The organism is Plantibacter lichenum (genome assembly GCF_050587525.1).
Lineage (GTDB): Bacteria > Actinomycetota > Actinomycetes > Actinomycetales > Microbacteriaceae > Plantibacter.
On the sequence record NZ_JBOBFT010000001.1, the window covers coordinates 631,094 to 687,470 of the forward strand.

Annotated in this window: 53 protein-coding genes and 2 pseudogenes (2 of these 55 cut by a window edge); 37 read left to right on the forward strand and 18 right to left on the reverse strand. The window is 63.1% G+C overall.

Going from position 1 to position 56,377, the window contains the following annotated elements:
* Window positions 1-1,396, forward strand: partial view of a sulfatase-like hydrolase/transferase gene (locus ACQ3HB_RS02725; RefSeq protein WP_430917501.1) — the 3' portion only. It extends 965 nt beyond the left edge of the window; only the last 1,396 of its 2,361 coding nucleotides appear in the window; the start codon falls outside the window, past its left edge; the stop codon is at window positions 1,394-1,396.
* A gap of 487 nt (window positions 1,397-1,883) precedes the next feature.
* On the opposite strand, the gene ACQ3HB_RS20535 is transcribed toward ACQ3HB_RS02725, so the two are convergent.
* Window positions 1,884-2,855 (reverse strand): DUF7507 domain-containing protein, encoded by a 972-nt coding sequence (locus tag ACQ3HB_RS20535; RefSeq protein WP_476742048.1) that lies wholly within the window; start codon window positions 2,853-2,855, stop codon window positions 1,884-1,886.
* Between the two features lie 1,124 nt (window positions 2,856-3,979).
* On the opposite strand from ACQ3HB_RS20535, the gene ACQ3HB_RS02735 reads away from it, so the two are divergent.
* On the forward strand, window positions 3,980-4,219 hold the full coding sequence (locus ACQ3HB_RS02735) for a hypothetical protein (protein ID WP_430917505.1): 240 nt from the start codon (window positions 3,980-3,982) through the stop codon (window positions 4,217-4,219).
* An 87-nt stretch (window positions 4,220-4,306) separates the two neighbouring features.
* A complete protein-coding gene (locus ACQ3HB_RS02740) occupies window positions 4,307-4,876 on the forward strand; it encodes a TetR/AcrR family transcriptional regulator (RefSeq protein ID WP_430917506.1) in 570 nt (189 codons plus the stop codon).
* Window positions 4,877-5,108: 232 nt separating this feature from the next.
* Here the strand turns inward: ACQ3HB_RS02740 and ACQ3HB_RS02745 are convergent.
* The 3 genes and pseudogenes from ACQ3HB_RS02745 to ACQ3HB_RS02755 all read right to left on the reverse strand — a co-directional run.
* Window positions 5,109-5,569, reverse strand: a pseudogene (locus ACQ3HB_RS02745) (transposase); the annotation flags it as partial.
* Window positions 5,521-6,147 (reverse strand): SDR family NAD(P)-dependent oxidoreductase, encoded by a 627-nt coding sequence (locus tag ACQ3HB_RS02750; RefSeq protein ID WP_430917757.1) that lies wholly within the window; start codon window positions 6,145-6,147, stop codon window positions 5,521-5,523. The gene ACQ3HB_RS02750 and the pseudogene ACQ3HB_RS02745, both read right to left, overlap by 49 nt.
* A 544-nt stretch (window positions 6,148-6,691) precedes the next feature.
* A complete protein-coding gene (locus tag ACQ3HB_RS02755) occupies window positions 6,692-6,880 on the reverse strand; it encodes a hypothetical protein (protein WP_430917508.1) in 189 nt (62 codons plus the stop codon).
* A gap of 147 nt (window positions 6,881-7,027) precedes the next feature.
* Here ACQ3HB_RS02755 and ACQ3HB_RS02760 point away from each other — a divergent pair, with 147 nt between their 5' ends.
* Together ACQ3HB_RS02760 and ACQ3HB_RS02765 are read left to right on the forward strand one after the other, a co-directional pair.
* Window positions 7,028-7,342, forward strand: a complete 315-nt coding sequence (locus tag ACQ3HB_RS02760) for a DUF7882 family protein (protein ID WP_430917509.1) — start codon at window positions 7,028-7,030, stop codon at window positions 7,340-7,342.
* Window positions 7,343-7,539: 197 nt separating this feature from the next.
* Window positions 7,540-7,827: a DUF7882 family protein gene (locus ACQ3HB_RS02765; RefSeq protein WP_430917511.1), complete on the forward strand. Its 288-nt coding sequence runs from the start codon at window positions 7,540-7,542 to the stop codon at window positions 7,825-7,827.
* A gap of 16 nt (window positions 7,828-7,843) precedes the next feature.
* Here the strand turns inward: ACQ3HB_RS02765 and ACQ3HB_RS20540 are convergent, their stop codons facing one another.
* Window positions 7,844-8,287, reverse strand: coding sequence for a DUF7882 family protein (locus ACQ3HB_RS20540; protein WP_476742049.1), 444 nt, complete (start codon window positions 8,285-8,287; stop codon window positions 7,844-7,846).
* Between the two features lie 142 nt (window positions 8,288-8,429).
* Between ACQ3HB_RS20540 and ACQ3HB_RS02775 the strand changes: the two genes are divergently transcribed.
* From ACQ3HB_RS02775 to ACQ3HB_RS02785, 3 genes are all read left to right on the forward strand, one after another.
* The gene (locus ACQ3HB_RS02775) at window positions 8,430-8,747 is read left to right on the forward strand and encodes a hypothetical protein (RefSeq protein ID WP_430917514.1); all 318 of its coding nucleotides are present in this window, start codon (window positions 8,430-8,432) and stop codon (window positions 8,745-8,747) included.
* A 261-nt stretch (window positions 8,748-9,008) separates the two neighbouring features.
* Window positions 9,009-9,323 carry a hypothetical protein gene (locus ACQ3HB_RS02780; RefSeq protein WP_430917517.1) on the forward strand — a complete coding sequence of 105 codons (315 nt, stop codon included), beginning with the start codon at window positions 9,009-9,011 and terminating at the stop codon, window positions 9,321-9,323.
* 35 nt (window positions 9,324-9,358) lie between these two features.
* Window positions 9,359-9,559: a hypothetical protein gene (locus tag ACQ3HB_RS02785; RefSeq protein WP_430917519.1), complete on the forward strand. Its 201-nt coding sequence runs from the start codon at window positions 9,359-9,361 to the stop codon at window positions 9,557-9,559.
* A gap of 618 nt (window positions 9,560-10,177) precedes the next feature.
* Here ACQ3HB_RS02785 and ACQ3HB_RS02790 read toward each other — a convergent pair.
* On the reverse strand, window positions 10,178-10,450 hold the full coding sequence (locus tag ACQ3HB_RS02790; RefSeq protein WP_430917520.1) for a hypothetical protein: 273 nt from the start codon (window positions 10,448-10,450) through the stop codon (window positions 10,178-10,180).
* Window positions 10,451-10,592: 142 nt separating this feature from the next.
* On the opposite strand from ACQ3HB_RS02790, the gene ACQ3HB_RS02795 reads away from it, so the two are divergent.
* Genes ACQ3HB_RS02795 through ACQ3HB_RS02805 form a run of 3 tightly spaced genes read left to right on the forward strand, consistent with a single transcriptional unit; the run spans window position 10,593 to window position 11,789 of the window.
* A complete protein-coding gene (locus tag ACQ3HB_RS02795; RefSeq protein WP_430917522.1) occupies window positions 10,593-10,838 on the forward strand; it encodes a hypothetical protein in 246 nt (81 codons plus the stop codon).
* On the forward strand, window positions 10,822-11,367 hold the full coding sequence (locus tag ACQ3HB_RS02800; protein WP_430917523.1) for a hypothetical protein: 546 nt from the start codon (window positions 10,822-10,824) through the stop codon (window positions 11,365-11,367). The genes ACQ3HB_RS02795 and ACQ3HB_RS02800 overlap by 17 nt, the downstream gene beginning before the upstream one ends.
* Window positions 11,364-11,789: a hypothetical protein gene (locus ACQ3HB_RS02805; protein WP_430917525.1), complete on the forward strand. Its 426-nt coding sequence runs from the start codon at window positions 11,364-11,366 to the stop codon at window positions 11,787-11,789. The genes ACQ3HB_RS02800 and ACQ3HB_RS02805 overlap by 4 nt, the downstream gene beginning before the upstream one ends.
* A 212-nt stretch (window positions 11,790-12,001) precedes the next feature.
* Here the strand turns inward: ACQ3HB_RS02805 and ACQ3HB_RS02810 are convergent, their stop codons facing one another.
* The 3 genes from ACQ3HB_RS02810 to ACQ3HB_RS02820 form a co-directional block, all read right to left on the reverse strand.
* Complete coding sequence (locus ACQ3HB_RS02810) at window positions 12,002-12,286, reverse strand: histone-like nucleoid-structuring protein Lsr2 (protein WP_430917758.1); 285 nt, start codon at window positions 12,284-12,286, stop codon at window positions 12,002-12,004.
* A gap of 1,069 nt (window positions 12,287-13,355) precedes the next feature.
* Window positions 13,356-13,709 carry a hypothetical protein gene (locus tag ACQ3HB_RS02815; protein WP_430917527.1) on the reverse strand — a complete coding sequence of 118 codons (354 nt, stop codon included), beginning with the start codon at window positions 13,707-13,709 and terminating at the stop codon, window positions 13,356-13,358.
* 567 nt (window positions 13,710-14,276) lie between these two features.
* A complete protein-coding gene (locus tag ACQ3HB_RS02820) occupies window positions 14,277-14,690 on the reverse strand; it encodes a hypothetical protein (RefSeq protein WP_430917529.1) in 414 nt (137 codons plus the stop codon).
* Window positions 14,691-15,604: 914 nt separating this feature from the next.
* Here ACQ3HB_RS02820 and ACQ3HB_RS02825 point away from each other — a divergent pair.
* Window positions 15,605-18,868, forward strand: a complete 3,264-nt coding sequence (locus ACQ3HB_RS02825; protein WP_430917530.1) for a DEAD/DEAH box helicase — start codon at window positions 15,605-15,607, stop codon at window positions 18,866-18,868.
* Window positions 18,869-18,989: 121 nt separating this feature from the next.
* Here the strand turns inward: ACQ3HB_RS02825 and ACQ3HB_RS02830 are convergent, their stop codons facing one another.
* A complete protein-coding gene (locus ACQ3HB_RS02830; protein WP_430917532.1) occupies window positions 18,990-19,625 on the reverse strand; it encodes a hypothetical protein in 636 nt (211 codons plus the stop codon).
* Between the two features lie 147 nt (window positions 19,626-19,772).
* Between ACQ3HB_RS02830 and ACQ3HB_RS02835 the strand changes: the two genes are divergently transcribed.
* Entirely contained in the window at window positions 19,773-20,351 is a 579-nt protein-coding gene (locus ACQ3HB_RS02835; protein WP_430917534.1) for a hypothetical protein, read from the forward strand.
* Window positions 20,352-20,397: 46 nt separating this feature from the next.
* Here the strand turns inward: ACQ3HB_RS02835 and ACQ3HB_RS02840 are convergent, their stop codons facing one another.
* Complete coding sequence (locus ACQ3HB_RS02840) at window positions 20,398-20,724, reverse strand: hypothetical protein (protein WP_430917536.1); 327 nt, start codon at window positions 20,722-20,724, stop codon at window positions 20,398-20,400.
* Between the two features lie 442 nt (window positions 20,725-21,166).
* Here ACQ3HB_RS02840 and ACQ3HB_RS02845 point away from each other — a divergent pair, with 442 nt between their 5' ends.
* From ACQ3HB_RS02845 to ACQ3HB_RS02855, 3 genes are all read left to right on the forward strand, one after another.
* The gene (locus ACQ3HB_RS02845) at window positions 21,167-21,556 is read left to right on the forward strand and encodes an Ig-like domain-containing protein (RefSeq protein WP_430917761.1); all 390 of its coding nucleotides are present in this window, start codon (window positions 21,167-21,169) and stop codon (window positions 21,554-21,556) included.
* A gap of 600 nt (window positions 21,557-22,156) precedes the next feature.
* On the forward strand, window positions 22,157-22,486 hold the full coding sequence (locus ACQ3HB_RS02850; protein WP_430917537.1) for a hypothetical protein: 330 nt from the start codon (window positions 22,157-22,159) through the stop codon (window positions 22,484-22,486).
* Between the two features lie 514 nt (window positions 22,487-23,000).
* Window positions 23,001-24,320 carry a M20 family metallopeptidase gene (locus ACQ3HB_RS02855; RefSeq protein WP_430917539.1) on the forward strand — a complete coding sequence of 440 codons (1,320 nt, stop codon included), beginning with the start codon at window positions 23,001-23,003 and terminating at the stop codon, window positions 24,318-24,320.
* 551 nt (window positions 24,321-24,871) lie between these two features.
* On the opposite strand, the gene ACQ3HB_RS02860 is transcribed toward ACQ3HB_RS02855, so the two are convergent.
* The 3 genes from ACQ3HB_RS02860 to ACQ3HB_RS02870 form a co-directional block, all read right to left on the reverse strand.
* A complete protein-coding gene (locus ACQ3HB_RS02860; protein WP_430917541.1) occupies window positions 24,872-26,560 on the reverse strand; it encodes a putative Ig domain-containing protein in 1,689 nt (562 codons plus the stop codon).
* Window positions 26,561-26,585: 25 nt separating this feature from the next.
* Window positions 26,586-27,140 (reverse strand): S24/S26 family peptidase, encoded by a 555-nt coding sequence (locus tag ACQ3HB_RS02865; RefSeq protein WP_430917543.1) that lies wholly within the window; start codon window positions 27,138-27,140, stop codon window positions 26,586-26,588.
* 82 nt (window positions 27,141-27,222) lie between these two features.
* Window positions 27,223-27,819, reverse strand: a complete 597-nt coding sequence (locus ACQ3HB_RS02870) for a hypothetical protein (protein WP_430917545.1) — start codon at window positions 27,817-27,819, stop codon at window positions 27,223-27,225.
* A 430-nt stretch (window positions 27,820-28,249) separates the two neighbouring features.
* On the opposite strand from ACQ3HB_RS02870, the gene ACQ3HB_RS02875 reads away from it, so the two are divergent.
* From ACQ3HB_RS02875 to ACQ3HB_RS02895, 5 genes are all read left to right on the forward strand, one after another.
* Entirely contained in the window at window positions 28,250-28,705 is a 456-nt protein-coding gene (locus ACQ3HB_RS02875) for an OsmC family peroxiredoxin (protein ID WP_430917762.1), read from the forward strand.
* A gap of 314 nt (window positions 28,706-29,019) precedes the next feature.
* Window positions 29,020-29,433, forward strand: coding sequence for a hypothetical protein (locus ACQ3HB_RS02880; protein ID WP_430917547.1), 414 nt, complete (start codon window positions 29,020-29,022; stop codon window positions 29,431-29,433).
* 115 nt (window positions 29,434-29,548) lie between these two features.
* Window positions 29,549-30,421 carry an ATP-binding cassette domain-containing protein gene (locus ACQ3HB_RS02885; protein WP_430917549.1) on the forward strand — a complete coding sequence of 291 codons (873 nt, stop codon included), beginning with the start codon at window positions 29,549-29,551 and terminating at the stop codon, window positions 30,419-30,421.
* Window positions 30,418-31,083 (forward strand): hypothetical protein, encoded by a 666-nt coding sequence (locus tag ACQ3HB_RS02890; RefSeq protein WP_430917551.1) that lies wholly within the window; start codon window positions 30,418-30,420, stop codon window positions 31,081-31,083. The genes ACQ3HB_RS02885 and ACQ3HB_RS02890 overlap by 4 nt, the downstream gene beginning before the upstream one ends.
* A 164-nt stretch (window positions 31,084-31,247) precedes the next feature.
* On the forward strand, window positions 31,248-31,853 hold the full coding sequence (locus tag ACQ3HB_RS02895) for a hypothetical protein (RefSeq protein ID WP_430917553.1): 606 nt from the start codon (window positions 31,248-31,250) through the stop codon (window positions 31,851-31,853).
* A gap of 819 nt (window positions 31,854-32,672) precedes the next feature.
* Here ACQ3HB_RS02895 and ACQ3HB_RS02900 read toward each other — a convergent pair.
* On the reverse strand, window positions 32,673-33,266 hold the full coding sequence (locus ACQ3HB_RS02900; protein ID WP_430917555.1) for a recombinase family protein: 594 nt from the start codon (window positions 33,264-33,266) through the stop codon (window positions 32,673-32,675).
* 2,052 nt (window positions 33,267-35,318) lie between these two features.
* On the opposite strand from ACQ3HB_RS02900, the gene ACQ3HB_RS02905 reads away from it, so the two are divergent.
* Window positions 35,319-37,046, forward strand: a complete 1,728-nt coding sequence (locus ACQ3HB_RS02905; RefSeq protein WP_430917557.1) for an RCC1 domain-containing protein — start codon at window positions 35,319-35,321, stop codon at window positions 37,044-37,046.
* Between the two features lie 148 nt (window positions 37,047-37,194).
* Here ACQ3HB_RS02905 and ACQ3HB_RS02910 read toward each other — a convergent pair.
* Window positions 37,195-38,159: pseudogene (locus tag ACQ3HB_RS02910) on the reverse strand (IS481 family transposase).
* Window positions 38,160-38,278: 119 nt separating this feature from the next.
* Entirely contained in the window at window positions 38,279-38,611 is a 333-nt protein-coding gene (locus ACQ3HB_RS02915; RefSeq protein ID WP_430917764.1) for a VapA/VapB family virulence-associated protein, read from the reverse strand.
* Between the two features lie 1,017 nt (window positions 38,612-39,628).
* Here ACQ3HB_RS02915 and ACQ3HB_RS02920 point away from each other — a divergent pair.
* The 3 genes from ACQ3HB_RS02920 to ACQ3HB_RS02930 all read left to right on the forward strand — a co-directional run bounded on the left by ACQ3HB_RS02920 (window position 39,629) and on the right by ACQ3HB_RS02930 (window position 42,713).
* Window positions 39,629-40,138 carry a GNAT family N-acetyltransferase gene (locus tag ACQ3HB_RS02920; protein WP_430917559.1) on the forward strand — a complete coding sequence of 170 codons (510 nt, stop codon included), beginning with the start codon at window positions 39,629-39,631 and terminating at the stop codon, window positions 40,136-40,138.
* Between the two features lie 150 nt (window positions 40,139-40,288).
* Window positions 40,289-41,656 (forward strand): family 1 glycosylhydrolase, encoded by a 1,368-nt coding sequence (locus ACQ3HB_RS02925; protein WP_430917561.1) that lies wholly within the window; start codon window positions 40,289-40,291, stop codon window positions 41,654-41,656.
* A 157-nt stretch (window positions 41,657-41,813) separates the two neighbouring features.
* Entirely contained in the window at window positions 41,814-42,713 is a 900-nt protein-coding gene (locus ACQ3HB_RS02930) for a hypothetical protein (RefSeq protein WP_430917562.1), read from the forward strand.
* Between the two features lie 577 nt (window positions 42,714-43,290).
* On the opposite strand, the gene ACQ3HB_RS02935 is transcribed toward ACQ3HB_RS02930, so the two are convergent.
* Window positions 43,291-43,701, reverse strand: coding sequence for an FCD domain-containing protein (locus ACQ3HB_RS02935; protein ID WP_430917563.1), 411 nt, complete (start codon window positions 43,699-43,701; stop codon window positions 43,291-43,293).
* A gap of 1,003 nt (window positions 43,702-44,704) precedes the next feature.
* Here ACQ3HB_RS02935 and ACQ3HB_RS02940 point away from each other — a divergent pair.
* The 12 genes from ACQ3HB_RS02940 to ACQ3HB_RS02995 all read left to right on the forward strand — a co-directional run.
* Complete coding sequence (locus ACQ3HB_RS02940) at window positions 44,705-45,844, forward strand: M23 family metallopeptidase (RefSeq protein WP_430917565.1); 1,140 nt, start codon at window positions 44,705-44,707, stop codon at window positions 45,842-45,844.
* A 334-nt stretch (window positions 45,845-46,178) separates the two neighbouring features.
* Window positions 46,179-46,748: a copper chaperone PCu(A)C gene (locus tag ACQ3HB_RS02945; RefSeq protein WP_430917567.1), complete on the forward strand. Its 570-nt coding sequence runs from the start codon at window positions 46,179-46,181 to the stop codon at window positions 46,746-46,748.
* Window positions 46,748-47,965 carry a Dyp-type peroxidase gene (locus ACQ3HB_RS02950; RefSeq protein ID WP_430917568.1) on the forward strand — a complete coding sequence of 406 codons (1,218 nt, stop codon included), beginning with the start codon at window positions 46,748-46,750 and terminating at the stop codon, window positions 47,963-47,965. The genes ACQ3HB_RS02945 and ACQ3HB_RS02950 overlap by 1 nt, the downstream gene beginning before the upstream one ends.
* A 40-nt stretch (window positions 47,966-48,005) precedes the next feature.
* Entirely contained in the window at window positions 48,006-48,566 is a 561-nt protein-coding gene (locus ACQ3HB_RS02955) for a copper resistance CopC family protein (RefSeq protein ID WP_430917570.1), read from the forward strand.
* Window positions 48,563-49,816, forward strand: a complete 1,254-nt coding sequence (locus ACQ3HB_RS02960; protein WP_430917572.1) for an alpha/beta fold hydrolase — start codon at window positions 48,563-48,565, stop codon at window positions 49,814-49,816. The genes ACQ3HB_RS02955 and ACQ3HB_RS02960 overlap by 4 nt, the downstream gene beginning before the upstream one ends.
* 183 nt (window positions 49,817-49,999) lie before the next feature.
* Window positions 50,000-50,491, forward strand: coding sequence for a hypothetical protein (locus tag ACQ3HB_RS02965; RefSeq protein ID WP_430917574.1), 492 nt, complete (start codon window positions 50,000-50,002; stop codon window positions 50,489-50,491).
* A gap of 365 nt (window positions 50,492-50,856) precedes the next feature.
* A complete protein-coding gene (locus ACQ3HB_RS02970; protein WP_430917576.1) occupies window positions 50,857-51,525 on the forward strand; it encodes a DsbA family protein in 669 nt (222 codons plus the stop codon).
* A gap of 593 nt (window positions 51,526-52,118) precedes the next feature.
* The gene (locus ACQ3HB_RS02975) at window positions 52,119-52,871 is read left to right on the forward strand and encodes a class I SAM-dependent methyltransferase (protein ID WP_430917578.1); all 753 of its coding nucleotides are present in this window, start codon (window positions 52,119-52,121) and stop codon (window positions 52,869-52,871) included.
* Between the two features lie 383 nt (window positions 52,872-53,254).
* The gene (locus ACQ3HB_RS02980; protein WP_430917579.1) at window positions 53,255-54,211 is read left to right on the forward strand and encodes a nucleotidyltransferase domain-containing protein; all 957 of its coding nucleotides are present in this window, start codon (window positions 53,255-53,257) and stop codon (window positions 54,209-54,211) included.
* 2 nt (window positions 54,212-54,213) lie between these two features.
* Complete coding sequence (locus ACQ3HB_RS02985) at window positions 54,214-54,759, forward strand: hypothetical protein (protein ID WP_430917581.1); 546 nt, start codon at window positions 54,214-54,216, stop codon at window positions 54,757-54,759.
* Window positions 54,756-56,060, forward strand: a complete 1,305-nt coding sequence (locus ACQ3HB_RS02990) for a HesA/MoeB/ThiF family protein (protein ID WP_430917583.1) — start codon at window positions 54,756-54,758, stop codon at window positions 56,058-56,060. The genes ACQ3HB_RS02985 and ACQ3HB_RS02990 overlap by 4 nt, the downstream gene beginning before the upstream one ends.
* Window positions 56,061-56,107: 47 nt before the next feature.
* Window positions 56,108-56,377, forward strand: the 5' portion of a protein-coding gene (locus tag ACQ3HB_RS02995; RefSeq protein ID WP_430917765.1) for a Mov34/MPN/PAD-1 family protein. The gene runs 165 nt beyond the window's last position; the window shows 270 of its 435 coding nt (coding positions 1-270); it begins with the start codon at window positions 56,108-56,110; its stop codon lies off the right edge, out of view.

Consider the following 56,377-nt stretch of genomic DNA (forward strand, 5'->3'; position numbering starts at 1 on the left):
CGCGGACCACCACGTGGGCCGGGTAATCGACTCGCTCGAAGACCTCGGAATCCTCGAGGACACGCTCGTCTATTACATCATTGGCGACAATGGCGCCTCCGGCGAAGGCACGCTCATCGGGACGACGAACGAGATCATGGTGTCGGAGGCGCCGGATCTCTCTACACCGGAGTGGCTCATCGACCGCATCGACGAGCTCGGTACCCCGAAGGCGTACAACCACTACGCCGTCGGCTGGGCGCACGCGATGGACACGCCGTACCAGTGGACCAAGCAGATCGCCTCGCACTTCGGCGGCACCCGCAACGGGACGATCGTCCACTGGCCGTCGAAGATCAAGTCAGCAGGGGAGATCCGCACCCAGTTCCACCACGTCATCGATCTGGCGCCCACCGTGCTCGAAGCGGCAGGCATCCCGTTCCCCACCTCTGTGAACGGCGTCCAGCAGGAGCCGCTGCACGGCGTAAGCATGGCTTACAGCTTCGACGATGCGCAGGCGGCGGAACGTCACGAGACCCAGTACTTCGAGATGATGTGCAACCGCGGGATCTACCACAAGGGATGGACGGCGGTCACGAAGCACGCGACCCCGTGGCAGTTCTCCGGTCGGAGCGAAGATCTCGAAGCCGACGTCTGGGAGCTCTACGACACGAACACCGACTGGACGCAAGCGCGGGACCTCGCCGCTGAGCAACCCGAGAGGCTCGCGGCGCTGCGGCGGCTGTTCGACATCGAAGCGGTCAAGTACAACGTGCTGCCCCTCGAACCGCGCTTCGCTGAACGGTTCAACCCGGAGCTCGCCGGCCGGCCGAACCCGGTGATCGGGAACTCGCAAATCCTCTACGGCGGCATGCACCGCCTGCAGGAGAACGTCGTGATGAACCTCAAGAACAAGACCCATTCGGTCACCGCCGAGATCATCGTCCCGGACGCGGGTGCGGTCGGGGTGATCATCGCCCAGGGCGGTCATACAGGCGGCTGGTCCCTCTTCACCCTCAACGGCGCGCTGCGCTACGCCTACAACTTCACCGGCGCGCGGATGTATACGATCGGCAGCGACACGCCCCTCCCGGCGGGGACCCACCAGGTGCGCATGGAGTTCGTCTACGACGGCGGCGGCATCGGCAAAGGCGGCGATGTGACGCTGTACGTGGACGGAGCCGCGGTCGGCCGGGGGCGCGTCGACCGGACGCACTGGGGCATCTTCTCGATGGACGAGACCACCGAGGTCGGGAGCGACGCCGGTGCACCCGTGACCGAGGACTACGGGCCGTCCGGCAATGAGTTCACGGGCACCGTCAGCTGGGTGCAGCTGGACATCGACCCGGCCGCCGAGGACCACGACCACCTCATCTCGCCGGAAGAACGCTTCCGAGTGGCGATGGCCAAGCAATAACTCGTCCACCCGGCTCCGTTCTCTCGATTAGGTCGAACGTGAGAAGCGCTTGGCAACCGTGGCCGACTGACTTAAGGTATGTACGTTGAGGTCGGATTGACTCGGTCGCTCGGCTGGATGTTGTAAAGACGAAGGCTTCGGCTGCACTTGCAACCTGTGTAGCCGTTCTCGCTGTTGTCGTCTGCGTTCTGGCAGTGACGGTGAAGCTCCCGACGCTCGACATGATTGCTGGAGGTGGCCGGCTGTTGTTGGCGGGCGCGCCGATCGGTGCCGGTCTTGCGTCACAGAAGAGATCGACCACATAACAGCGGTCCCAGATGGGCTCCACCCGACGCACGTCGATCGGCTCCGCCTCGAAGGCGAGTTTCGCGCGCGAGTCATCTATTTACACCCACCGGTTCCACCTCCAAAAGCGACGTGCCTGTGCTGCGCGGGTGGATGACCTACCGACAAGCACCAGCGTGCGCGCGGTAGGCACCGGCATCGTTCAGCGGGAACCCTTCCGAGTTCGCCGCCAGTGCACTGCGCCAGCGAGAATCAGGGCAATTCCCCCGAAGAATGGGAACGCGACGTTGAATCCACCTTTGGCAAGTTCGGGTGCCGTCGAAGCGCCGCTGACAGGTGGCGTGGTGCTGGTCGGGGTCGTGGACGGTGGTTCCGTTGGGGTGGTTGCGGTGAGAATGATCGTCGCGTCCGCCGGCGGAGAGGTCACGGTGCCACCGTTCCCGGAAGCGGTCGCGATGTTCGTGACTGAACCCGCGGACGTGTCCGCCGCGGTCACAATATACGAGCCGTGACAGACCGTGCTCGAACTAGGCTGGTCTGCCGGCTGCAGGGTGTCGCTGTCGCAGGCAACTCCGGAGAGTTTGTTGTCGACGACAGCGATGTCTGTGACGGTCGTGGGCGATTCGTTGGAGACGATGTATTCGTACAGGACGGTGTCACCCGTCGTGTAGGGGGCGCTGTCATCGACGTGCTTCTGCAGGGATAGCGATACGGGACTGCCGAGCGGCGTGGTGACTTCCGAAGGAGGCGAATTGACCGCTCCGCCCGGGCTCGTGCCGGTGGCGATCGCCGTATTGACGACGTAGCCGCGTGCCACGTCCGCAGTCGTGACCAGGTACTCGCCGGTGCAGGTGACCGATTCGCCGACACCGAGAGTCGTGGTCGGGCAGCTGATTGAAGCGACGAGTGGGTCCGCGATCGTCAGATCGGTGAGGGGCCCGCCGCCGCTGTTGGTGGCGACGAACTCGTACGGGATGGTGTCGCCGATGCCGTACACGGGGGGCGGCCCGGGGTGGACGGTGACTTGTTTGACCAGGTCCAGCGCGGGCAGCGGTTCGAGGGCTTGCACTTTTACCGTGCGGATCAGGTGCACGTCGGTGAATCCGCCGGTGGAGGCCGCGAAGCCGAACTTGTATGTCGCTGGCACTGGTTGTGGTGCGTCGAAGGCGAGCACCTGCTGTGGCCCTGCGCCGAAATCGACTGAGACCGTGACCTGAGGGTCCGGCGCTGGAGTGATCACGATGGTTACGGTCCGTTTCGACGGCTCGAGAAGCGCGGCCGCGTCGGCTGCAGTGGTTCCCGCGGGAATGCTGGTCAACGGCCCGTGCAGTTGTCCGGGCAACATTGACGGCCACGGGCTGGTTGTCGACGAGTTCGATGTGGTCGCGGCGAGGAAGCAGTAACCGTCCGCACCGTCACCGGGTCCGCGAACGGTGACCATGTTCGTGCCTGGGGCAGGGGCTCGGAACCCGGTGCCTGCTGGTGAACGCGTCGGGCAATTCTGTCCGCGATGCTCCCAGTCCCCGAAGTAGTTGCCAAGCACATCCATCCCGATGCCGAGATAGCCGTGATTCACTCCGGGTATGAGGGTGTTCGCTGGGTTGTCGTCTGGGAGTTTCTGCGCGTATCCGAGGCTCCCACCGAATGCTCCGGGGTCATCGAGGGTTGCGGCGCCGTCGACGAGGAAGAAGGAGATGCCGTCCGCGGGAGCGGGCGTTTGGGTGCCGCCATACTGCCACTGCTCGAACGAGATTTCCACACCGCTGGTCGAGGGAATCGGTTGCGCGGACAGGACAGCGCCCGCCTGATTGTTCGACGCGTCCGTCAACCGCAAGTACCCGTCCGGCGCGCCGCCCTGCGGCGGTACAGGCCCAGTGGCGGTCGCCGCGCACCCGGACAGGACGTGTGCGCCGGCCGCCGGCTCGGGACCGACCGGAGCACCGGTCAGACACGCCGACCCGTACCCGTCGATCGACGGGATCACGGCAGCACCACGAAAGTCCTCATCCAACAGGACGGGGCCTGCCGGTTGCGCCACGGCAGCCGCCCCACCCGTGAAGATCAGGGCGAGCAGCATCGCACCGGCCAACGCACCTACGTGCCTCGCCCGGCGAAGACCAGCCCGGTCGACCCCCTCGGTCATAGGCCATACAGTACACGTCATCCGTCGTGACGCGACAGGGGCGTCTTGAGGGATTCGGCGGCGAAACCTCGCCAACAGCGCGCACCACCGGAACGAAATCCTTCAGCGTCGGCAGACACGTACTCGTTTCCGAGAGGCCTGCAAAGCTCATGGCCATGCCCGTCGTCACTCCGACAGACGCGAAGATCCTTGGTCGCGCCTACGACAATCAAGTCGACGTTGCGATCGCACGATGCGATCGCGGCCCCGAGCTCTTCCTCAGCACCAAGACCATGGTGTCGTCGTTCGGTAAGAACCTCAGCAACCGGTTCGAGGAGGCCTACGGCGACGCGGGCAACCTCCGGACCTGCTACCCCCTCGCCGCCGTCCAATTCCACGTCAGAGTTCCTTCGTAGTTATTGAGTCGTCAGTCAAGGCGATGCTTAAGGTATGCTCGACTCAACGGGTTGTCAACTGACCAATCAGTAAATAAGATCGGGCGTATGGTCGTCCGCAACCCAGAGGATAAGAAGCGCAGCCTCCTCGAGGCCGCGCTAATCGAGTTCGCCGCAAAGGGACTCGTTGGCACCCGCACTGAGGACATTGCTTCCAGGGCGGGATGCAGCGCCGGACTGGTCTACACCTACTTCGGCAGCAAAGAAGGGCTCTTTGACGCCGTCCTCGACGACATCACCGCACGCACCGTTGAATTCATGCCGATCACACCCGAAGACCTTCCCGGGTATGCCGCGCGGCTCTACGAGGCCGGCGCCCACTCCGCGGACGTCGACCGCTTCGCGGGATGGTACGAACTCCAGCGTGGCCCCGACAACGCGTCCCGCCTCGCCGTCGAAGAGGCGACGCGCAAGAAGATTCAAGCGGTCGCTGCCGCGCTCGACGAGGGCACGATCGAGAGCCCCCTAGCAGCTCCTGAGCTGGTCCTGACCGTGCAGACCATCGCCCGAATGTGGGCGCTGCAGCCCCGCGAAATTGTCAACGCGGTAGGAGGCGACCTGGATTCTCGCAGCAAAGCAGTGCGCACCGCCGTCGAATCCCTAGTCACCAAAAACTGAATGCCAGAAGCCTGGTAGCCACAAACGATAGTCTCGGCAGATCAGCGACTCCGCCGCTGGTCAGGACGCTCCGACAGGTTTCGTGAGAACGACAAAAACGTCACCGAGGCCCTCATCGAGGAGCTGGGCGGGAACTAGCCCGCCCCGCTCCAGCACTCGCTCTGCGGCTCGAGAACCATCATTTACGACCTGAGGCCCACCTGTCTCAGCAACGTACGGCAAGTTCAACTGGTCATTGCACCGGGTCTGTTTCCGAGGGTATCGCGGCTGGGTCGGTGGTAGTGCGGTGGGCTTCGTAGCTGGCGTACGAGGTGGCCCATTTGAGGACTTTGCGGGGGCGCTCGTTGATACGTCCGGCGAAGGTGTCGAGGTCCGCCGGGGTGAAGCGGCGGAGGTCTGAGCCCTTGATGAGGTATTGGCGAAGGAGCCGGTTGGCACATCGGCGAATGCTGTCGTGAGCGCGATGCGCACAGCGTCGGCTTTGTATCCGTCGGGAGGGGTACGTCTTTCACGAACCGTGTGCTCCGTTCAACGAGCGTCGCTACGGCAGAGGGCCGTTTACCCATCACGAGGTCACCCTCCCAATGCCCGGTCATGTCTGGCTTCGACACCCGCTGGCCGGGCAATGATGGGAACCATGTTCTTCAGCCTTCCCCGACCGTGCCCTTTCTTGCGTTTCGGACGGCGCAGGCTGCGGTGCCGCGCTGTACGGGTTCACGAAGCTGCACGGGCAGATCCCCGGCGGTCAAGCCGAGTATCTGCGGGTGCAACGCGCTGACGCGAATTGCATCGTGGTCCCACCTGACGGTCCTCACGACCAGTTCCTGTTCCTCAGCGACATCTTGCCAACCGCCTGGCAGGGTATCCAGCTCGCCGACGTGCCAGACGGCGACAGCGTCACCGTGCGCGAGTGATGCTGTCATGCTTGCGAACCCTGCTTTCGTCATGGCATAGGGCATGAGGTTAGGCGACGGGGCATCGCCTTGAACGGAGCTCGTGGTGATGATGGAACCGCCAGCTGGAATGTGCGGAACGACCGCTTTGCTCAGGTGGAAGAACGCGCTGAGGTTGGTCGCGAGCGTGTGGTCCCACTCCTTGTCCGGGATCTCGTCCAGGCTGTTCCGCGTCATCTGATACGCGGCGTTGCTGACGAGGACATCCACGCGGCCGAGCCGGACGACAGTCCGCCGGATGATGTCGCGACAGTGATCTGGATCGGTCAGATCGCCCGAGACGCTGAGTGCGGACTGTCCGCCCCGAGACCGTGTCAGCGGCGTCTTCGCCCTCGCTCAGATAGCTGACGATGATGTCGGCGCCCTCCCTTGCGTAGGCGATCGCCACGGCCTTGCCAATGGGGGTACCCAGGTAAACCGAGAAGCACGCGAGATGCGAGGGGTTGATGCGTTCGACGGCAGAGCATGCCTGTCCGCTGATGGATATACTGCGTTCCACGAATCGGGCCGAACAGCTCGTGAGCTCAGCTGTCGGCGCTCCGGTTCCAGCAGCGTCGGTGAAATACGCTGGTACTCTGGGAGCGGAGTGATGCGTCTGTCATCGATACGCGCGATGTCCTCCCAGTGCACAAGGAAGCTACCTCGGTGCCGCCAACGCAAGGACCGGGCGATGAGGGCGGGACATTCATCGTCGTGCCGTTCGTCACCGAGGAAAGGGGCCGCCGCGTGCGGGCTCACCACGAGGCCGACAAGCGTGGCATCGGCGAGTGGTCCGCTAGGGCGCCCGTCGAGAACGAATCGTGCATCGATCTCGAGGCCGACGGCACGACCGCCAGCATCCAGCGCCTCCCCGTGGAGCAGGTCACGCAGGATCATGGCGGCCTCCGGGGATGCGGGAGATGATGCGATCGCGGATCCACCGCTCCACCCAGGTGACGTCGAGGGTTGAACCGGCGACGCCGAGCCGCACGGTGATCCCGATCTCGGCGATCCGATCCCAGGGGATGCGGTGGAGTCGAGGGCGCTCCCTGTCGTGTGGAAGCGCCCTCAACCTCCACTCTAGAAGCCAGGGCAACATGTGGGGCCACATCGGTCGGACATTGTCAGCGCGGTCGCGTAGTCTGCGAGTAGCCGCTTTGGGTGGGTTTCGCAGTTGCAGGACCGCCGTCATGTCGGCGAAACAAAGACGAGGCCGTTCATGGGCACGATCACGTATGGCTCCGCTAACCAAACTGTTTCGCTTGATGATGATGTGCTGGCGCACATCAAGGCTGTCGCGGTGATGAAGTTGCGGCGAAATGAATCCTTCACGATCTCTTGGACTCGCACTCCGCCGCACACCGGTCGGGTATCGATCTGGGTGCACCCGTCGATTTCGTTGCAGTTCGAGTTTGAGAGCGCCGAGCGCACGGAACTGGACCGCGGGCTGCTCGAGGAACTGATGCAGCACGCGAACCAGACCGGCGATCTCCGCGTCGCCCTTCCCTCTGCGTCGGCCGACACCTCGATCTGACCTGTCCTGCGCTGGCTTCTCGCCAATCGATGCAGTTCGCTACGCGCATGCAGACCGCGCGTCACGTGCAGCTCCTGGTCGCGCCCGGAAGTTCGCACGAGCCCGCGTGCTATAGCTTGCCCGGTGCCGCTTGGCAATGCCCCCCTGCTGCGCGTCCTGGTGACGTACTGTGCTGATTCAAGGAAGAAGGGGACGAGATGGTGGGTGTGCTTCGAATCGGGCCAGCCGTCCGCTATACCTTCAGCGATGAATCCCTCGCCTACCTGCAAACGGTGATGGTCAGTCATCTGTTGAACCATAACCCGTTCACACTGCATGTGCAGCACGGCCACGTGGAATCACCCACCACGATCGCAATCACCGAAAAGACACCGATCTTATTCTTCTTCGACAGCGAGCAGCCACCCCAGCTCGATTCCGCTACGGTGCGGTGGATGAGCGAGGAGATCGACCTCACCGGTTCACTGCACTTCACCGCACACTGATTCGAGTGCCCCCCAGTCAGACGTTGCGGATCGGAGTGTCTGGGTGATCACTTTCTGGCATCAATTCCAGTCCAGCAGTCGTATAAGAGCGCTCGATCATCGCATTTAACCAAGCCCGGTTGAGGGTAATCTGCCGTGAACCGTCGTAGTGGAATGCCAACGGAATGCCGGTCTCAATCCACATCGCGACTTGGCCGGAGCCCTGATCGACGCCGACGTTCCACGACAACAGGAACGGTTCGGCCTTGCGTAGCTTGGACACGATCACGAGCTGCACGTGCGCCAATGCTCGATCGTCCATCTGGAACCGGTCTTGGCCGTATCGCAAGGATCCCATATCTCCACGCTCATCTCCGGGCGCGCTCGCCCGACGCCAGACTACCCGGCCACAACGTGCAACCGGCTCATTTTTGTATTGAGCCCATGAGGTGTCCCCTCCGGGCGTCGGCATCTTGCACATGCCCGATGCCCCCCCGAATGGGGACTCTTCTGACTGTGCTCCTCTCGTTTCGCCTCATATTAGGGGTTGCCCTGCACGGGATGACCTTGCAGGGCATCCGTGCGAGACGGCACGGCCGGGCGGTCTCGCCTAGTCTGAGGCGGTGAGTGTGGGGACAGCGACGACAGTACTCGTCTGGGTTTCGGCGGCGGTTTTCGTTGCTTGCGTGGTGTTCTGCGTGATGCGCGCCCGCAACCGGGCATGGGTCGTTGAGACGCATCTGGCCCTGCGTGCGCAACCGTTCACGAATCTTCTACTCGCCGCGTTCCTGTTGCTGTGTGCGGGGCTGGTCGGGGTCTTCGGGATCGGGTTCATCGGCCGTGGGACGCTCCTCGGGTGGGCGCTGCTTTTCGCCGCCGCCGGGAAACTCGTCCTCGTGGGATTCTTCGTCTGGGTTGCCACACGACCCTTCAACCCTTGAGTCGCTGTGCACGGCAACGACATGGGGGCACGGACCGCATCCAATCCAAGACTCCCGCCGCTTCGAACCCTGATACCGGGGCCGTCCGCTTCACCCGAAGTTGCGGGCGGTTGGCAGACACCACGTGCGGGCCCTGGGCGACGCAACGATGCTTCTCCTCCACTCAGGACCGCCGTCGCACCTCAAGGTGCGACGGCGGGAAGTGCTCGGCCGATCCGCAACCCCCATCGTCTGTGTGTCGGGTGTCGCTACAGTGCCAGGATGTCCGGTCCCCCAGCCGTAGTACTCAGTGCATGCATCCTCGACGAGTTGCGCCGGTATGGCATTGCGACTGAGTTCGTGGCGGATCTATCCGTGCCGCTCGACGAGTGGGGTGCGATCGCTGTGGCGACCGCGCCGGATATCGGCCGCAGTGTGTTCACGTTTCGGCACGACGGCTACGTGTCCGCGCTCGTGGAGGGGTGGCCGGCCACCCGCGCCGAGCGCGCGTCGCTGTCCACGCAACTCGCCGCTTTAGGCTTCCCCGACGCGCCCGACCGCTCGGTGACATCGGACACGTCGCGGCGCTCCGCCTGACGCCGCCTCCACGGCACCCATCTACGATTGCTCGCATGAGTCAGGAACGGAACTTCGACCCCACACTGGCCGATGACGCCCGCATCCGGCGACGCGGTGGTGAGCACTTGGAGCTGCGGATCCTGCATTGGCCCGATGCGGCAATGACAGCCTGCGAATTCAAGTGCGCTGGGGAGTTCGACCCGGACGTCCTCGACGCCATCGCCGGGCAACTCGAACGCCACGGCATCGCCTAACAGGGCCAAGCCGCGTGGGACCACAACGGCACATTGTGGTCCACCCCGCTACACCCGCTGAGACGTCACTGAGTCGCGCACCACGCGTGGCGGAGGCGACACACACCTCTTGCGTGCCGCCTCCTGAGGGGTGCGTGGACGCGCTGAGGACGCACCACCTGTGCAGACACTCTAGAGACAGCCCCGCACCGCCGGCAAGCCTGACGGCGTGAGTAAGCCTGGTGGCTAAGGTGCGGCATGGGGCGTCGGGGGTCCGTGACAGTCGGCCCAGAGTACTTAGCTGCCGAGGCCCTTCACCCCTCGATATCCGAGCCGCACGCCAAATGGGATCAGCAGCACTCCGAGGATCCAGACAGGGATGCCCGGCGGGTTATTTCGGCTCCCCAGATGGCGAGGGCGAGGACGGCCATGATCTCCACAACGATCGCGAGCCCAAGGAGGGCCCAAGCGTTTCCGCGGGATGGTGTGCGTTCTACCATCAGCTGATTTCCAAGCGCTTCTCCTCGATCTTCTCCTCGATGGCCCGAGACAGAGACACCCTGCGCTCTGGCGACGGCCGCACAGTGATCGACGCCCGCACCGGACCGATCCGAGGCGGGCGTCGACCGGTGAACTGCGCTACTTCTTCCAGTACGCGATCTTGACGATCCATTTGTTCAGCAGCTGGGCGCATCCCCCTGGACTGACGTCGTAGCCGAGTTTGTACAGCTGGTTGATCTTGTCCAGGCGCTTGATTACGCACTCCACCTGCGTGTTGCCGGTCACCGAGACATACTCGACGCCCGCGGCGCTCGCAGCCGGTGCCGTTGCGACTCCACCGGCAAAGATCGCCCCCGCGATGACGGCGGTCGCAGCTGCCCGGCGCAGACGCGAACGAACTGGTGTTCTCATGGTTCCCCCTTGAATTAGATGACGCTTCGAGTCTCGCGGAAGACCGAAGTCATGTGCAACTACGACAACCCGACACAAGGCGAGCGCGGTCGACGGCCCAGCGTTGGTAAGCCCCCGCGCAGAGAGCGACACCGCCGAGGAAGTGCGCGCACTCCTGGACGCAGCGCGGGAGCACTTCACCGTCGCTATCCGTGACGAGGCGCGACCCGACGCAATAGCATTCGACGCGGTCATCGGCGGCTTGCTCAACCGGACCGCGGGTCACACCGTGACGGTCACGGAGTACGAGCGAATCTCCAACGCCGTTTATTCCTACCTCGACGGATATGCCGGCGTGCATGTGGTGGCGCGCGCAGACCACGATCGCGTGGATGGACCTGCTATCTGACCTCCGGGAGGCGGACAGCGACCATTGGTATTCCCCCGCCCGCACCATTTCCAGCCTCGGCTGGGCCCTGGCCGCGGAAAAAACGCTCGTCGTTGTCGTCAACAGCGGAGACCAGCACGGGCTTCGGGCGCTCGTCCGCCCAACTGTGGAGAGCATCGCGGGGCGCAATGCGGACGTTATCGTCCATCTCCAGTGTCGTCTGCAGACTGAAGACCGAGATCTGCACCTGCACGCGACCGTCGAAGACTTCTTCCATCAGTTGGAGGCAGAACCCCCAAAAGACGCAGGCGGCTCACCAAGTCTGGCGGCTCGCGAACTCGTACCGGCTGAGGTCCAAGAGATTCTCGACCATTTCGAGGCACTGCGGATCCCGCTCAGCCACACCGAAGCGCATCTCGTAACGCGCCTGCTCGCTGAGTCGGACACCTTGCCGAGGGCGGCATCGAATGGTTCACCACGGAGTTCACCGTCCTCGTCCACTGTCTGGTCCGTTTCGCCTCCCGGAGCTTGGACCGCGGGCAGAGCATGAAGCGTTCACCCAAGTGGTTCGCCTCCAAGGCACCGTGGCCGGACGAGGCTGTACGCGCCGACGCTATTAACGACGCCCTCATGGGAAACGGCCTGGACTCCACGGTCGAAGATGAGAACGCAGGCGGCCGGGTGGGTATCCGTATCCGCTTCCACCGCTGCCGCTTCGCCATCGAAGTGAAGCGCACCGTCTCATTCCGCGACGACGACGCGCTCGTCGCCGACTACGGCGTCCAGGCGACCCAGTACACGAGTACAGACGTTCCAGTTGCGATCCTCGCTGTCGCCGACTATCACCGCCGCTCAGTCCGGATGGACCTTCCCGCGACCTTCTACCGTCCCCTCACAGCTCGACCCGACCTCTCGCCAGCACGCTCTCACCACCATCCGCATCCAGGCGACCGTCTCGACCCTTTCCACTAACTCGAACAAACGCCTCTGAAGACAAGAGGGTGGAGCGTTGCCCCCTCTGGGCTACTCCGTGGCTGTGCGATAGATTCGCGAGTGAAAGCCCGCAACTACCAGGCTGTTGGGTCACTTGGACCATGCCGAGGACGGCCTATTGAATCTCGAACCAGGGAAGACCGGTGTACCCATCCGGGTGCGTGATGGTCGTGTACCAGTTCATGAATGGATCATCTCACCGAACGTGTGAATTGGCGACGTCGACGCGAATCGAGCGTGACGCTGCGCCTCCCGGCGTCGACATACGGGCGTAGCGTCTCACGCAGCACGGCGGCGTTGTCGTCGCTGAGGTCGATTTCATAGTTCCGCCCGTCGAGGCCGAACCGAATCGTGTCGCCCGTGGCGGCGTCGAGAGTGGCTCCGTCAAGGTCGTCGACGAGCGTGATGACGGTGCGCTGTGCCTTTCCCTTCGTCGTTGAATGGTTTACCGGAAGCGTACAGAGGCCGCAGAGTATGCACTATGGCTCGCCTGTTGGGTCATGCGCGCGTCTTGCCGGTAACCAGGCCGAGGGCGCGGCTTTGTTTTGGTAGGGCGCGTCCTCCAATTCGTCGGCACCATTGGGCCCCGGTGCCGCCGTCGGCCGCTGAGCTGGCATCACCGCTCGCGACCCCAACCTTCTCGCCATCCGCTCTAGCGAGGGTCCGTCCGGTTGACTCGCACTCCAATACTCATGACGAAGGCTGCCGCAAGGATTGTCCCCCCGACGATGTGGCCCCACACCGGGTCTCGCGTGAGTCCGGTTGCCGTCGCGGCAGCCGCGCCGACGACAATCACGATGCTGTAGATCAGACCTGAGCTCCGCTGCGTGACTGGCCCACGCGACCCCGCCCCCGTCGGCTTAAGACCCCGCGGCAATGTGGCAAGGCCCGCGAGCAGCACAATGAAAACGACCGCCCCGGACAGCCCTTCAACCGTGACCTGAACACTAGAGGCGATCGCCGCCCCGCCGATCAGCACACAACCGACTAGGAGCCCCAACCAGCTGGTCGGAAAGAACGCGGTCACAGGTTGCGTTTGCATGTCCGCCATGATCATCTCGCTTCCTTTGTAGGGTGCCGCTCAGCTGCGGCACGTGTCGATGACCGGCCAGGTGAGCAGCGACGGATGCGCCTTACGCACTCCGACGCACTTCCCTTGGTTGTTAGCTTGGTTCGCCGAATCCAAGAAAATACCGGCGCCAATCGCGCACGCACACACGCAGCGATAATCGCAGCCGAAGCGGCATTGAGGCTCGACGCTGCATTTCGCGTCTCACCCTTGCTGAGGAGGATGGTACAAACGATTGCATCGCAGATGAGCTGCGGGTCGGCAACCACAGGGTAGCTGGCAACCGCGTGATCCACGGTCTGAGTGAGGATGCTCCCCTCCACTCGTTAGCTAGTGTCGAGGGCTGCCCCGTTGGCGTCAGTTGCCCACGGCGCGGCAAAATGGTTCACCACCTCACCGGCGTTGTTGACCTCGTCGACCCCGCCATCCTCGGTTGGCACGAGTGTGGCATCTTCGCCGTTCACCTGCACATCGAACTAGAAATCTTTCGGCGCCTCGGCGCCGGTGATGATGATGTATCCAGCGTTTGCGAAAGCACCGGCACCAGTGAGTGCGTACTGGCAGCCGTCTGAGGTCGAGTACTCCAATAGCCGCGCGCCTGCTTCGCTCGTGGGTACGGCGGATGTAACCGGAGTGAAGGTGGCGTTGCTCCCCGATGGTCCGTCGACGCTAAGGCCGTATTCCGGGTCGAGAGATGATGTGATCGTTTGGCCTTGCTGGTCCTCGAGCTGCCCCATTGCTTCAAGCGCGTCAACGGCAGACGACCGTTCACCGATCGCCGATGTTTTTAGGGCTTGGGCACTCGTCGATCCGGTGAAGACGATCAGCACACTCAGAGTGACCGCGGCACCTCGGCGGCGACTGAATTAGGACGGTTTCTGAGTACTGATGGGCATCGTTGCTCCTTCTTGCTCTGAAGGGTCGACCCCGATGGTGCATCGACCTTGCTGTAAAGCATAGAATTTCATACCTGCTTACCCAAGTGGCTTAAACACCAGATTTTTGATATGTCTTTCCCGCGGGGTGCTAATCGAGCCTCGCGTCGGCAAGTAACGCGGCAAGCTCACCCGGCGCGAAGGCATGAGGGCTCGTTCGTGAAACGGCTCTGGAGCAAGGAGGGCAAAGCGCATCGACGCACAGCCCTCCCCGCTAGTCCAATTACGAGGGGTCGTTCTTATCTGCGCTCGGCGGTTGGGACGAGGAGTGCAGGCCGTCAGCTCTAGGTGTTTTGCGCCGCGATTCAGGCTGAAGCGCCGCGATGATCGTTCCTATCATGGCGGCCAAGAGTGCGATCGCGTACCCGATCGGCCCGCCTGGCTCGATAAGTAGGCTCACGGCGTAGAGGGCGATGATCGTGGAGTAAGCCACGAGTCCCCACTGGAGCTGAGCGCGAGTCATTATCCGACCAAAAAGTAGAACTTGTTCTCGAAGCCGCTGATGAAGAGGCCCCCTGCAACGGGACCCAGGGCCGCGATCACCATGGCTCGTATGCCCCATTTGTTGGCTTGGTACTCGGGGTTCCGGATCCCGTTGTGGTACACGCGTTCCCCGGCGTTGACGCCCATGTTGTACGCGAGTCCGCCGCCGGAGATGACTGCTCCGATGATGACGAAGATAGGCACAGCTCTCGTGGCGTCGGCATCGAAGGCTGGATTCTCTCCCGTCGCGATTTCGACGCGCATTTCGGCCGGTGAAGGCTCGACCGCGACCGGCGTCGAGTCATCTGGGTGGACTGCATCGGCGGTTGCGGGCAGCCCGCCACCGAGGGTGATCGTGGCCGTGAGTGCCACAGCTACGCCGACTCCAGCCATTTGCTTCCTACGAGACACAATGCTCCTTTGCACATGATTTCCGCCCTCTTGGGATTGCGCTTCAGGCTACTAATAATGCATGACTCGCACAAGTATTAACATTTAATACGAGAGGTGTCGGAGTGGTGTTCTGCGTGAACTAGGTCAGGCGGGATGCCGTGGAGCTCCCTTGAGGTCGGCTCTTAGCCATCGCTTTGCTGCTCGGTACTGAGCAACGACCCAACTTCCTCGGCGTCGCAAGGACCGTGAGCTTGTTTCCCCATACGGGCGAGCAGTGAATCCTCAGCCCCGCTTCCGTGATGGACCGGAGCCCGGCCGAGGAGGGACGTTCAGGCTCGGAACACTCAGAGCGAGAGACAGCGGCCCCCGGTGGATCGAGGACCACTGTGGACCATGAGCCCCGCTGCGGGTAGCGCCACTGTTGACGCTTGCCGACCAGCTGGGGTGTGCCGTGAATGATGGGATCCTCTGGATGGTTGCGTTCGATGTTCTTCAACGGTGGCCACCCGGTCTACCACCGCAGCGATGCTGAGCGTGTCGTCGCGGCCGCTTCCCCGCCCGGGACACGCATTGAAGAATCGGCGCGCGCGGACTGGCGCTCAATGGCGGTGCTTGATGGGCATCGACACGGTCAGCCCTAGGGTGCCGAGAACTCTCAGCACGACTGCGAGAATGAAGGCCCGTGTCGCTCCGGCGGTATTCGCTCCGCTTTCGGCTTGCGTTGAGACGACCACAGCGGTTCCCGCCTACACGAGGACGATGCCGCGAAGAATTGCGCCGCCAGTCATGGCTAATCGTGTTCCCATCCAATGTTTCTAGATTGTGGTCTTCATGCCCAACAGTGTTCCACGATGTGCGTGAAGTCCGGGCCTGTCCTCGCGCCTCATCCGCAATGTCGAGGCAGACTGGGGTGCATGAGTCACGCTTCGTCGGTTGATGTTCAGCAGCGGGTTCTGAGGTACTGGTGGATGCTGGAGCTGTTCAGCCCCCAGCAGGTTCCCAAACCGACTCCGCGCGCAACTCGTCCCGCGCACCGACAGGTCATCGAATGGGGGCCGGCTGATCCGCTGCCGTGGGAGGCACTGCGACCGCCTGCACCGATCGGGAAGACACGGCGGGTCTGGCAGCACACGGTGTTTTTCGGCGTATATGACCTTGAGGCGACGTACACGCATTTGCACAGGGCATTCGGTGTGGACCGGGACGCGTACGATGAGCGGCCTGCCGGGCGGAGCGCATGCGCGGGAATTCTTATCGATGGGCAGGGCAGGCTGATTGCCGACTCCGGGGTGCTGTCGTCAGCGCTGTGGGCCGTGGCACAACTCACGGACCGTGGCGCGCAGGACCCAACGTGGGCGGACGGGTTCCCCGTAGCGGCAGCGGCATTCGTCGAGGCCGTCGACAAGCATGAAGGCACCCGACGTGAAGAAGGCGACGAGGACCTGCCCCCGGTGCAGGATGCGCCATCTCTGCTGGCGGTGCTGCGTATCGCGCAGAATGCGTCAGGCATCGCCGAAACCCCCAGTTTTGCGGCTGACGGCATCGTCATCCAGTCCGTTGCCGTGTCCGCTCAGCGGGGCGAGGACGCCGGCGACACCGACTTCCTCAACAGTTTCTTCCTCGATGACCTCGCCGCCGTCCGGGCAGATGTCACAAGCTCCAGAGGGTGCGGTGAAGCTCTCGCCGCCTACCTGACTGGTGACGGCGCACTCGAGCAGCAGCACCGGGTGGACGTGATGGTGGCGGACGAAACTGTGACGGACATGGTGGGGGTAGGTCGCCTACCGAAGGGGCGTTGGCTATCCGATCCGGCGCACGTGCTCTCCTTGAGGCAGCAGTTCGCCGTGAACCAGGCCCTCACCGATCTCGCGTCGACGAACGGCTTGATGGGGGTGAATGGGCCTCCGGGGACGGGGAAGACGACGATGCTGCGCGACATCCTGGCCGGCAACGTCGTCGAACGCGCCCGACGCTTGGCAGCGCTTGCCCGACCAGAGGACGCCTTTACCGCGACCACCCACCGGTGGACGGCGAAAGACGGGCACCCGCGGAAGGTGCGGGCGCTCCGTCCCGAATTGACCGGGTTCGAGATGGTGGTCGCGTCGGCGAACAATGTCGCCGTTGAAAACGTGACGACGGAGATCCCCGGACAGGAGGCGATTGACGCGCGCTGGCGGGACGTCGCAGACTACTTCCCTGATATCGCGACCGCGATCCTCGATAGTGACCGAGGTGACTCCTCCGAGGGTGAGGACGATGAGGGTGCGCAGGACGGTGCGCGGTCCCTCGGGGCGTGGGGGTTGGTCGCCGCGCGCCTGGGCAACAAACGCAACCGCAGCGCCTTCCATACGGAATTCTGGTTCGACAAGAAAGACCCGAAAACGAATCAACCGGTACCGGGAAGCGTCCCACGGATGCAGACCTGCCTCGCCCAGTGGCGAGACGACACCGCCGCACACACGCCGTGGCCGGACGCTCGTGTTGCCTTCGCTCAGGCTGAACGCGCCGTCGATGCGCTCATCGCGAAGCGCCGCGACATGCAGGAGCGTAATCAGCGAGTCCCCCAGGCTGTTGCGGACGAGGTGCAGCAACGAGCAGCGGCCCGCCTAGCTCGAGCCCATGTGGCGCAGGCAACCGAGGATCTCCAGTCGGGTCGTGCTACCGCTGAGCGCACCGAGCAGGCGTGGGCGGAAGCTTCTCGTGCCCGGCAGTGGCACATCGACATCAGGCCGGGGATCCTCGAGACCGTGTTCACGCTCGGCCGGGCGGTCCGGGCGTGGCGTACTGCCCTGCACCCGTTCGATGAACGTCTGCACGAGGCAGACAGGGCCAGGGCCGGCGCGCAGGCGGCCGCGCTCGACCTCGAGCACCGTCTCACCGGAGCGCATCGCGCCCTGACGGCCGCCGAGGACGCGCTCGCGATCACGACCAGCACCCTGGAGCGTCTTCGCCGACAGACCATCGCCGATAAGGACGCGTTGGGGCCGGCGTACCCGGGTGAGGCGTGGACCGGTGATGAGCGCGAGTTGCGTACGCCGTGGCTGAACGCTGAGCTCGATGAGGCCCGATCGAACCTGTTCCTCGCGGCCCTGCACCTGCACCGCGACTTCCTCGCCTGCATGGCCGGGGAGCTCTCGCACGGGCTCCGCGCCGCCCTCGACGTCGTCGCCGGGAGTGGCCCACATGGGTTGGAGCCTGCGAAGAAGCTCGCCGCATGGCAACTGTTCTTCCTCGTGGTGCCCCTGGTGTCCACGACATTCGCGTCATTCGGGCGCATGTTCGGCGACATCGGACGAGACAGCATCGGCTGGCTCCTCATCGACGAGGCCGGTCAAGCATCCCCGCAATACGCGGCCGGCGCCATCTGGAGAGCCAAACGCGTCGTCGCCGTCGGCGACCCACTCCAACTGCAACCCGTCGTGACGATCCCGCAGAAAGCTCAGCGGGACATTGCGACCGCCTATGGGGTATCCGACACATGGATACCACCACGTGCATCGGTGCAAACCCTCGCCGACCGGGTAACCGCCCACGGGACGACCCTGCAACACGGCGACGAGCCCGTGTGGGTCAGTGCCCCATTGACTGTGCATCGCCGCTGCGATGACCCGATGTTCTCCCTCTGCAACACCATCGCCTACAACAACATCATGGTCAACGGCGTCACCCGCAACCACGACGACCCCGCCCGCCCCGACCTGTTCGACAGCCCCACCGGCCCGCGGATTGCCGCGAGTCACTGGGTCGATGAACCCGCACTGACACCGGGTACACACCTCCAGGAGAACCAGATTGCGCGGTTGGAGAGAGCGCTCGCCTACCTTCGCGCGGGCGGCGTCTCGATGGACGACGTTATCGCGATATCCCCGTTCAGGGCCGTCGCCGACAGGTTGAAAACGCTGGCGAAATCGTATGACGGGCTTCAGGCGGGCACCATCCACACCGCTCAAGGACGCGAAGCATCCGTTGTGTTCCTCATCCTCGGCGGCGACCCGGCCTCACCTGGGGCGAAGGTGTGGGCGGCATCCTCCGTGAATCTGGTCAACGTCGCCGCCAGTCGTGCGAAGCGACGACTGTACGTTATTGGTGACCATGATGCCTGGGCGGCACACAACTACTTCCGCCAACTCGCAGCGTCTTTGGCCCCCACATCGCAGGGCACATCCCACGGACCTTGAGCGGCGTCCGCCGGTGTACGCGCTTCGGTACGGGTGGCTGGATCGCCTTCGCCAACGTGTCACCCGGTCGAAGTGATAGCTTCCTGCCGTACCGGGGAACATCAGGCGATGGTTGAGGCCGTTATGAGTGCATGAAGCTGTCGAAAAGGTTGGTGACGGCTTGCGGGTCCTCTCCTCGAAGTAACCATTGGACGGGTGTCATCCGGACGCCGTCGACGAGGAGGGTGTGCTGCGGTGTGGTCATGAATCCGTGCACTGTTGCCGGGTACACGTCGTCCGGGATCGCTCGTACGAGTGCGGCAAGGTGTGGGAGGACCGGTCGGGCGGGATTGTTGGTGAATTGCCAGAGCGGGTAACGGTGCTCATCCCCCACGAGGAAACCGTTCAAAGCTCCTTCTACGTGAAGCTCGTCCACCTTGGCCATATCGACGCCGAGACGGCCCGCGACGTCGCTGGTGCCGAGCGAATCGGCAATCACTTGAAGCCGTGTCATTCGAACGGCTCCTGCCAACTCGCCTCCCGCAACGCCTTCCTCGACCGCTGCGAACTCGTCTGGGGTGAAGGCACCGGACTCGAGCAGAAACGCCACCTGGACGTCTGAGAGGGCACCTCCTCGGGGTTCGCCGTCCACGACGAGCTGTCTCAGTTCGTCCAGCAGCACAATCACATCGTCGTCGCCTCGGCCGCTGGCCTGCGCTGCGTCGACGAGGCGTTGCAGACTCGCTCGCACGTTATGGCTGTTGACTGCATCGGACATCCGGGCTCCTGACGGGGAGATCTTCCTCCGTTCAGGGTACGAGCCATGCAAGGCAAGGACAATGACCAGGTGCGCAGACCCGCTACCCAATCCCGACGGATGGTGCGTGGAGCGCAGGGCGTGGTGGGGGTGTGTCACGCTGATCCTATGAGCGATCTCGGGCAGCGCCTCTCCGTTATCTTCCGATCTCGGTGGTCGCGCTTTTGGCGTGTGGTTCAGATCCCGCTTGCGCTGGCGGCCTTCGGGGCGGGCGGGTACATCCTGGCGCTTTGCGCGATCGACGCCCGGCTCGACGAAATCGCGAATTGGGTATCAACGTTTGTCACCAGCCCTGGCGCTGCCGGTGTTGCCGCGGTTTACGCGGCGCTGATCGGCACCACCGCGATTCGCCATCAACTAGTTCACAACAAGCACGTCGAACAGGGAGCGTCCTGGTGGAAGAGTTTTGAATGGGTCACCGAACGAGCGATACCCGCGGACGGTCGACCTGGACTGCCGTACTCAGTGTCACTCGACATGCTGTTCCCCTTGACGGAGACCGCGACATCATCTGTCCAGGAACGAGCCTGCGGCGGATTCGTGGACCATCTGACAATGCTCACCGGTGTCGTCGAACCGGCATATCGTCGCCACCATCCTGGGATTCCCGTTCATCGCCACCATCCTGAGCGTTCTCTTACTCCTCGGCGGCGCCATCCTCATCGGCACGATCGTGACTGCCATTAACTCTGACCCCGCGAACTCTGAAATTCCCACCAAATCGGGGTGCATATCAGGACCTCACCGCGGGCCTCAGCCGTTCCTGGAAGTCTTTCAGCGTCGTTCCGAGCACGCGGACGCAGATGAGGTCACGGGTTGAGGTCGGGTTCGGCTGACCAATGATGGCGAGGGCGACCGTACAGTTCACAAGATGGTCGCTGGCGTACCAGAGCGGGGAGATGAAACCGTCAATGACGCCGTCGGTCACTTTGTAGGCGACACCCGCCGCCTCGGGGATGTTGGCCTGAGCGGCCTCGCTCCCGCCGTGCACGTGCTGGCTCGTCTGAGCGTACTGAACGCGCATGCTGCTGGCGTTGGCGAGCTTCTCGAGTCCACCCATGTGACACTCCTTCGGGTTGTCGAAGAGAATCGCGGCTCATCCCCAATCCTTCGCGAAGGCGGCCCCGTACTGGCGCACCAACGCATCACGTTGGGCCTTCAACCTCGCGAGCTCCTCAACCGTCGACTCGCGTCCCGTCGGTGTTATCGTTTCTGCCAGCCGCAGTGCAGCTGTGTACTCAGCGACGCCGGGGTGAAGAAGGTACCGCTCCGCCAGGGCGAACTGCTCAGTTCGCCCGTACTTGGCGCCTCCCGGGTTGACGCTCACTTCGGCGGGGGTGCTCGCTGGAACACCGACCACGGCAGGCGACTTCACGTTCACCGTGAAAGCGACCGGCCCTGGTGGGGAGACAGTGGGCGCTTCACACACGATTACCGTCCCAGTTGCGGTAGCGACCACGTCGCCGACAAATGGGTCAACCGAAGAGACCACGACACCGACGGTGTCGGGGACCGGCCAACCAGGCGCGTCAGTGGTCGTGACAGATGACTCAGGCTCGACCGTCGGCTCAGCAACCGTGGGTGCTGACGGGACGTGGAGTGTCGTGACCACGACACTCGCCGCGGGCGCACACACGTTGAGCGCGACACAAATCACAACCGGCGGCACCGCGAGCTCCGCACAGATCAGCATCAACATCACGATCGCTGTCCCCGCCAGGCCCACTACCGAGACTCCATCGCTCGCAGCTGCAGGCGTCGACCTGCGAGGCGGCGCCTTTGCCATTTTGTTTGTGGCACTTGGCGGCGGGCCGCTCGCCCTCTCCGAAACGAAAAGAGAGCGGAGCGGCTTCCGTGCAGCACATTGTCGCGTCATATCCGAGGACAGATGAATGACTGTCGCGTCTGGCCGTAGCGTCCGTACCCCAGGTCCTGTCAAGCGTTGGCGGGTCGTTGCGCAAGGGGCTACCGTCGAGCATCATCAGGCCAGACAACGACCTCAGTGCGGAAATCATCGACCAGCTGCGCCGCTCCGGTATCGCTACGGAGGCCGTAGCGGAACTGACGGTCGACGTCGATGAGTGGTGCGCGATCGCAACCGCGTCCGCGTCGACGCTGCACCGCCCAGTGCGGACGATTCGGCACGAGTTCGCCGGGGAAACGTATGTGTCAGCACTCGTCACCGATTGGTTGTCCAACGCGGACGAGCCTCACACGCTCGCTCAGCTGACCGGATGACGGAGGTGGCACGTGCCTCGTTTGGCATCGTCGGAGCGGTGATAGCTAGGCGGGATAGTCCACGAAATGACTCCAGTGAGCGCTCGTGGTGCGCTCCACCGGCGTCGCGCTCTTTCGTCGCGATGTTCGCCTCGCAGTTCGCCGTGAAATTCCGCAGAAGCCACGCGGAATGCATGTCTCGACTGTCCTCGAGTCGAAGAAGTCGTTCGATGATGAAGGCCCGGCTCGCCGCGTGCGCCGGTTACCCTCTCAGCATGGAAGCATCGCTTATCGACTCACAGACCGCTCGCGCGCTGTCTCAGATCCTGCCCGTTTTACTCTTAGCGATCATGATCGAACTGCGTCGCACTCGAATGCATCTCAGAGGCAGGAGTGTGCTTCGCACCCGGATAACGATCGCCGCCCTGTTCGGTGCTTTCGCTGTGATCGAGACATTACTCGTCCTCTCGGTCGATGGGCACGTCCTGCCTGCACGGTGGAGCGATTTGGCTGCCGCATCAATCATCTTTGGGCTGCTTTGGCTCCTCTTTGTGCTGTCGATGATGCCCGACCCACGCGATGCTCAATCTCCTTCGGAGGAGTGAGGCGTCGCGAGCTGAAACCGTGAACAATGTGCGTCTGTGAAGCATCTCTCAGAGCTGCACCTTAGGTTCCTGAGAACTGCGCACACGTTGACAACCTGCGGCCCGAGAGGCTCGAGCTCGAGCAGATCTGCGGCGGTACGAAGGAGCCTCACCTGGCCGAATAAGCCCAGTGCTGCAAGTCTCTCGAACTGCGGTCGGGCCAGATGCGCGCCGTAGGCGTACGGCCCGACACTGCTAGTACCGCGTGGCGCCGGCAGATCACACATTCCGTATTAGAATCCGGAAACTAGCCGCCAGCCATGCCCTGGCCGAGCACGACAATCGAGTTGTCCGGCATCAACGCCGGGCACGTCCCAACGGGTACCGACTCCATACGGACTCCTTGAACAGCACGAGCGACACGCCGACTCAAAGTGATATTGCATGTCAATACTTGCAATGCGTATCGCTTGCTCGGTACGGTGAGGCGTCTCCCAACGATGGGTCGACAGCGTTGAGGAGCAGGGGTGAACACATGGCTGGATTGTCACGTCGAAGGAAGATCACACGCCGTGCATTGCTGGGAACCGGTTTGGCTATCGGGTTGACCACGCAGCCCTCGGCCCCGCGGGCGGATGCATGTCCGTTGACCGACGTCTCCACTCCTTTGAGCTCTCCAACAGGTCGGCCAGTGAGCGAGTTTTCCCTTCTCGCGGCCGCTCAAGCCCGCTGCGAGGAAGTGATTGCGACTACCGGCGAACTGGTGCGCTGCGAATCACCCAGCCGAGATCTCGCAGCGGTGAAGAGGAGCGCGACTTTGGTCGCCCGGTTAGGTGAAAAGATTCTTGGCAGTGCGGGGGAAGTGATCGAGGCGGAAGGTGTAGCGCATGTTCGGTGGCGGTTTGGTACTGAACCGGTGCGGGTGCTTGTGCTTGCTCACCATGACACCGTGTGGCCTGTGGGAACGCTTGAGCGGATCCCTTGGTCCACCAACGGTGGGCAGCTACGGGGCCCTGGTTGTGTGGACATGAAGGCCGGCCTCGCCCAGGGGCTGTATGCCCTTGCCATGTTGAGAGACTCTGGCGTGGCTCTCTCGGGACTCTCACTGCTGGTGACCGGGGACGAGGAGACAGGCTCCGCCACTTCCCGAGAATTGATCCGGACCGAAGCTGGAAACTGTGACGCGGTCTTCGTGCTGGAGAGTGCAGGAACAGATGGGGCGCTCAAAACGGGCCGTAAGGGACCGTCCCGCTACAAGCTCGAAGTCCACGGGAAAGCTGCACATGCGGGGCTTGAACCCGAGAAGGGTGCTAACGCGAGCGTGGAACTAGCCCATCAGATCCTCGCAGCCGTAGCCCTGACGAGCCTCGAGACGGGGACCACGGTTACCCCGACCCTCGTGCAAGCTGGCGCATCACAAAATACCGTCCCCGACCGTGCGACCTGCAGCCTCGACGCTCGCGCTTGGACGGTAGAAGAGCAGCGAAAGCTCAACGACACAATCCATGCCTTCACAACGACCGTGCCTGGCTGTTCCATCACCGTGACCGGCGGCCCCAGCAGACCTCCGATGGAACCGGCGACCTCAGCCGCCCTCTTCTCGCTCGCCCAGACCATCGCCCAGCAGGAAGGTTTGCCAGAGGTGACACAGGAATCAGTCGGCGGAGCATCAGACGGCAACATCACCGCCGGAATGGGCATCCCGACTCTCGACGGAATCGGCGCAGTCGGCGGAGACGCCCACGCCGACAACGAACACGTGACCATTGAATCCATCCCGGCAAGAACGGCCCTCCTCGCCGGCCTTCTCGCGGCAACGCTACAACCCACACAACCACTCACCACCCAGCGCTAGCGCAAGGATTCGCATCCCCCTTCGCACAGATCGCCAATTACCAGAGCGTGGGCACGCGCACCTGATTACCGCTAAGCCCCGTGGGGACAGGAAGGCGTCCTACTCGGGAGTACTTCAACTGTCGCGAGATCCCGGGCATGACCACTTCGGACTCGTCGCAGGAACCCGCGGCAGGGGCGGAATGGTCGGGCTGTTAGTTGCCGCGTTCTGCACGGCGCATGCCGGGTCTGATGCTCACAACGCGTCGAACGCCAATAACCACAGCAACCACGCCAAGTCAATTACCGGCCCAGGAGCGCACTGAGGCGAATTCGGTGACCCACACCAGGTCGGGCATGGCTGCCATGAAGTCCCGGTTCAGCAGGCCGGCGGCGCAGACGAAGCTGAGCTTCGAGACATTCTGGCCCTGTGGTTGGCGCGGTGAGTCAGGGACCGCCTCGGCACCCAAACGTTAAGAGCATGAACCGCGGTTGTTCGTGATCACCGGGATGCTCCGCCCGATCGATATGGGGGGATCTACAGGCCGCTCGTCACACCTAAATGACCGGTGGTCACTCGGGGCTGTGATCTGTCACTGCTGCGGGGATCTCGATCGTGACGCTGATCTGTGCGGAGCTCACCGTGCCGCCGGTTGTGATTTGTGTCGCGCTCAACGTGTGCGCGCCCGCGGCGAGTGTCGTGGTCACGACACTCCACGTCCCGTCAGCACCCACGGTTGCTGAGCCGACGGTCGAGCCTGAGTCATCTGTCACTACCACTGACGCGCCTGGTTGGCCGGTCCCCGACACCGTCGGAGTCAGGGTCGGTGTCTCCTCATTCGCCTTATCCGTCGGTGTAGTGATCGCTACCGCAGCAGGGACCGTGATCGTGTGTGAAGCGCCCACTGTCTCCCCACCAGGGCCGGTCGCTTTCACGGTGAACGTGAAGTCGCCTGCCGTGGTCGGTGTTCCAGCGAGCACCCCCGCCGAAGTGAGCGTCAGCCCGGGAGGCAATGCGCCCGAGGCCACTGCGAACGAGTCTGTGTTCGAAGCCTCGAACGTGTACGAGTACGCCGCCGATATCGCTCCCGTCGCCGGGGGAGCATCTGCCGTGAGTACCGGCATCGGCAAGCTTCTCAACGCCAGGCTGAAGCCCCACCCGCCAGCTGCGATCGCTGTCACACTGCTCATCGCCGCCGCAGGAACAGCACCTGCCGCAGAAACAGGGGTGGCCGTGTTCGGGCCAGTCGGGATACTTGTACTGCCCCACGCAATCACAGATCCGTCTACTTTCAGCGCCAAACTGTGAGAGCCGCTGCCCGAGATTGCGGTCACGTCACGGTAAGCAGCCACGGGAACGTTGGCCTGCCCCTGGTAATTGGAGCCCCAAGCGATTACAGAACCATCAGCCTGGAGCGCCAAAATATGATCACGGCCAGCTTCGATCGCGGTCACATCTCTTTTCGCGGCCGCAGGAACATTGGTCTGCCCGGCGGTGTTCCTACCCCAGGCGATGACGGAACCGTCACTCTTCAGTGCCGCGACGGTCTGATCTGCGGCCGCGATCGCGGTCACGCCGCTCTTCGCAGTTGGGGGAGGAACCCCGGGCCCCCCGCCCCAAACGCCGCCCCAAACGATTACAGAACCATCGGCCTTCAACGCCGCGCTAAAAAAGGCGCCGGCTGAGATTGCGGTCACGCCACTCATCGCGGACGCAGGAACAGTGCTCTGCCCCTGGTCGTTGCGTCCCCAAGCGATTACAGACCCGTCAGCCTTGAGCGCCAAATTGTGATCATATCCGGCTGAGATTGCGGTCACACGGCTTTTTGCGGCCACAGGAACCATGGTCTTACCGTACTCGTTTTTGCCCCAGGCGATTACGGACCCGTCAGCCTTCAACGCCAGACTGTGATTCAGTGACCCGGCTGAGATTGCGATCACTTGTCGCAGAGCGTCTGCCGGGATATCAGAATTTCCATCGTGAGTGTCGCCCCACCCGATTACGCTTCCTGAGGGAACTGCAGTTTCAGGGGCGATCGGTACCGTGGGGTTGGCGGGGTCGATGGAGATGGTGTTGTTGAGGATCTGGGACTGCTGGGTGATGGCGGCGTCTACCGTTTTTGGTGTTGTCACGCCCGCGGAGATGACGAACGCGAGTGTGAAGGCGAGCGCGCCCCATCCGATGCGCTTCCACCGCTGCCGGCTCGTGGGCCTGGGCGTGTGGGTGCAGTGGTGACTGCTGAGGCGGGACGGGGACGGCATGGAACGTTTCCTTTGTGTGTGTGGTTTAGGGGGTGGTGGTTTCCTGGAGAAGCTCGCTGATCTCGGCGGATGTGGCGGTTGGGGTGCTTGCGGGTCGTGGAGTGCGGGCGCGAGGAGCGCGAGGTGCTCTCGGGCGTAGGGGAAGGAACAGGGACACTGCAAGAAGTACGCCGACGCTCAGACGCACTGGCCAGTTCTGGCTGAGGTCGTAAACGGTGGCTGCGGCTCCTTGCAGTGCAAGGCGAGGGGTGCCTTGCAGTTCGGCCTCGGTGACAAGGACCGGGTCGGGAAGTTCGTTGTTATCGCCTTGCAGAACCGTCCCCTCTGGGGTGACTTCTTTCACCCGGTGGACGTACTGGGTTGAGGGGTCCCCGCCGAAGGTCACGATGACGGGGAGGCCCATGTCCTGCAGTTCCCCGCCGGACGGTTTCTTCACCAGAAGAACGTCACCAACGTGGTAGGTGGGTTCCATGGAAACGCCGGTGACTGTCATGAAGTAGTCGCCGGTGGCTTTCTCCCAGACAAAGGGGGCAGCCAGGCAGAGCAAGGCGGCGATGCTGATGGTGCGCAGCAGAATCACAAACGCTTTCATAGGTTCGTTTCACTCAGTTCGGGGCCGGGCGCGGATGCGGTGCATCCGCGCCCGGCAATTGGTGGAGTTCTTAGCTGTAGATGCTGTCGAACGCGAGGTCGAAGGCCACCTGGACGGCGATGCTGGTGTCCTTCGCGTGCTCGACGAGTTCCTGGTAGGCGGGGTCGCTGTCGTTCGGGCGGATCGTGACGTTCATCTGCATGACGGCGCCCGGCTCGAGCGTGTAGGTCACATTCCGATCCATGTTGGAAAGCGGGGCCTCCACAGAGAACGTGGACGTGGCCGTGTCCTGGAGCGTGACCCTCAGCAGGTCCCACACGCGCTCGAATTCTCCTGGGTGCGACTCATCGCTCAGAAGCGCGTAGACGTTGAAGGTTGCTTTCTTCGTGGACGTGTTCTCCACCTTCAGCAGGCTCGACACCGTCTCGCCGGGCGTTCCGGAGAAGGCCACGTCGAACGACTGGCCCGTGACCTTCAGGTCGCCTCGGTCAGCAGCCATCGTGGGATTCACGCGAGCAATGTTGTCGTGCAGGGTGCTGTTCTGGGTCACGAGAGCTCCCCCGACAGATCCGCCGACGACCAAGAGGGCCAGGGCGCCGGCCAGGATCGCTACCTTCTTGCGGGAAGAGGGAGCCTTGGTGGTGGGAGTGGTGTTCATGTCAGTCATTTGTCATGTCTTTCTATTTCTAGGGGTAAGGGATTGATATATAATACTGTATTAATCTGTGCGACGGCTGAGTGTCGGGCGCCTGCGTCGCGTTGCCCGACGACCAGGGCGCTGGACGGAGCATTCCCGCGAGAGAATCCCGGCTTCGCGTGCACGTGGGGTGCGGCACCAGCAGGGGAGGCCAATGACCCCTAAACGACGCGAACTGCAGCCGGCAGCCGATGAGACGCTGCGTGATGAGCGCTATTGAACGCGCCCATTGCGGCCGGCCGACGAAGCATGCGCCTTGGCGCCAGGAACGGATTTGCACGCTTGGGGAGTCGCCGTCATGCGAGCATCGGGTAACTCAGCCCCCGCACCGGGACACTAGCATGGTATTCTAAATGTCAATTTGGTGCACTGGGTGCTACTCATTGAGGAGTTGAAGATCATGGCATTGACGAGTATTGCGACTGCGACTTGGCAGGGTTCCCTGTCGGACGGGACAGGGGCGACGAGCTTGGAGAGTTCCGGGGAGGGCCCTTTCCCGTTGCGCTGGACCGCTCGATCTCCCGAAGCGTTTAATGGGGCGCTGCCGGAGGCGGTTCTCCCCGACGGGACCACGCCAGAAGACTTCCTTGGTGCCGCACATGCAGCGTGCTTTTCGATGGTGATCTCTCAGATGTTGGCGGAGGCAGGGTTCTGTGTTGAAGTGGTTGCGACGACCGCGACCGTGTCATTCACGCCTGGTATTGGGGTCGCTCGCGTCCACCTGCGCACTATCGCTAGCGTGCCCGATCTCACGCCGATCGGTTTCCAGCGCATCGCTCGTGAGGCAAGGGACAACTGCCCACTTTCGCTCGCTTTGGCCGGTACACCAGTGACCCTCGAGGCGACATTGCGCTGAAAAGGATTGTTCGGAGCTGACCCTATGAGCACGGCTTTCGCAGGGCGAACTGATGCTGTAAACAGCAGTCGGACAGGACCCGAGCATGTCGGTTGCAACGGTTGAGGGGGATGAGAGTTCGTGACACGGGAGCTGCAGATCATAGAGAACCGGGTGGATGTTGTGGCTGGACGCGTGAACGTCGAAGGTTTCTCTTCTCCGGCGGCTTCCCCAGCAGTCTGCGCGGCGCTCGTCGAGCGACCCTGGTCATCGGTTGCGGCATGAGCCCCTCGATAGACGATCGTGGGAGTTTCGAAGCAGGAGGGTCGGGCTCAATGGAGCGACAGCGGCTGCGTGAGGCTCTCATCCAGGATTTTGTGGACGATCTGCCTTCACCGTTGTATGCGACGCGGTTGGCAAAGGTTCTCCGTGTGCGCAAAGAGGTGGTGCACCGGGCGATCGAGCGAGGCGCGCTGACCGCGACCAAGGTCGACGGGGCGTGGGTGGTTGATGCGGCAGCATCGAGGCCGTACCTGCGAGGTGCGATCTTGCGGCTCAGTGCTCGGCGCCGCCATCTGCTTGAGGAGCTGTCAAGGGTTACGGTCAGGCCAACACGGGTGACGTTGACGGCGCGCTCGGTGGAGCTTCTTGACGTCCTGGCCGGTGGAAAAGAAGCAGAGTACGCGATAGCTATCGAGCAGGCTCTGGAGGTGTCTGCCGGCGCGAACGTCATACCGGAGTGCGTGTAGCGCAAAGAGATGGGTGGGCGAGCTGCGCTCCCCCGCAACCAGCCATCCCTGGTCGAGACGATGGGAGCGACGTCGTGAGCGAGTTCACCCCATCCGCACCACAGAAGTTGAGATCATGATCACGTTCGAAACCGTCTCAAGAGCGATTGGGAACCGCCCGATCATCGAGGACATCTCCTTCGTCGTGCCCACCGGCCGTGTCAGCGGGTTTGCTGGACCAAACGGTGCGGGGAAATCCACTTCGATGCGAGTCGCGCTCGGACTGACGTCAGCCCAACGCGGGCATGCGCTCATCGATGGCCGCAACTACCGTGACCTGCGTGTGCCACTCCGAGAGGTCGGGAGTCTGCTGGATGCACGATGGTTGATGCCAAACCTCCGAGCTCGGGACCTTCTGGACTACTGTGCGCGCACGCAAGGCGTCACGCCGCGAAGCACTTCGCCACTCGATCTCGTGGGGCTTGCCGATGCGGGGGAACGTCGCGTCGGGCAGCTATCGCTCGGCATGCGCCAGCGCCTGGGGATCGGTGTTGCACTGCTCGGCTCGCCCCATCACCTCATCCTGGATGAACCATTGAACGGACTCGACCCCAGTGGCATCGCCTGGCGCCGCGACCTGCTCCGTCAGCTCCGCGAAGAAGGCGTCGGCATCCTGCTCTCGTCTCGCATCGTGAGCGAGCTGACTCTCATTGCAGACAACATCGTGCTCATCAATAAAGGACGGATCGTGCTGAACGGCACGCTCGATGAACTGGCCTCCCAGGGCAGACCACATGTAATTCGCGTGCACGGACCAGCCAAACGAGCTCGCGGCAGCCGTTCACGCGCGTGGGGCGACGTCCTCAGGGGGCCTAGACGGCCGTGTTGCCATTTCAGGGCTCACAGTACGAGATGTGTTTCACGTCGCGGCGCACCAGGGGATCGCGCTCGACGAGTTGACGACACGGGAGCGATCCCTCGACGACATCTACCAAGACGCGATCAGTGATCGCATTCCTGTCGGCTGCTTCCATCGTTACTTTGGCGATCTTCGCCGCGCGTGTGATTGTATCCAGCGCCTCCGAGGAGCCCTTGTCCAGCGACATGATCGTCTTGAGTGCCGATGTTGTCGGGTTCGTCGTAATGCTCAGCACCGCTCTGGCAGTCGCCCGCGATCATCCGTCCGGCGCGATCGAACTCGTGCGGGTACTTGTCCCGGCGCGGGGACTACAGCTCCTTGCCCTCGCTGCTGCCCACGCAACGCTCGCTGTCGCGGTCGTCCTCGTTACGACGATCATCAGCACGGTGGCGATCCTCACAATGGAACCGAGCGCAATCGCGACAGGCAACCTGGCAGGCGGACTCGCCCGCCTGCTTCTGACAACAGCATTGCTCGCCTCCGCAGGGGCGGGCGTCGGCGCGTTCTGCCAATCCTCTGCTGCGACGACATTCGTCGCCCTGGCGCTATATCTGCTCCTGCCCGTCACGCTGATTGTTTCCGGGCTCGCTGGCCAGACCTGGACTGGCGCTATCTCGGACAAGACCTTGGGGCTGCTCGCATCCGCTTCTATCTCAAATGTGAGCGACGCATGGGCGGCGACCGCGGGCGTCGCACTCTGGGCAATCGGACTGACGGTACTCGGAATCCTCCGAGAGACGAGAGGTAAGTGATCAGGTCTGACAGCGACCACCACGCCGCGGAGCGGCGAGTGCAGCGAATCCTCATCTAGTGCCTAACCACAGAGCCGACCAAGCCCACGTCTCTGGACTAGCGTCGGGCGTTCGGGCGTACTTGGCGCATCGATGGTGACGGAGAACGTAATGCGAGCATCTTGGTGGCGGTATCCGCAAGCGGTGTGGCTGGTGTCGGTAGCGTTTGCCACGCGCTGGGAAATCCCAGCACGACGCAGCCGCCCTCATTGGTGGATCTACCTGGTCGCGGCACTGCTCTCACCGATGCACTTCTTTCCGGGATCCCTTACGCGATCGCAGGTGGCACCTACCTCAACGATGATCGCGGTGTCGCGTTGTTTCTCCACCGCTCAGAGCGAGGAATCAGGCCGTGGCGACTCATTCTTGGGTACCTGTTGCTCACCTTGATTCTTGTTTCCGCGCCAGTTCTGCTGGGGCCACTGGCATGGGTATACCTGTTGGGAGCGAGCATCGCTGTAGCGGCGACGTCGGGGCAAGCGCTGGGCGCCAGCCTCGAGCTCGCGTTTGCTCCACCGAAGCGCCCGTATTGGACTGTACAGAGTCTGGGCAAGGACCCGCGATCACCATCCTCCGGTTTCCTGTTCGCCGCGCAAGTTGTCCGTAACGTTGTTCCCGCCGGCGATATTGTCGTCGTCGTCGCTGGAGATGACAAGCTCGCCCGCGTCTACGAGCGGTTCGGGTTCATCCGCCACGGTGCCGGCAGCCTTCTTCTCTCCGCGCGACGCTGAACTAAATTGCCCCCCCCGCTCCGCGGCCCGTAGAGCTCGAAAATCCGCACAAAGAGACAACGCAAGCACGAAAGCACGCGACGCGAACCCGCTATTCCGGGCCTCTTGTGCCGCTGCTGCCGGGCTCGGCTCAGTCGCTCAGGAGCTGCTGCATGATCACGCCGAGGGCGTAAGACCCTTGCCCGGTCGCGATAAGCACCACCGCCATCCGTTCAACGTCGAACGCTACGAGAACAAAAGCGGTAGCGGAGACAAGCAGGCTGAGCCCGAGTGGCCAAAGCACAGCCCGCCGCCGAAGCCGACGACGCCATCGGCCTTCGCCAGACGGAAACAGACACGGCGTCAGAATCAGCGCCATGATGACGACACCAGCCGCGACAACTTCCAACGATGAGTGACCTCTGCCTGCCGTCAGTGACCAGGTAGCGAGGTTGGTCCCGACCAGCATGACTGCGAGAGCAGCGAGGGTGCGTGGACCTCCCCAAGCATGCAGTCCTGGCCCTTCCAGTTTCGAATCAACCATCATCGCCTCAGCAATTTGTCACGACGGGGAACGTTGCCGCCGCGTCGATAGTGCTCGTCGCCCAAGTCCAGCGACGGACTCTAGTTCGGGGTTTGCCGGACACGCGTATTTCCATCCGAGATCTCCTTCGATCCGGGGGTACCAATACCAACCCGGCAGAACTAACATATAACTTCATATACCGGTGGAAGATCACGGTTCGGAAACGCTCCGTCCCAGCACAGGCCTCGTCCGGCATCTCCTGAATAGCGGGTGAGGCCTTCACACGGCGGGTGCACCAGGATTGTCAACTGGTCTCAGCCGGCGGTGAGTGGTTGTTCTGGCCGGGGTGGAAGGTGTCGGTAGAGGCTGGTGCGGGTGATGCCGGTCTCGGTGACGATCTCGCCCATGGTGTGCCCGGTGTCGCGGAGGTGCTGGGCGTAGGCGAGTTTGGTGGGGTCAACGACGGTGGGGCGGCCGATTCGTTGGCCGTTTGCTGTGGCGACGGCTCGAGCGTGGGCCGCGCGCTCGAGGGTGTAGGTGCGTTCCATCTGCCCGAACAGGGCCAGGAGTACGAGCGCGAGTCCGGCCATCGGGTCGTCAGGGTTGGCTGAATCGATTTTGATGGGGTCGGCGAGGTTCCGGACTCCAATGCCGCGTTCTTGGAGATCGTGGATGAGGTTCAGGGTGTCGCGCACAGTGCGACCGAGCCTGTCGAGGGTGTACACGACGATGACGTCGCCATCACGCGCGTACTCGAGGGCGGCGTAAAGGCCCGGCCTGTTGGTGGTGGCGCCGGATTTCTTGTCGATATAGATCTGTTTGCGTGCGATCCCGGCCTGGGTGAGGGCGTCGATTTGTCGTTCGAGGTCTTGTTTCGCGGTCGAGACGCGCGCATAGCCGATGTCCATCCCGACACCGTACCGGTTGTCGTAACCGTACGATTATTGCGGGACGACGTTGTGGGATGACATGTGGGATGACTGATTTCTCGGAATGGTGGGCGTCTGCATCTTCGGCTGAATGCCGTCCCAGTTCCATGGTTCTGGGACACCTGCCGGTGAGCTCGTTGAGGAACGCGCTGGCGACGAACGCAAGGTCGACCGCGACAATCGAAGTCACCGCAGAGCTCACGCGAGGGGCCTGAGCAGAAGTGGCACTCCCGATGAGCTGAGCCCTGCCGGTCTATCGCTCTGGCTTACCCCCCCCCTGCTCCTCTCTGTCCGATCAACCGCCGGTTGTTCTCGGCGGGTAGATCGCCCACTCCTGAACAGGCAGGGGTCCTTCCAGCCGGTCGGCCCCGTATTCTGAGTGGCGTTTCATGCCGTCGCTATTGGAGGGGCAATCACTGTGCCTTGCGGGAGCTCCGGGAAGCGACTCGGAGCAACACTATGAACGTGATGATCAGGACAACGATGAAGATGAAGAGGGAGATCCGGGGTGCCGCGAAGGATCCTCCTCCGGGATTGAGGCCTGCTTGATATCCGGAGACGAGCAAGCGCGATCCGGAGTCGATTGCTCCAACGAAACCGGCCACAAGTAAGCCAATCCAGGCGCGTGTCTTCCGGCTCATGATGCGCTCACTCTCATTGAGTAGTTGCAGCCGTTGACGACGCTGCCCTGGTGGCTGCCACGGCTGATCCAGGCGTCAAGGTTCCAGGGGGCCTCGACGAACGAGAACTGATCGTGGCAAATGTACTGCCGCTCCATCTGTATGGTCTGGTTGCCCGCTCGCGCTTCGAAGCTGGGCCACTCACCGACGCCACTGATCTGTACAGGCGGGCGAAAAGCCCACCCGTACGTTAATGGATATGCGCCGTATCTTTATGGAGGACTCCGACGAGTTATCCCTTCGAGGGACATTGCATGGAGCTGGGTTCTGAGTAACAACAGGCCGGTTCGGCATGCCGGAACGTTTGCCTTCGGGGCTCTCCATGCCAGTTTTTGGCGGTTGAAGTAGATGTTGCGCCGACCCTGCCACGCGCGTCGACAGACCCGCGTTTGCCGATGCCGCGCTTTCCGACCGGCGGAACGCAGAACCGTGATCACGGTCTGGGTTCGTTGGCTCTACGACCCATTGCTCGCGCCGAGCTCCTGCCTGACTGGCCGGGGGCGACCAACGATTCGCTGGGAAAGGGCATTTCAGCCAACGCACGACTGAGGACCTGTGATATTGTCCGTCAATACTAATTTCTGGCTAGTGCGCGTATCTTTACGACACGGATCATGTAGGAGTTGTGATGCATGGACAAGGCGGCACTCTCCGGGCAGTCGCGAGGGTCGACCGTGACTCTGGCTGTGCTGCTCGCGTTCATCGGGTGTTGGTCAGAGGGCGTCGTTGGCGCAAAAGCGGCTGCGCGCCTCTCCTTCTCAGGCCTTGAGGCGAGCGAGTATCAACCCATCAAATGGCATGTGCGCGGTGCAGCGATCGGGATCGCTGGGCCCGTGCTTGGTGGCCTATTCCTGCTCGGATTCGAAAACGAAGTGTATGCCAGTACGCGGTAGTGGGGCGAAGTGGACGATCGTCGCATATGTCGCACGATGCTCCGACACTCCCGCGCGCGGGGATACTGGATGTCCGCTTCCACAGCACGACTCAGCACTCGTGCGATTCCGCCAACCAGACGACGACCCGGGAGGATCCGGACGTCAATTCGACGACTCGGTACCATGGGGCTTCGTGGATTGGCGTCGGCAACTCGCCCTGGATCTACCTCTCTCAACCCGAGAGCAGCACGTCACCCCAATGATGGGAGTTTTTTGTGCTTGAGACCGCTGACACACCGCGCTTTGCCTGCAAGAGGCTGGTTGGCTTCGCCGTTGTCGTGGGTTCTGTGCTTACATTCTTCGGGGGTGGTGCGGCGCTCGCTACACTCCCGGCGAGTTCGCCGGCTGCCCCTGCCGCAGTACTCACGTCGGGAGGGGTTGTCGGGTGGGGTTCAGACCGGAGTGGACAGCTCACGATGCCCGCGGGCACCGCGGGGAGTGTGGTCGCGATCGCGGCCGGTAGTATTCACAGTTTGGCTTTGAAGGCCGACGGGTCCGTGATCGCCTGGGGCGACAACTACTTCAGACAGAGCACGGTTCCTGCAGCGGCGACGACTGACGTGACCGCAATCGCAGCCGGCGCCTTGTTCAGTTTGGCGCTGAAGGCCGACGGGTCCGTGATCGCCTGGGGCGAGAACTACTACGGGCAGAGCACGGTTCCTGAGGCTGCCACGAGTGGAGTGACCGCGATCGCTGCGGGCAGAGCTCACAGTTTGGCGTTGAAAGCTGATGGGTCCGTGATCGCCTGGGGCGACAATTCCTACAAACAGAGCCTTGTTCCCGCGGCCGCGATGAGCGACGTGACCGCGATCGCTGGTGGTGGCTTGTTCAGTTTGGCGTTGAAGACTGACGGGTCCGTGATCGCCTGGGGCTACAACTTCAGTGGACAGAGCACTGTTCCTGCGGCCGCGATGAGCGACGTGACTGCAATCGCGGCAGGCAACATTCACAGTTTGGCGTTGAAGGCTGACGGGTCCGTGATCGCCTGGGGCGACAACGGTGACGGCCAGAGCAATATCCCCACAGCTGCGATGAGTGACGTGACCGCGATCGCCGGTGGAGAGAGGTTCAGTTTGGCGTTAAAGGCTGACGGGTCCGTGATCGCCTGGGGCGACAACAGTGAAGGGCAGAGCACCGTTCCTGCGGATGCAATGAGTGACGTGACCGCGATCGCCGGTGGCGGCATGTTCAGTTTGGCGTTGAAGAAATTGCCGGCACCGGTACTCACGGCAGATGCTCCCCCGGCGACGGGAGCGATATCGGCGGCGTACTCGTACACGTTCGAGGCTTTGAACACAGACTCGTTCGCAGTGGCCTCTGGCGCATTGCCTCCCGGGCTGACGCTCACTTCGGCGGGGGTGCTCGCTGGAACACCGACCACGGCAGGCGACTTCACGTTCACCGTGAAAGCGACCGGCCCTGGTGGGGAGACAGTGGGCGCTTCACACACGATTACCGTCCCAGTTGCGGTAGCGACCACGTCGCCGACAAATGGGTCAACCGAAGAGACCACGACACCGACGGTGTCGGGGACCGGCCAACCAGGCGCGTCAGTGGTCGTGACAGATGACTCAGGCTTAACCGTCGGCTCAGCAACCGTGGGTGCTGACGGGACGTGGAGTGTCGTGACCACGACACTCGCCGCGGGCGCACACACGTTGAGCGCGACACAAATCACAACCGGCGGCACCGCGAGCTCCGCACAGATCAGCATCACGATCGAGATCCCCGCAACGGTAGCGATTACCACTCCGGCAGATGGATCAACCGCGGAGACCACAACACCGACAGTGTCGGGGACCGGCCAACCCGGCGCATCAGTAGTGCTGACCAACAACGCAGGTTCCACGGTTGGCTCAGCAACTGTTGACGCTTACGGGACGTGGAGTGTCGTGACCACGACGCTCGCCGCGGGCGCGCACACATTGAGCGCAATTCAGACCACGACCGGCGGCACGGTGAGCTCCGCACAAATCAGCATCAACATCACGATCGCTGTCCCCGCCAGGCCCACCACCCAGACTCCATCGCTCGCAGCTGCAGGCGTCGACCTACGAGGCGGCGCCCTTGCCATTTTGTTTGTGACGCTTGGCAGCGGGCTGCTCGCCCTCTCGAGAACGAGAAAGGAGCGACGCGCACGCTAAAGCAGGGCCCCAGCGCGCAGTCCGCCACGGGTTGCTCTGCCTTCGAGACGAGCCGTCCCGGCCGCACTCGGTTACGAATCCGTGAGGAAGTCCGCAGCTTGAGTGGTTGGGCAGGCTCACGTCCAGCGTCGTTCGCGAGCCTGCCCGACTAGCTGTTCTTCCCGGGGACGTTGTGGACGCGTTGAATAGGTGACTTGCCGCCGATGCCGGTGTGGGGTCTGTGGTGATTGTAGTTGTGAACCCACTGCTGGTAGGTGGCGGCTCGTGCGTCGTCTGAGGCGTAGGTGTGGGCGTAGACCCATTCTTGGGCGAGGGTGCGGTTGAAGCGCTCGACTTTCCCGTTGGTTTGCGGGCGGTAGGGGCGCGTGAACTTGTGTGTGATCGCAGGTCCCAACGCTGCGTTGAACACGCGTGAGCGGTAGCAGGAGCCGTTGGCGGTGAGGACGCGTTTGACGGTGATGCCGTGGCTTTCGAAGAACAAGTTGGCGCGCAGCCAGAAACCGGCTGCGGTCTCTTGTTTCTCGTCCGCGAGGATCTCGGAGCAAGCCAGGCGGGAGTTGTCATCGACCGCGTGATGCAGGAATGAGTAGCCGCGGCCCTGCTTCTTGTTGTTGCGATTGCCGATCATGCGACCCAGCATGCGGTGGCCTCCACCATCGGGGATGCGTCCCTCTTTCTTGATATCGACATGAACCAGATCGCCCGGGTGTTCGTGCTCGTAGCGGACCGGCTTCGGGCGTCTCGCCGGCAGCCCGGTGGCTTGGTCCAGGTAGGCCAGACGCGGCAACCGGTAGCGGGCTAGGACCTGCTCGACCGTGGAGCGGGCAACCTGCAAGTGATAGCCGATCCGGTGCGGACCCCACCGGCGGTGAACCGCAACGTCACGATCCGCCGCTCCAGACGCCGAGGGGTGCGGTTGGGTGACCGGTGCGGACACGATGACAGATCCGTCATCGGGAGTCCGGCACGATGCCTCGACGCCCACCGCGACGCGGTTGCCGGCGAGACCTGGAACCTTTCAGCGGCACGACGGACCGGCCATCCGTCGTCGATGATGAGACTTGCCAGACGAAGACGCCCCACCGGCGTCAACGGGGCATTAGCGTGGGTCACGAAGACCTCCTGGAATCGATTTGAGTGTGGTTACCCACTTCGATACCGGAGGTCTTCGTCTCTTCAGCTGACGCCACGCTGATCACAACGTCCTTGGGAACTACAACTAGCACGTGGGGTTAGATCTTCTTCCAGCCTCCCCAGCCCTCGAAGACGACAGCTGCGATACCCCGCGATCCGGATTGCAGGGACCCGAGATTGTTTCCACTCGAGTCGAAGAAGTTCACGTTCGCGTAGACGCCAGCGTTGTTCATCTGGTAGTTGACCGTGTCCCGAAGTAGCCGGCCCATGTCATAGGTGTAGATGTTGCCCGAGATGCCGGCGCCACAGGCTAGCCCGAGCCCCCATCCCTCACCTTCGAGCTTGTAGTGCGTGCCGCGGTGCTCCGTGTTGAGCGTCAGCCAGTTGTAAGAGACTGCCAACCCGATGGCCCCTGACGCAGATCCTCCGATCGGCGCTTTCTACTCCTGCTCCATACCCACCGGGGCTATGGGCGCAGCGGATGCGGGCAAGACACTTCCCGCAGTGAGCGCGAGGGTCAGTGCAGCACCAACCGCCAGCTTTCGAACGTTACGCATGGGATCTCTTCTCTACTCGTTCTGAGCGTTTGTATCGAGCAACGAGATTGGGAGACCACAACGTCGTCACGTCTTCCACGTCTTCGAAAGTAGTCACCGACTACCCAACCGCCACTCGAGGGTGAAACTTTTGTGTTTTCGACAGGCATGTTAATGTCAATGTCAGTCGCGTCGCGCGGCACTGTGGCCTCACGCCCACGAGGCGGCGGGCTTCGAGCGCGACGCGACGCCGCCGGATCCGCCCAAAATATGTGCTTGCATCGCAAACGTGATGACGCAGGCCGCAGAACCCGCAATGCGTCGCCTCACGGACCGATGCGAGATTGAGACAGACACGTGCGAACGGGATGTGGTCGGCGGATGGCGACGGGACCCACACAATCGTCGCTGACCCCGTGGGTGGCATCGGACCGCTTGCCACCCCGTGACCTAGTCCTTCTTGCCCTGTGGCGCTGGCGCCGGTAGGCCTCTGTTTCATTGACGGGCCTTGCGTAACGCCCACCATTGGTGGTCAGTTGACGGACCGCCGTGAGGTCGCTCGTCGATCGCAGGCGCGACAGGTGGATTGTGCAATTAACGACTCCGGTGACGATTCGAGTCACGGGCCGACGCGGCCTGCGACGGGATCGATCCCGACTCACAGGTCGCACTCCGGGCTCCGACAAGAACGACGCGCTTGATCGGGTGGCGGGGCGCCCCACACACGCCGAATGCGAACCGGCGAGTGCGGCGATGGAAGCACGGGGTGCGCATTCGAATCACAAGCGGCACGCCTGCTGGGCGAGCGCAAAACACTTCATTCTCAGATTTAGAAATTGAGATATAATTTCACATGCGAACTGTCGTTGCGAGGCTTACCGCTTGCGTCCCAGCTGGTCAGAGGAGATCCAAATGAAACAGCTTGCCGAAGTCGTCACGGTGGGGGAGGCGTACGTCAGCGGCGCCTACCAACCGGGAAGACGACGCCAGAGGATCTCGAGCGTTCGCCTCGCCGATGTGCCTCCATTGGTGAAATTTCTTGCAGCGCTGGGGCACTCTACGTCCACTGCCGCCATTGCGTCGCGGTTGGACTGGATCCAGCTTCGCAACGATAACCGGTTGTGGGCTGCCACCGACCCGGACGGGTGCCCCACAGGAATGGTGACGGCCCATCTGGTCCAGCCATCCGGTCCTGGGCGGCCTCACGTGGAAGTGACGAGCTTGCTGGTGAGTGCAGCGCACCACCCGGGCAGGACAGCCCACGATCTCATCGCCACCGCAGAGACCTGGGCGATCGGCCGCAAAGCCGCATCGGTGAATCTGCCGCCCTCGCTGCGTCCCGGCGCCTCTGGCGCGTTCTATGAATCGGTCGGCTACACCCATACCGGCACGCGGTTCTGGAAGGGCTTGCGATGCGGTTAGAGCTGTCACCAGCGCTCATCGGACGCATCCCGGACTCGACGACCGCCCGTCGAGAGGGGGCTCCTTTCCCGGGGACGGCGCTTCGTTCCGTAGGAGAGACAGCCGAACATCGCACCGCATCTCAATTACCAGCAAAGGACGTTGTGAATCATGTGTCCACTCAGTAGGCCCCGAGCTCATCTCCTTCCCGCTGATTTCGTGTGGGGCGTGACGACATCGGCGTTTCAGTTCGATGAACCCGCAGCACGGTCGACGTCACTGCCCCGCCGGGACCCGCTCTCCCCCACGTTTGCGGTTCGAGGTACGAACATGATCCGAGAAGTGTCTCATCACGCGCGGCAATGGGAAGCCGACCTGGATGGGATGGCCGAATTGCAGATTCCTGCGTTGCACCTCTCCTTATCCTGGGAGCAATTGCAACCAAGTGGAGCAGGCCCTCTGAACAGAGCCGCAGTCGCGTTCTATCGAGACATCTTCGAAGGTGCTCGCGAACGTTCACTCGACCCGTTCGTCGCCCTCTACCACTGGGGGTTGCCGCGGCCGCTTCTAGCGGCTGGTGGCTGGCATCAGCGCCGTACCGCCGAACAGTTCGCGCAGTACGCAGCATTGGTGATATCCGAGTTCTCCGATGTGGTCAGCACATGGATCACGATCTACGAACCGTGGAGCGTAGCGTTCGCCGAGCACGCGCGAGGGGCATGCGGGGCCGATGCTGACACCGAGGCACGACGCGCGCTTCACCACTTGCTCCTCGGACACGGATTGGCATTGCGCAAGATTCGCGACATCGCTCCCAGGACGAGGGTAGGGATCGCGAACACAGTCAGCAACGTCTCTGCCGCATCCGACTCCACAGATGATCAAGAAGCGGCGGCCTACATCGATTTGCAGCTCAACCGTATCGTTCTTGACCCGCTGTATCTCGGACGGAATGAGGAAATCGATGAGGTCCTCGGTCCAGTCGGCGGCGACGAGGAAGACATCAATCCCGTTCGACCCGGTGACCTTGATCTCATCTCCACGCCTGCTGATTTCGCTGGCGTCAACCACTTCATCAACGTCCATGCCAGCACTGCCGTCAATGCCACTGCCCTTGGCGCCTGTGTGCGGGCGGTCGAGCCGGCGACGACCGCGACAGGTTGGTCAAACACTCCCGCGGCACTTCGCGAGGTCCTCAACCGTGTGAGCACTGAGTACACTCCAGGCCCGGTATATGTCACCGGCAGCGGGGCGAGTTTCGAAGACGCCCCAGCAGGGCACAGCACTCTCGACGACAGCGAACGCATCAACTACCTCGACGGGTACACCGGCGCAGTCCTCGACGCATACAACGACGGGGTGGACGTTCGCGGTTATTTCGTGCGCTCATTCGTCGACACCGTGAACTGCGACGAAAGCGAATCCTCCCGGTTCGGACTCGTGCACGTGGACCACCGCACGGACACTCGCACCACGAAGCGCAGTGCCCACTGGTATCGAGACTTGATCGTGACGCATCGGACAGCCCGTGGGCGCTGAATCTGGTCTCCTCGCCGAGACGGCTGCAGCGACGCGGGACACGGCCGGATGCCGATGTGTCGGCCCAGGGCCGTGCAGCCGCGCCCCGTTTCCTCAAACAGATGGGAGCCGTCTTCGATGCGACTTCCGTCTCGATATCGCTGGTGCCCCAGCGCCCGTGCTCGGCTGGGAACGCTGGTATGCCGAACGTGCCGCGTTCGGCCACGCCTCGCGTACTCCCACACCGAGCAGTGTCGGTGTATACACCTCGCGTGAGGACACGGCGGCTCTTCATAACCGGGTGCTCCTCACCCTTCACGGCCGATTCGGCGGACAGCTGCCCACCGTGGGCGGAGCGACGTCTGATGACGAGGTCGCGCCAGCCTCGGAATCGCAGCTGCGCACGCTGCTGCTGCACGCAGCGAGCTGCGGGCTGCTTCGAGAGCTTGAATTCAACCGCCGGTTAGGCAGGCTGCATCCGGAGAGCGCACGCAGGCTCGCATCCGCGAAGATCGAGGCGGGACTTGACGGAGACAATCAGAGATGGCGGCGACAGTATCGGATCGACGCGTTGTTCGCTGTCTACGACGCTGTAGCCCTTCCGGCAGCGGAATGGGAGGGCATTCGGGACAAGCTCGCCGGAGTGGATACCCCCGCAGCGCGGGCTGTTTCAGACCTGCAGGCGGACGCCGTTCGCGATACTCCATACGGACGCGGCGGCGGATTGTGGGGTCGAGTCGAAGACGTCGCCGATCAGCTGCTGGTGCGAGCCGTGATCGTTGCACGAGGGAGCCGGGCAGGAGACCGTATTAGCGAGGCTGGCGAGAACCTGCGGTGGGCGGCGTCAACACCACAGCGCGATCCCCTCCCCCGCCACCCGACGGGCGATACTCGCCGAGGTCATGGGGGCACGAGGATTAGCGCGGATGAAGTTGCTCAACGTCAACGCTCCTATGACGCCCACGGTGCCTCACATGCGCCTCTGCACCGACTCAATCGGGCTGAACATGTCGCCGAAACCGACATATTGGGGCTGCTGGAACATATTCCAGGAGTTCGATCACTCAAGGGCCAGTGACAGCCCTGGCGTCCGGCGACGACGCCGCGAGCCGGGCCAGGAGCCGGCCAAGATCGCGCTCCTGCGGACGGTCGTTTCGAGCGCCAGAACGGTCCGGTTCGGCGGCACCGCTGCGACCGCGAACTTCTTGAATGTCGAACAGCAGGCACACGCTCATCCTCTCGGTGGCCGGTCGTGCGACCGGTGCTGGTCTCGAGTGGGGATTGTGCGGCGGGTGGGAATGACTTGATCATGCCGTGATCCTGTGGTCATCTCCTGGGCACGGATGGGACACCAGCTTGTTGACGTCGATTCGTTCCGGGTAGCCGCTGTGTCCGGGAGGGCACGTCGTCAGTAGGTCAAGTGGCTGTTTGGCGGTGCGCGCTGTACTGCCACGCGGTCGTGGGCTGCGAGTTTCGCAGCAATTGGAACACGACGATGCCGAGCCGGCCGCAGCGTGTGCATGTCCGATTGCCCCGACGTATGGCGGCATTCACGGGTGTGATGTTGCGCACTTCGGGATCGACGATGTGCCGCGTCCGGACGGCCATGCACCACACAGTGGACTTCGAGGCGGTTGTTCCGTGGTGGCGCATCGTCATGGCGTGCGCCCTGGAAGACGAAAAGCGCGTTGCATTGCTTGTTCAGCGGTGACTGCGTCGCCCACATCGACGGCCGCTCGAAGAGTCCGGTATTCCCGGCTCGTGTGTCCGATGGTGGCAGGCGCGTCGATGGCATCGCGAAATTCAGCACGTGTCAACCGGTGGGCGAGAGCGATGATGGCCTGCTGGGTCGCGCAGATGAGGACGGGGTTCGGACACGAAGCGGCGAATTGTTCTACAAGAGCCCAGCGCGCCGCGCCATGGGCTGCGACATCTCGGCGTTGCACCGCCTGAATGGCGGAGTCGGTGGCGCGAATGATGCTCCTGCGCTGAGCATGGTTCAGGCTCGGCACCGTGACACGAACGATGCCGCCGGCCAGAGCGCCTATGGTGTGCAGGATTGCCATGTTGCACGCCGTCACGGGCCGCTCTTCAAGACGCACTCGGCGCCGGGGACCGAGCGCAACCAGCTCGGATGGAAAGAGCTCGGGTGACGCTGCACCAACTGCCGTTCGGGATGCTCTGGCTCTCGTCTGCCGTTCGGCGTCGCCCTGCATCGATTCCGAGCCGAGCGAACCGTCGTTGCTTGCCGCAGGAATAGGCGCCGCGTTCGCCGTTCGCGATGGGTGCCGACCCAGTTGGAGGGTCCCGGTTGGCAATGGCATGAGCTGGCTTGGCCCCTTCCGAGTTCGCGTCCGGCCGATCGATCTGTCCAGTGCGCCGGTCGGGCAGCCCCGCGGCCGCCGGGCCGCCGGCAACCGCTCCACAAACACATCGATGTTAGAGTCTACCTTTACCATATTGACATTTCATGTCAATGTTTTGGCTGCTTGGTGGCTGCCTATATCCGGAGGGACACCGCAATATGCCGGTCTCACAATCGTCGGCGTCGCTTGACCCCGTGAGTTCACTTCGTTTCGGAAGCGGCGTACTCGGCCGCAGCGACATGTGGCCCTCGAGGGTCGAGTTCGATGCGCCTGCAGGACGGCTGCGTATCGTGTCGGGGTTCGCTTTCGGGCGTTCGGCGCTGCTCTGCGTTGCGCAGCGCCCACGCGTGCAGTTCAGGAATCGACTCGCCGTGCGTGCGGGCATCGCAGTGGTGGTGCTTTCCGGAATTGGAGGGGTGTTCGCTCCGGTATCCCTCAGTTCCGCGACTTCCGGGTTCTCACTTGTGCCGATGACCCTGGTTGCGGTGTGCGTGATCAGCGACGCCATCAGAGATTGCTTGGGCCGACGGCGCACCGCTCCCGCCATTCGCGCGACCGCGCGAGATGCTTGGTGGGTGTCGTGACGATGCCACGCAGAACGCTTGAGAACCACAGCTCGGGCAGGAGACGCGCTCGAGTACTTACCGGCGGCATCCTCGCGGCGAGCGTGCTGGCGGTGGCCATAGCCGCTCCCCATCACGCAGTGGCCGATGAGTACCCGAGCTGGTCGGACGTTGAAGCGGTTCGGGGCAATGAGGTAGCCAAGCGAGACCGCGTCACCGAGATCGCGGCGCTGATCAATGGCCTCGATGCCGAGGTCGCCGCATCCGATCAGCTCGCGAACGACCGCGCCGCAGCGTACGAGGCGGCTCAGCTGGCCTACGACGAGAAAACATTCCGTGCCGCGGTACTAGCAGCTCAGGCGGAACAAGCGACACGAGAGGCAGAGGAGTCACGAGAACGCGCCGGGAAGCTGGTGAGTTCATGGTTGCGATCCGGTGGCGTGGATCTCAGCACCACCTTGGTGCTCGGCAGCGACGCCTCCGACCTTCTCTCGCAATTGGCAACCATCAGCAAGCTCACCGAGCGCACGAATCGGACATACGAGCGGGCTCGGGTGGACCTCGCGGCCGCAGCCGCTCTCACCACGCAAGCTCGGGTTGCTCAGCAGGCGCTTGCAGAGCTGCAGGCCGACGCGGAACAGTCGCTACAGGAAGCCATCGAAGCCCGTGCCGCCGCGCAGAATTCCCTAGCGCAGCAACAGGAGCACGCAGTGACCCTAAATGCTCAACTCGCCGTTCTTCAGGAAAACCGGGAAGCAACTGAAGCCGATTACCGCAAAGGAGAGTCAGCCCGAGTCGCCGCTACCGCTGCCGCCGCTGCCGCGGTGGCAGCGGCGGCTCACCCGAGCACAACCAGCGAGCCGGCGAGCGGATCGGGCTGGACGAGACCCATTTCTGGGTGGATCACGGACTCGTTTGGCCCTCGCCCCGGCCTCCCCGTACCAGGGGTGAACCCCTTCCATTCCGGGACAGATATCGCAGCCGGTTGCGGCCGGTCGGTTCATGCCGCGTCGGCTGGAACGGTCGAGTACGCCGGCTGGCTGGGTTCGTACGGCAACTGGGTGCTCATCGATCACGGCAACGGGGTGAAAACAGGGTATGCACACAACAGCGAGCTCCTCGTAGGAAACGGCCAAGAGGTCGCGGCAGGGACGACGATTGCCCTCGTCGGGACCACCGGAGCATCCACAGGGTGCCACGTTCACTTCGAAGTTCGCGTTGATGGTGCCCGAGTCGACGCCGAGAGCTTTATGGCAGCCCGCGGCGCGCCCCTGGGCTAGCGCGCGTCCGGCACTCCAGCCTCAGCCAAGCATCGGCTTCAGCAAACCCTCATTTCCGAACCATAGAATATTGACATGCAATATCAATTTGAGTCTGGTTGTGAACGTGGATCTGCCGTCGGCTTTCCTCCGAGCTCTCACCATCGATTTGGGGTTAATCATCAAGCAACACGACGCGGTTGTGGCGAACCCATCCGCGCTCGCTTCGGGCAGGGCCAACGCGAGGGAGGGAACGGGATGTTCGGCCGAGCCCCTCGTTCCTCACCGATGGTGAGCCTCTTGAGGTCCAAGAATCCCACGGAGCGCCAAGGCGCCGCTGACTCGCAATTCGCGGGTGAACAGAACAGAACCCCGCTCGCACGAAAAGGATCCATCCATGAACATTGTTCGATTCACGGCTTCCGCGGTGATCGCCGTGGCCGCCCTCGCCCTCACCGCGTGCACCCCGGGCGCCCCTGACCGTGCCGCCGACGGCATAGCGATAGATGACGCATGGGTGAAAGCGAGCGAATCCGACATGACTGGCGGCTTCGCAACACTTGCCAACACCAGCGACAACAGCATCACGCTCACCGGGGCGCACTCTGCGTCGTCCAAGAAGGTAGAGCTGCATGAGACCGTCGCCGACGCGGCTGGAGCGATGATGATGCGGCAGAAAAAGGGCGGATTCGCGATCAAACCAGGCGACACGCTTCTGTTGGAGCCGGGCGGCGCGCATCTGATGCTCATCGGTCTCACACAGCCGATCATGCCCGGGGATCAGCTGCAGTTCACTCTGTCCTTCTCCGACGGGTCAGAGCGCGATTTCACGGCCCCGGCGAAAGCCTTCGCGGGAGCGAACGAGAACTACGACGACAGTCCCGCCTTGGACGCACCGAACGATGGCAGCGCGGGGCACGGGTGATGCGGGACATCGATACTGAACGGCATCCGCGTTTCACTCGTCGAGGTCTGTTGCTCGGCGGGGTCGCCGTCGGTGGCGTCGGAGCTGCCGTCAGCGTCGGAGCTGCCGTCAGCGTCGGGGCAGACGCTCTCGCACAGAACCTTGCTGCTGCGCCACCTCTTCATGGAGCAGAGGTCGTCCCGTTCCACGGACGCCATCAGGCCGGCATTGTCACCCCTCCTCAAGCATTCGCTCGATTCATGGCACTCTCGCTCCTCCCACACACCAGTAAGGACGGCCTGCAACGACTGCTGCGCCTGCTCACGGACGACGCCGCCCGCCTCAACAGTGGAAACCCGGCCCTCGCTGACACCGAACCGGAACTCGCCCACGCACCAGCACGGCTGACGGTGACGTTCGGCCTCGGCCCAGGAGCGCTCGCTCTCGCCGGCGCCGCTAACGACGTCGCCTCCGCCGATGCGCTGCCACCGTTCGCCGTCGATCGCCTCCGACCCGAGTGGAATGGCGGAGACCTCCTCCTTCAAGTTGCCTCAGACGACCAGGTCACTCTCGCCCACGCGTGCCGCATGTTCATCAAGGATGCGCGCGTGTTCGCTGAAGTGAAGTGGCAACAGGGTGGGTTCCGCCGTGCGCGCGGCACCGAGGCGCACGGCACCACGATGCGCAACCTGTTCGGGCAGGTCGACGGCACCGTGAACCTAACCCCTGGCACTGCAGACTTCGACCGTCTCGTCTGGTGCGACTCAGGCCCCTTGTCTGGTGGGACCACCATGATCGTTCGGCGCATCAGCATGGACCTCGACAAGTGGGACCGGTTGGATCGCTCGGGGCGAGAACAGTCAACCGGCCGGACGCTCTCCAACGGGGCCCCGTTGACCGGCGTCCAAGAACACGACGAACCAGACTTCGCTGCGACGGACGCCCTGGGCTGGCCGCGCATCGCCGATTTCGCTCACATCAGGAGAGCTCGTACAGCTGACCCCGCAGAACGTATCTTCCGCCGCGGTTACAACTACGAGGATACGGCTGACGGATCCGACGCGGGTCTGGTTTTTGTTTCCTTCCAGTCCAGCCCCGAACTGCAGTTCGTGCCAATTCAGCGCCGGCTTGCCCAGCTGGACCTGCTCAACGAATGGACCACGCCGATCGGCTCGGCCGTCTTTGTCATACCGCCCGGATGCCTGCCGGGCGGCTTTGTCGGCGAAACGCTCTTCTGAACGGACCACCATGCTCCCCTCCCCCATTCGCTCCCGGCGCGTGTACGCCGTCTCTGCCGGCGGCTTACTCGCGCTGTGCCTTGTGCTCATGTCATCGGTTCCGGCGGTCGCTCATGACGAGCTCGTCTCCTCCAGCCCTGCCGCTGGCGCCATGCTCGACGCCGGCCCCGAGGAAGTGCGGCTGCGTTTCTCTGAGGAGTTGCTCCCCTTGGGCGCGGCGATCATCGTTGAGGACCCGGCAGGAAAGCAGTGGAATCGTGCCGACGTCACGCTCGAGGGCGACACCCTCAGAAGCGCCTTGGCGCCAGACATGACCCAGGGCACCTATCGACTCGTGTGGCGAGTGGTGTCGTCGGACGGGCACCCGATCAGCGGGGTCGTTCCCTTTTCCATTGGCTCCGCCGTCGACCCGGACGCATTCGCGGATCGGTCCATGGGAACCCCGCCGCCCGTGACCAGTGATGGGCATGGCGGCGCTGGTTGGTTCCGAATCGGCACCGCTGCCCTCATTGGCGCTGCCATTGCGCTCAGCGGGTACCTCCTTTTTCTCCGCATCCGTCGCGTGAGTACGCGGCCTCAACCCCCACAGGAGTCACCATGAGACCGTCCCGATTTGCCGCCCCCTTCATCATCTCCATCGCCGCCCTCACACCGTCGCTCGCGGGGTGCGCAGCCCCGACGGCTGCACCGAACATCGAGCTGGAGTGGGAGTCCTGCGATGAACTCGTCAAATCGGTGGCTCAATTCGCCGACATGGTCGGAGCCCCCGATGTGCTGGGCGAGTTCGGTGACCGTCTCGAATGCGCGGAAGTCCCCGTGCCTCGTGATCACACCGATCCGAGCCTCGGGACCTTGACAGTGCAAATCAGTCGACTGACACCGGAACAGGACTCCGAAGGAGTCATTTTCACCAACCCCGCGGGTCCGGGTCTGGAGGGGCGAACCACTCCCGCGCTGCTTGCGCAGACCGGTTTTGCGGATCTCCTCCGCACTCACACGCTGATCGGTATCGACGTGCGCGGCACCGGTGCGGGAGGCTCTGCTCGGTGCGCGAACGTGCAGATGCTCGAGGTGCCACCAGGCGAAGATTCGGACGCGCAACGGGCGAAGACATTCGCGGGGGCAGTCGCGGAGGCGAATCGCGACTGCGTGGCAGAGGACGTGTTCGCGCGGAACCTCACCACTCGTTCAATCGCTGAGGACCTTGATCTCGTCCGAACCGCTCTAGGGCTCGAGCGCATCAGCTACTTCGGTCAGTCATGGGGCACAGAGCTCGGGACCCAGTACCGATCGATGTTCCCCGACCGTTTGGAGAACATACTTCTTGACAGCATGACCGACCTCCACGGCGACGCAAACAACTCTCTCGCCGATATTGCCGCCGCCCGCGAACACTTCCCGGCGGTGACCCCCGAACCCGCCGGGAACAGCGCTGAAACGTACTCCCCGCTGGCCTACGGGACTCGAACAACGATCACCTGCAACACTGCGATCAATGCCACCGACGACGACGAGAACTGGGATGCGTACCTGCAGCGCCAACGCCACTACTTGACCGTCGGCGCTGAACGTATCGCACACCCGGTCGCCTCGGAACTGCCAGGAGTGTCCGCGTGCAGCGGCTGGCCGCTCGATTCAACACCGGTCACGGCAACCGCTCGACCGGGCACGTTGCAGTTCGTCGCCCACGCTCAAGAGACCGTCACCCCCGCAGTCTGGACAGAGCATGCGCAACGCACCGTCGGTGGGAATGTGTTCACGTTGAACGACGCCCAGCACGCAGGCCTTCCGTTGAGCGAGGCAGCTGACGACGCGGTGGCGTTTCTGACCGCCGACAAGCAGATGGAATGAGCGTCACCGCACTGCACCGTCGACGACGCCGCCCCGTGCCGTCGACTGTGATGAATTCAGCGCGCGGCGTTGTTCTTTAGCGCTGCCGCCGCTGTCGTGTCAGCGTTGACCATCGCGCAAGCGTGGCTCAACTGGCCACGCCAAGATCCCGCAGCGCCCGCGGAGAGTCTCGATGCTGTCCTGATGACTATGACGTGGGGGGCGTTTGGCGGGTTTTGTGGGGCTGCAGCCCTGCTCGCAGCCGCGCTCGGAACTCCCCTCCGCACGGTGTTGACATTGACGCCACTAGATAGGACGCCGCTGGTACTTCCCGCCGGGCTCCTGTTCATGTCATCAGTCGCCTTGCTGATCGGTTCGATGCTGCCGCTGACATCCACCTCGGGGCATCCAGCCCCGGCGGCGATACTCCTGTTCGGCGGTGCTGGTGCGCTGCTGGCCTACCTCGCGGTCCTCAGCGCAGCGATCCTCGCCCGCCAACGCGACGTTCGAGTGCTCTCCGCGGGAATCGCACTAACTGTGCCCGCATGCGTAGTAGGATCCGGGGCGCTCATCCATGTGGCCGCGCTCGAATCTGCACAGGTGGCGTTGCTCGTCACTATCACCGTTAGCGCGCTCTGGGCAGGTTCCTACCCGGCTCTGCAGATACACGGCACCCGGAGACACGTGGAGGCTTAACCCGGCATCGGTCGCTTCTCACTGTTCACCAGCAGGCCCCTTGTTGGGCGACGCTCCGCCCGTACGCCGAACACGCACCGTGCAGGAGCGGGGCACCTAACCCGATTAGGCACCCCGCTCCCCCTCCGCACAGAGGGAGGTGCGGCGGCTCCCGTCCCCTGGAGCCTCCACAACAAGCATCTCATACTGACATCCAATATCAAATACATGGGATGAGCCGCCTCACACGTGGCGCCTGCTCCCTCGCTCGCGGCACGCCACCACATGCCCGCAAACGACAACAACCCTCCGCCCTCTCGGAGAAAACCGAACAGCTGTCCACGTCATATGCCCAACGTGACCAAAATTGAAATATAGTTCTACATATGAACTCGTCTCCTTCTTTGCGCCGTCGGCTGATCTCCATCGCGTCTCGCTACAAGTGGCAGCTCGTCACGACCGGTGCCGTCCTGGCGCTGGCACTTGTCGGCGCACTTTTTGTCATCGCCGGGCAGCAGAAGGCCCCCGTTCCGCCTGGAGCTCTTGGTCCCTCTGGGCTGGCCGACGGCCAAGTGCTGCTGGTTGAGTATGTGGACTTCGAATGCGAGGCGTGCGGCGCGCTCAGCCCATACGTGCAAGCCATCCGCGAGGACTTCCCCGATGAAGTGACGTTTCAGACCCGTCACTATCCGCAGCCGAGCCATGGCAACTCGATGAACGCGGCTCTGGCAGTGGAGGCAGCCCGCGGCCAGTCCAAGGGTGATGAAATGATCGAGCAGCTCTTCAAGACCCAAGCAGTCTGGGGTGAGCGCGGGCGGCAGAGCCAGGCCGGGTACTTCCGCGAACTCGCGCAGAAGCTTCAGCTTGACCTCAATCGGTACGATGCCGACCTCACCGACCCGAGCACCCGCGAACGCATTGATACCGACATCGCCATGGGTCGCAGCCTCGGAATTCAAGGCACTCCTACCTTCTTCCTCGATGGCGAGCAGGTGCAATTGCACGCCGTGGAAGACCTCCGCTCCGCCGTCGAGTCCGCACTGCAGAGTCGCTGACCCACATCTGGGAGACCACCCCTCATGGACAACACCTCCGTTCGCGGACAAGTCGGCGCGGCCGCCGCGACCTCGGTAGCCGGGACACGCCTGCTCGGCGTGCCTGCATTCGGTGGCAGAGGCACGGTGCTCAGCGCAGCAAGCATGGTCGCCTTCCCTGTCAGCCGCGGACGGCCCGCCGGCCTCGCCACAGTCAGGCTTGACGACTCGCGTGTGCCCTGGATGTGCGTTGAGCGCGTTGGTTTGGCTTGTGATCGGGGTGAAAATCATCCTCCACGTCTGGCTATTGGACGCCGGTATGCCGATTCTGTCATTGGCTCATCTGACCATGTTCACCGCCGCATTCGCAGGAGCAGTGCTCCTGGCTGCAATAGCACTCAGCGTTCGACTCGCTGTGCTCCTGACCCGCCGTCGCCGCCCCTGAGGGCGACCTTCGAGAACTCGGATACCGTGCATACTCAACGACTTCAAAAACTCGGATGCTGCGTTCGAGCCAATACCCGCTGCACCTGGGCCCCGCGTCGGGCATCACGTGGCTGCGCTGCGCCCACGCCCCTGCCTCACCGGGCCTCCGATCAGGGCCAGGTCGCATCGTGACGCCCGCGCACGCAGACCCGCCTTGGTTCGTTCAGGTCCAGGACCTGGCCACACCGTGGGATGCGCAGCAGGAGTACTTCCTCGAAGCCGTGGATCTGCATCCTGGCTCACGCGTCCTCGACTTCGGGTGCCGTACCGGGCAGCTCGCACTGGCCATGAGTAAAGCGGGACATCGTGTAACCGGTCTCGATCCCGCGCCGACGACGCTCGCTATCGCGACGACGAAAGCCGGAGCCGACCGCATCAGGTGGATAGTTGGCCACTCATCCGACATTCCGAAGTACCAATTCGACACCGTCGTGATGTCACGGTACTTTTCGCAATTCCTCATCGCCTCAGCCGACTGGGCTGGAGCGCTTCACGACATCCACCGTTCGCTCCGGCCGGGCGGACGGCTCATCTTCGACTCCCGCAATCCTGATCACCGCGTGTGGGAATCGTGGACGCGTCCTCTGACCAAACGCGACGTCGACCTCAGCGACGGACTCGTTGCCACGACCTGGACCAGTGTGTCAAAGGTGCAAGGGGTGGCCAGCCCGTTGGTGCAGTATGTCGATCATTTCCGGCTCGGAAACCATGTGCCCGTCAACAGGAAGTCGGCCATCCGCTTCCGTCGACCGGGCGAGATCCTCTGGCCCCTCGAGCGAGCTGGATTTATCGTAGACAGGATTGATACCAGCTGGGACAGGCACGGAGATGACGGAGAGTTCATCGTTCACGCGTTCCGCGCCGATGACTCAGAGCTCTGACCCGCTGCGTCAGGAATGCCACCAAGCGCGGACCGAATCGGCGCCATACGCCCCGGCCTTACAGGTCCGCGGGAACCCAATCACCCACCGCAGCGCAGAGGCCACTCGTTGACCTTGCACATCAATGCCTGCGCAGTGGGTGACCGGATGGGAGGTCGTCCCGTGCGTTGTTCGTCATGCGTCCGCGCGGATTGTCGAGCGCGTATTCGTTCACTGTCGACGGCGGCGTGACGTGGGCGCTCATTGCGCCTCTGGAGACGATCGGTGCAGCGTATGCGGCAGCTGCACCAGCGCGTGGTGGGCGTTGGTGAGGTCGTGGTAATTCGGCCTGCTGTCGTGGTTGGTCAGTACGCTGAACCTGAACGTCAATCGAAGGAGCTCTCGTGTCAGTGCTGGATCTATTCGACTCTTTTCAGGAGGTTGTGAATGCGAGTCCGAAAATGGTCGAGGAAGCGCGATCTCGACGGAAGTCATTCGAAGCCGCATTTCTTGCCGAACCGGATGTGCCCGAGGTCATCCCCTCTGGTTCTCTTGCCCGGGGAACGCATAAGGATCCGATTCATGATGTAGATCTGGTCGTGGTGTTTGACCCCGAAGAGCATCCTGCTTGGGGTTCGTCTGGTGAATCCGCCGCCCTGGCTTTGGACGACGTGCGCAGTAGGGTCAATGACTTGCTCGGTGCCACGAATGGGACAGCTGACCGGCTGGTGCGCCTCGCGAAATGGCGTAATCATGCGGTGAAATGCTTCCTGGATGATCCCGATGATCCAGACGCGTTCACCGTTGACGTCATGCCGGCATTGCGGCACGGGGATCAGCTCCTTGTCCCCGAGGCCATATCGGAGAAGTGGATCGTCTGTGATCCCGAATACCTGATTGCGGAAGTGCGTGCACGCCATGCGGCGTGGGGCCATTATGCGGGAACGGTGAGGATGCTGAAGTGGTGGGCGGCAGAGCAGCCGGTCAAAATCAAGTCTCTTGTGGTCGAGGTCCTTGCTTTGGACTACCTGCCCACGGACCGGAGTCGGCCGGCGGCGTTACGGGAGTTCTTCACCCGTGCCGAGTATGCGGTCAGGAGCGGCATTGTGGTTGAAGATCCTGCGGGGTTGTGCGGCCCAATTCAGCTGGATCTCGACTACGACGACCTCGCGGACCGTCTTGACACTGCGAGCGACCTGGCATCCCAGGCGCTGGTAGCGCAGGCGAACAACGACGTCCCGCGCGCGAGCCGTCGGTGGGGTGCCGTGTTTGGGGATCTGTTTCCGTTGGTTGCTGCGGCGGTTGGAACCGGCGCGAGCGATGACGGGCCTCGCCCGGTGAAGGACACCCCGCAAGGATGACCATGCCGCCCGCAGAATTCCCCGTCTCACGCTGGCCGGACTGGGATCCTCGCCGGCTTGCGCGCGATCTGGCCGAGGTTAGAGAGTTCGCACCCGAGCTGGAGTACCTGCCACCAACAGAGGACGGTTTGCGCAACGGGGGTTGGCGTGGCCTGCTCCCCTTGTGGCCGTTCGCTCGGCCCGAACCAGAGGCCGTCCGGGACGTGATAGGTGCCCCGCTCCAAGTCGTCGTAGTGTATTCGTCCGCGCACCCGGTCATCGCGCCGGACGTCTATGCGGTTGATCCGGAGCCGGGACTGCTGGAAGAGTCCAATGCGGCATGGCACGTCGCACCCGGTGGCGCACTGTGCCTGTTGCAATCGGAGGGCGGATGGATACCTGAAGCGAGCGTGGTGGACCTCCTGCTGAAAGCATGCGGTTGGCATCTCGAGTACGCCCTGATGCAGGCGCGCGCCATTACCAGGATGACGGTGAATGGCATCGTCACTGACGCTTCGCTCGACGCCATGTTCGCCCGTGCTGCTCGTAGCAAGGGTGGCGGATCATGACGACACCATTTGTGGTACTCACTCGCGGCGGTGAGCGATTGATTCGGGAGTCACCCGACGCGCACGGGAGGCTTCATATGCATTTTTCCGCTGCGGTTGGCAGCTATGTTATCGACCGCGTCGGCACACATGCCGACGTGATGATTGCAGTGAACATCCCCGCCCAATTCCAAGCACTGCGGTGGGACGGGGAGGCGTTCGCCGGCCAGTGGTTCAAGGCTGCCGGCCCCGAGGTCGCCATTCAGCATCTCGCCTTGCGGCACCGCCCGACTGGCATGATCCCGTTCACGGCGTTCCGTGAACTCGTCCACGGGGTCGACGATCCTGGCGCCCTTCTCGGCCTCCTGGTTGTCCACACCCCGAATCTTCCGGAACGGCTCGCGCGGCTCGGGGCGAGGGAATTCTCCGCTTGGGCTGTGAGCCGAGACGGTGTGCATCCGGTCGATTTCGAAAGCGAGCCAGATGTGTATGGTGCTGGACAACTCGCCACGCACTGGCCCGTCGATCGATTTGCAGGCAACACGGTCGCCGTCGTCGGCGTGGGAAGCATTGGCAGTCATGTGGCTGCCTCGCTCGCGCAACTGGGTGTGGGAAAAATGCATCTCATCGACCCTGACCGGCTCCTGTGGCACAACGTTGTTCGGCATCACCTGGGTTCGGAGAGCGTCGGCCGGTTCAAGGTCGATGCGATGAGGGACAACATCACTGAAAAGAACGCCGGCACGGATGTCATCCCGCGGGTTGAAGCGCATCACTTCGATGTCGTTGAACATGCCGAACTGTTGCACGAGATCATCCGCGATGCCGACATAGTCGTCTGCTGCGCGGATGGGATCGCTCCGCGACGAGTGGTGAATCACTTCTCACGCATCCTTGGCAAACCCGCCGTTCTCGCCTGCGTCCTCGGAGACGGCAGCGTCGGAGAGGTCCTACGGCTTCGCCCAGGCGGACGGTTCGGCTGTCTGCTTTGCCAGCGTGCCGCCTTGAGCGAGATGGGCGCGATCGATGCGGAAGCCGATCAGGAGCTCGCCTATGGGACCGGCCATACACACAAGCCGATGACGGCTATTCCCAATGACCTGCGGCTCGTCGCTGACCTTGCCGCGAAAGTGACCGTGGCGACGTTGCTCGAATCGTTGCATGGTGAACGGTCCCAGCGGTTGCCGGGTGAGTGGGCGCTGGTCGGACTGCAGGCAGGTCGTGAGCTCGCCGCTCCGTTCGATTTCGCCCGCGCCGGCGAAGTGCGGTGGTCGGAAGTGCCGCCATCGCGAGAGGGGTGCGCAACATGCTCCCTCACATAACGGGCCGACCGACGAGGGTGCGTTTTGCCAACGGCGTGTATGCGTCCATGGTGGAAGAGGCTCAGCGGTCCGATGACGGCTTTGAAACTGGTGGCATTCTGCTTGGGCATCTCGTCGACGACGTGTTTGTCGTCAGCTGCGCTGGTGGGCCGGGCCCCAAAGCCATTCGGGAACCACATTTCTTCCTCAGGGATCTTGCTGTTGCGCGGGACCTCGCAAGCGCTGCGTGGTCTGCAAATGGGGCCCAGTGGATCGGCGACTGGCATACCCACCCCACGCATTCCCTGATGCCGAGTCCTACCGACTTGCGCAGCTAC

What these genes read in the sequence shown, in the direction of transcription:
- ACQ3HB_RS02735 (WP_430917505.1), top strand. Translation starts at nt 3,980, where the DNA reads ATGCCCGTCGTCACTCCGACAGACGCGAAGATCCTTGGTCGCGCCTAC.
- ACQ3HB_RS02740 (WP_430917506.1), top strand. Translation starts at nt 4,307, where the DNA reads ATGGTCGTCCGCAACCCAGAGGATAAGAAGCGCAGCCTCCTCGAGGCC.
- ACQ3HB_RS02760 (WP_430917509.1), top strand. Translation starts at nt 7,028, where the DNA reads ATGGGCACGATCACGTATGGCTCCGCTAACCAAACTGTTTCGCTTGAT.
- ACQ3HB_RS02765 (WP_430917511.1), top strand. Translation starts at nt 7,540, where the DNA reads ATGGTGGGTGTGCTTCGAATCGGGCCAGCCGTCCGCTATACCTTCAGC.
- ACQ3HB_RS20540 (WP_476742049.1), bottom strand. Translation starts at nt 8,287, where the DNA reads ATGTGCAAGATGCCGACGCCCGGAGGGGACACCTCATGGGCTCAATAC.
- ACQ3HB_RS02780 (WP_430917517.1), top strand. Translation starts at nt 9,009, where the DNA reads ATGTCCGGTCCCCCAGCCGTAGTACTCAGTGCATGCATCCTCGACGAG.
- ACQ3HB_RS02785 (WP_430917519.1), top strand. Translation starts at nt 9,359, where the DNA reads ATGAGTCAGGAACGGAACTTCGACCCCACACTGGCCGATGACGCCCGC.
- ACQ3HB_RS02790 (WP_430917520.1), bottom strand. Translation starts at nt 10,450, where the DNA reads ATGAGAACACCAGTTCGTTCGCGTCTGCGCCGGGCAGCTGCGACCGCC.
- ACQ3HB_RS02800 (WP_430917523.1), top strand. Translation starts at nt 10,822, where the DNA reads ATGGACCTGCTATCTGACCTCCGGGAGGCGGACAGCGACCATTGGTAT.
- ACQ3HB_RS02805 (WP_430917525.1), top strand. Translation starts at nt 11,364, where the DNA reads ATGAAGCGTTCACCCAAGTGGTTCGCCTCCAAGGCACCGTGGCCGGAC.
- ACQ3HB_RS02820 (WP_430917529.1), bottom strand. Translation starts at nt 14,690, where the DNA reads ATGGCTGGAGTCGGCGTAGCTGTGGCACTCACGGCCACGATCACCCTC.
- ACQ3HB_RS02825 (WP_430917530.1), top strand. Translation starts at nt 15,605, where the DNA reads ATGAGTCACGCTTCGTCGGTTGATGTTCAGCAGCGGGTTCTGAGGTAC.
- ACQ3HB_RS02830 (WP_430917532.1), bottom strand. Translation starts at nt 19,625, where the DNA reads ATGTCCGATGCAGTCAACAGCCATAACGTGCGAGCGAGTCTGCAACGC.
- ACQ3HB_RS02835 (WP_430917534.1), top strand. Translation starts at nt 19,773, where the DNA reads ATGAGCGATCTCGGGCAGCGCCTCTCCGTTATCTTCCGATCTCGGTGG.
- ACQ3HB_RS02840 (WP_430917536.1), bottom strand. Translation starts at nt 20,724, where the DNA reads ATGGGTGGACTCGAGAAGCTCGCCAACGCCAGCAGCATGCGCGTTCAG.
- ACQ3HB_RS02850 (WP_430917537.1), top strand. Translation starts at nt 22,157, where the DNA reads ATGGAAGCATCGCTTATCGACTCACAGACCGCTCGCGCGCTGTCTCAG.
- ACQ3HB_RS02855 (WP_430917539.1), top strand. Translation starts at nt 23,001, where the DNA reads ATGGCTGGATTGTCACGTCGAAGGAAGATCACACGCCGTGCATTGCTG.
- ACQ3HB_RS02860 (WP_430917541.1), bottom strand. Translation starts at nt 26,560, where the DNA reads ATGCCGTCCCCGTCCCGCCTCAGCAGTCACCACTGCACCCACACGCCC.
- ACQ3HB_RS02870 (WP_430917545.1), bottom strand. Translation starts at nt 27,819, where the DNA reads ATGACTGACATGAACACCACTCCCACCACCAAGGCTCCCTCTTCCCGC.
- ACQ3HB_RS02875 (WP_430917762.1), top strand. Translation starts at nt 28,250, where the DNA reads ATGGCATTGACGAGTATTGCGACTGCGACTTGGCAGGGTTCCCTGTCG.
- ACQ3HB_RS02880 (WP_430917547.1), top strand. Translation starts at nt 29,020, where the DNA reads ATGGAGCGACAGCGGCTGCGTGAGGCTCTCATCCAGGATTTTGTGGAC.
- ACQ3HB_RS02885 (WP_430917549.1), top strand. Translation starts at nt 29,549, where the DNA reads ATGATCACGTTCGAAACCGTCTCAAGAGCGATTGGGAACCGCCCGATC.
- ACQ3HB_RS02900 (WP_430917555.1), bottom strand. Translation starts at nt 33,266, where the DNA reads ATGGACATCGGCTATGCGCGCGTCTCGACCGCGAAACAAGACCTCGAA.
- ACQ3HB_RS02905 (WP_430917557.1), top strand. Translation starts at nt 35,319, where the DNA reads ATGCCCGCGGGCACCGCGGGGAGTGTGGTCGCGATCGCGGCCGGTAGT.
- ACQ3HB_RS02920 (WP_430917559.1), top strand. Translation starts at nt 39,629, where the DNA reads ATGAAACAGCTTGCCGAAGTCGTCACGGTGGGGGAGGCGTACGTCAGC.
- ACQ3HB_RS02925 (WP_430917561.1), top strand. Translation starts at nt 40,289, where the DNA reads ATGTGTCCACTCAGTAGGCCCCGAGCTCATCTCCTTCCCGCTGATTTC.
- ACQ3HB_RS02935 (WP_430917563.1), bottom strand. Translation starts at nt 43,701, where the DNA reads ATGGCAATCCTGCACACCATAGGCGCTCTGGCCGGCGGCATCGTTCGT.
- ACQ3HB_RS02950 (WP_430917568.1), top strand. Translation starts at nt 46,748, where the DNA reads ATGCGGGACATCGATACTGAACGGCATCCGCGTTTCACTCGTCGAGGT.
- ACQ3HB_RS02960 (WP_430917572.1), top strand. Translation starts at nt 48,563, where the DNA reads ATGAGACCGTCCCGATTTGCCGCCCCCTTCATCATCTCCATCGCCGCC.
- ACQ3HB_RS02965 (WP_430917574.1), top strand. Translation starts at nt 50,000, where the DNA reads ATGACTATGACGTGGGGGGCGTTTGGCGGGTTTTGTGGGGCTGCAGCC.
- ACQ3HB_RS02970 (WP_430917576.1), top strand. Translation starts at nt 50,857, where the DNA reads ATGAACTCGTCTCCTTCTTTGCGCCGTCGGCTGATCTCCATCGCGTCT.
- ACQ3HB_RS02985 (WP_430917581.1), top strand. Translation starts at nt 54,214, where the DNA reads ATGCCGCCCGCAGAATTCCCCGTCTCACGCTGGCCGGACTGGGATCCT.
- ACQ3HB_RS02990 (WP_430917583.1), top strand. Translation starts at nt 54,756, where the DNA reads ATGACGACACCATTTGTGGTACTCACTCGCGGCGGTGAGCGATTGATT.